33 protein-coding genes and 2 pseudogenes are annotated in these 46,420 nt (G+C 52.9%); 15 read left to right on the forward strand and 20 right to left on the reverse strand.

Annotation, left to right across the window (positions count from 1 at the left end; translation table 11 throughout):
• The 12 genes and pseudogenes from AYI87_RS20030 to AYI87_RS20085 form a co-directional block, all read right to left on the reverse strand.
• A pseudogene (locus AYI87_RS20030) lies at window positions 1–242 on the reverse strand (IS110 family transposase); the annotation flags it as partial.
• Between the two features lie 271 nt (window positions 243–513).
• Window positions 514–738 (reverse strand): hypothetical protein, encoded by a 225-nt coding sequence (locus AYI87_RS20035; RefSeq protein WP_144204382.1) that lies wholly within the window; start codon window positions 736–738, stop codon window positions 514–516.
• 111 nt (window positions 739–849) lie between these two features.
• The gene (locus tag AYI87_RS20040) at window positions 850–1,269 is read right to left on the reverse strand and encodes a hypothetical protein (protein WP_144204383.1); all 420 of its coding nucleotides are present in this window, start codon (window positions 1,267–1,269) and stop codon (window positions 850–852) included.
• Window positions 1,270–2,244: 975 nt separating this feature from the next.
• Window positions 2,245–2,688, reverse strand: a complete 444-nt coding sequence (locus AYI87_RS20045; protein WP_144204407.1) for a GNAT family N-acetyltransferase — start codon at window positions 2,686–2,688, stop codon at window positions 2,245–2,247.
• A gap of 90 nt (window positions 2,689–2,778) precedes the next feature.
• A complete protein-coding gene (locus tag AYI87_RS20050) occupies window positions 2,779–3,276 on the reverse strand; it encodes an AAA family ATPase (RefSeq protein ID WP_144204384.1) in 498 nt (165 codons plus the stop codon).
• A gap of 100 nt (window positions 3,277–3,376) precedes the next feature.
• Window positions 3,377–3,973, reverse strand: a complete 597-nt coding sequence (locus AYI87_RS20055; RefSeq protein ID WP_144204385.1) for a glutathione S-transferase family protein — start codon at window positions 3,971–3,973, stop codon at window positions 3,377–3,379.
• An 88-nt stretch (window positions 3,974–4,061) separates the two neighbouring features.
• Window positions 4,062–4,349 carry a hypothetical protein gene (locus AYI87_RS20060; RefSeq protein ID WP_144204386.1) on the reverse strand — a complete coding sequence of 96 codons (288 nt, stop codon included), beginning with the start codon at window positions 4,347–4,349 and terminating at the stop codon, window positions 4,062–4,064.
• 605 nt (window positions 4,350–4,954) lie between these two features.
• Window positions 4,955–5,377, reverse strand: a complete 423-nt coding sequence (locus AYI87_RS20065; protein ID WP_144204387.1) for a nitrate reductase cytochrome c-type subunit — start codon at window positions 5,375–5,377, stop codon at window positions 4,955–4,957.
• Window positions 5,374–6,261 (reverse strand): quinol dehydrogenase ferredoxin subunit NapH, encoded by an 888-nt coding sequence (gene napH, locus AYI87_RS20070; RefSeq protein WP_409928985.1) that lies wholly within the window; start codon window positions 6,259–6,261, stop codon window positions 5,374–5,376. Before napH ends, AYI87_RS20065 begins: the two co-directional genes overlap by 4 nt.
• 8 nt (window positions 6,262–6,269) lie before the next feature.
• Window positions 6,270–7,001 (reverse strand): ferredoxin-type protein NapG, encoded by a 732-nt coding sequence (gene napG, locus AYI87_RS20075; protein ID WP_144204389.1) that lies wholly within the window; start codon window positions 6,999–7,001, stop codon window positions 6,270–6,272.
• Between the two features lie 58 nt (window positions 7,002–7,059).
• Window positions 7,060–9,543, reverse strand: coding sequence for a nitrate reductase catalytic subunit NapA (napA, locus tag AYI87_RS20080; RefSeq protein ID WP_144204390.1), 2,484 nt, complete (start codon window positions 9,541–9,543; stop codon window positions 7,060–7,062).
• Entirely contained in the window at window positions 9,540–9,809 is a 270-nt protein-coding gene (locus tag AYI87_RS20085) for a chaperone NapD (protein ID WP_011867001.1), read from the reverse strand. Before AYI87_RS20085 ends, napA begins: the two co-directional genes overlap by 4 nt.
• A 375-nt stretch (window positions 9,810–10,184) precedes the next feature.
• On the opposite strand from AYI87_RS20085, the gene AYI87_RS20090 reads away from it, so the two are divergent.
• Window positions 10,185–10,763, forward strand: coding sequence for a cytochrome b/b6 domain-containing protein (locus tag AYI87_RS20090; protein WP_144204391.1), 579 nt, complete (start codon window positions 10,185–10,187; stop codon window positions 10,761–10,763).
• Window positions 10,764–10,799: 36 nt separating this feature from the next.
• On the opposite strand, the gene AYI87_RS20095 is transcribed toward AYI87_RS20090, so the two are convergent.
• Genes AYI87_RS20095 through AYI87_RS20105 form a run of 3 tightly spaced genes read right to left on the reverse strand, consistent with a single transcriptional unit; the run spans window position 10,800 to window position 15,218 of the window.
• Entirely contained in the window at window positions 10,800–12,008 is a 1,209-nt protein-coding gene (locus tag AYI87_RS20095) for a lipocalin-like domain-containing protein (RefSeq protein WP_144204392.1), read from the reverse strand.
• Window positions 12,005–14,560, reverse strand: a complete 2,556-nt coding sequence (locus tag AYI87_RS20100; RefSeq protein WP_144204393.1) for an ABC transporter permease — start codon at window positions 14,558–14,560, stop codon at window positions 12,005–12,007. Before AYI87_RS20100 ends, AYI87_RS20095 begins: the two co-directional genes overlap by 4 nt.
• Complete coding sequence (locus AYI87_RS20105; RefSeq protein ID WP_144204394.1) at window positions 14,553–15,218, reverse strand: ABC transporter ATP-binding protein; 666 nt, start codon at window positions 15,216–15,218, stop codon at window positions 14,553–14,555. Before AYI87_RS20105 ends, AYI87_RS20100 begins: the two co-directional genes overlap by 8 nt.
• Window positions 15,219–15,429: 211 nt before the next feature.
• On the opposite strand from AYI87_RS20105, the gene AYI87_RS21290 reads away from it, so the two are divergent.
• The 3 genes from AYI87_RS21290 to AYI87_RS20115 all read left to right on the forward strand — a co-directional run bounded on the left by AYI87_RS21290 (window position 15,430) and on the right by AYI87_RS20115 (window position 22,299).
• Window positions 15,430–15,603 (forward strand): hypothetical protein, encoded by a 174-nt coding sequence (locus AYI87_RS21290; protein WP_186300685.1) that lies wholly within the window; start codon window positions 15,430–15,432, stop codon window positions 15,601–15,603.
• A gap of 172 nt (window positions 15,604–15,775) precedes the next feature.
• Window positions 15,776–21,082 carry a PAS domain S-box protein gene (locus AYI87_RS20110; RefSeq protein WP_144204408.1) on the forward strand — a complete coding sequence of 1,769 codons (5,307 nt, stop codon included), beginning with the start codon at window positions 15,776–15,778 and terminating at the stop codon, window positions 21,080–21,082.
• A gap of 197 nt (window positions 21,083–21,279) precedes the next feature.
• The gene (locus tag AYI87_RS20115) at window positions 21,280–22,299 is read left to right on the forward strand and encodes a two-component system response regulator (protein ID WP_011866995.1); all 1,020 of its coding nucleotides are present in this window, start codon (window positions 21,280–21,282) and stop codon (window positions 22,297–22,299) included.
• 134 nt (window positions 22,300–22,433) lie between these two features.
• On the opposite strand, the gene ygfZ is transcribed toward AYI87_RS20115, so the two are convergent.
• The 3 genes from ygfZ to serA all read right to left on the reverse strand — a co-directional run bounded on the left by ygfZ (window position 22,434) and on the right by serA (window position 25,499).
• The gene (gene ygfZ / locus AYI87_RS20120; protein WP_144204395.1) at window positions 22,434–23,402 is read right to left on the reverse strand and encodes a tRNA-modifying protein YgfZ; all 969 of its coding nucleotides are present in this window, start codon (window positions 23,400–23,402) and stop codon (window positions 22,434–22,436) included.
• A 183-nt stretch (window positions 23,403–23,585) separates the two neighbouring features.
• Window positions 23,586–24,062, reverse strand: coding sequence for a DUF3592 domain-containing protein (locus AYI87_RS20125; RefSeq protein ID WP_186300686.1), 477 nt, complete (start codon window positions 24,060–24,062; stop codon window positions 23,586–23,588).
• A gap of 207 nt (window positions 24,063–24,269) precedes the next feature.
• A complete protein-coding gene (gene serA / locus AYI87_RS20130) occupies window positions 24,270–25,499 on the reverse strand; it encodes a phosphoglycerate dehydrogenase (protein WP_011866992.1) in 1,230 nt (409 codons plus the stop codon).
• Between the two features lie 433 nt (window positions 25,500–25,932).
• Between serA and AYI87_RS20135 the strand changes: the two genes are divergently transcribed.
• The 9 genes from AYI87_RS20135 to katB all read left to right on the forward strand — a co-directional run bounded on the left by AYI87_RS20135 (window position 25,933) and on the right by katB (window position 40,751).
• Entirely contained in the window at window positions 25,933–26,538 is a 606-nt protein-coding gene (locus AYI87_RS20135) for a DUF2238 domain-containing protein (RefSeq protein ID WP_144204397.1), read from the forward strand.
• A 258-nt stretch (window positions 26,539–26,796) separates the two neighbouring features.
• Window positions 26,797–27,459, forward strand: a complete 663-nt coding sequence (locus AYI87_RS20140) for a helix-turn-helix transcriptional regulator (protein WP_011866990.1) — start codon at window positions 26,797–26,799, stop codon at window positions 27,457–27,459.
• Between the two features lie 650 nt (window positions 27,460–28,109).
• Window positions 28,110–29,162, forward strand: a complete 1,053-nt coding sequence (locus AYI87_RS20145; RefSeq protein ID WP_144204398.1) for a porin — start codon at window positions 28,110–28,112, stop codon at window positions 29,160–29,162.
• Between the two features lie 33 nt (window positions 29,163–29,195).
• The gene (locus tag AYI87_RS20150; protein WP_186300687.1) at window positions 29,196–32,450 is read left to right on the forward strand and encodes an ExeM/NucH family extracellular endonuclease; all 3,255 of its coding nucleotides are present in this window, start codon (window positions 29,196–29,198) and stop codon (window positions 32,448–32,450) included.
• Window positions 32,451–32,525: 75 nt separating this feature from the next.
• Window positions 32,526–35,168: an endonuclease gene (locus AYI87_RS20155; RefSeq protein ID WP_144204400.1), complete on the forward strand. Its 2,643-nt coding sequence runs from the start codon at window positions 32,526–32,528 to the stop codon at window positions 35,166–35,168.
• Window positions 35,169–35,334: 166 nt separating this feature from the next.
• On the forward strand, window positions 35,335–37,068 hold the full coding sequence (gene ushA, locus AYI87_RS20160) for a bifunctional UDP-sugar hydrolase/5'-nucleotidase UshA (protein ID WP_144204401.1): 1,734 nt from the start codon (window positions 35,335–35,337) through the stop codon (window positions 37,066–37,068).
• Between the two features lie 646 nt (window positions 37,069–37,714).
• Complete coding sequence (locus AYI87_RS20165) at window positions 37,715–38,164, forward strand: PaaI family thioesterase (RefSeq protein WP_144204402.1); 450 nt, start codon at window positions 37,715–37,717, stop codon at window positions 38,162–38,164.
• Between the two features lie 154 nt (window positions 38,165–38,318).
• The gene (locus AYI87_RS20170; RefSeq protein ID WP_011866987.1) at window positions 38,319–38,570 is read left to right on the forward strand and encodes a YgjV family protein; all 252 of its coding nucleotides are present in this window, start codon (window positions 38,319–38,321) and stop codon (window positions 38,568–38,570) included.
• Between the two features lie 720 nt (window positions 38,571–39,290).
• Entirely contained in the window at window positions 39,291–40,751 is a 1,461-nt protein-coding gene (gene katB, locus AYI87_RS20175) for a catalase KatB (RefSeq protein WP_144204403.1), read from the forward strand.
• 141 nt (window positions 40,752–40,892) lie between these two features.
• Here the strand turns inward: katB and AYI87_RS20180 are convergent, their stop codons facing one another.
• Window positions 40,893–41,447, reverse strand: coding sequence for a TMEM165/GDT1 family protein (locus AYI87_RS20180; protein WP_144204404.1), 555 nt, complete (start codon window positions 41,445–41,447; stop codon window positions 40,893–40,895).
• Window positions 41,448–42,065: 618 nt separating this feature from the next.
• Between AYI87_RS20180 and AYI87_RS20185 the strand changes: the two genes are divergently transcribed.
• Together AYI87_RS20185 and AYI87_RS20190 are read left to right on the forward strand one after the other, a co-directional pair.
• Window positions 42,066–43,265, forward strand: a complete 1,200-nt coding sequence (locus AYI87_RS20185; protein ID WP_144204405.1) for an aromatic amino acid transport family protein — start codon at window positions 42,066–42,068, stop codon at window positions 43,263–43,265.
• Between the two features lie 223 nt (window positions 43,266–43,488).
• Complete coding sequence (locus tag AYI87_RS20190) at window positions 43,489–45,645, forward strand: S46 family peptidase (protein ID WP_144204406.1); 2,157 nt, start codon at window positions 43,489–43,491, stop codon at window positions 45,643–45,645.
• 652 nt (window positions 45,646–46,297) lie between these two features.
• Here AYI87_RS20190 and AYI87_RS21480 read toward each other — a convergent pair.
• Window positions 46,298–46,420, reverse strand: a pseudogene (locus AYI87_RS21480) (IS110 family transposase); the annotation flags it as partial.

The raw sequence follows: 46,420 nt of genomic DNA on the forward strand, positions 1-46,420 counted from the left end.
GGCTTCACATGCTGAGGGGGAATTAACCTTACTTGATAACCTTGAGCTTTTAAGCTTCTTCCCCAGTAATTTGACCCGCTACAAGCCTCCATAGCTATGATTACATCAGGGTATTGGGCTAAAAACGCCATAAGTTGATGTCGACGAAGTGCACGATTAAATACAGATTTACAAGCCTGATTCACACCACAAACTTGGAAGACATTTTTTGCCAAATCGATACCAATTAGAGTAACTTTCATAGTGGACACCTTTTGTTGATATTGAACTCGCAAATTCAATATGGCGCTTTTGACGCCGACTTTACAAGAGGTGTCCATCTCATCATCCCTGGATGCTCTGCGAAATCATCCCTGATTTCGAAGGCCAAAAGCATGTTTACACCTAGTTATCCATCTCTTCGATTGAGCCGCACTTGGCTGTCATCATCTTCTAAAAGCTAAGTCCTTTTTGGACAAAAATGAGTTAGAATTTTAGGCCTATTTCATCAGTTTCAGATTCATTTATGTATGGTCAGCGGTTTGTTAGGTATTTATACTCAAGCAGGGTGACTTGCAACGCATCAACTTTTAAGTTGATCGACGCTCCAGTCACATCCTGCACTTTCACTTTCCATTCAGGATCAGAACTATCAAACCACTCCAAAGAAGTAACTAATTCCAATTCCGAATCATAAGTTTCAATCTCCGCGTCTTCAAGAAAATGAACTGTTATCGGGTACTTTGGCTCTTTAGTCATATTTAATTCACTACTACCCCTAAGAATACCTAACGCTTTGCTAAGGAGCTGGCGCCACGTGCCAGTCCCACGGAGCCAGCCGAAGCTGGCGTAGTAAACTTGAGCAACTGGTTATGAAGCCAACCTCGGAACCCAGTACATTACTTTGGTTACACCATCATTTTCAATTACTTGAGGATGTGCCGAAAAAGTCATTATTCTCGATTTAACTGCATCGACCCCAAACGTTCTTACGCATGGTGCGATAAACCATTTATTAAAACTCGGATCATTCTCAATTAGCGATGCAAAAACCAAATCATCAAACAGTGCTTTAGGTACGGGATTTACCTTTTCAAGTAGCTTTGCGACAAACCATTTTTTACTGTCATGAGTTAAAGCCATTGTAAACCACGCTAAAGCCTCAGGATTATCCTTCGGAAAATTACAAGCAACCTTACCTATCACTTTTTGAATTGCCTGATGACCGGCATTTTTTTCTTTCACCGATTTTGCTTGGACATATTCTTCGTAAAGAGACTCTAGGTTCATCAGATACCTTTGGCTTCATAACAACTTATTAGTGAGATCTTGCAAGGTTCGCTACCTTGTAAGGTAAGAGACCAAGCATGTAAATAAATGGGGTCAGAGTTAACTTTTTGAGGGAGTTGATTGGCGTGTGGAGATTGGCTTTTTCATTCCCTGAATGGCGTGGTCGATGTTTGATTCGAGTGGCCTAGCTCTGTCCTTGATTGGTTACACATTAAGCTATTTGTCAGATAGCAATCAACAAGTTCTGTCACATTTTTGTACGTTTTTTTCTTAAAAAGAATAACTTGTCTCAATGGCACTCAATGAGGCCAAATCGAAGAGGCGTTAGATACGAGTGTAAGCACACTTTTGGCTCTCGGCGGCATGGACGCCGTCGTGAAGCCTCCAGGGACGGAACTTCGGCGTGCCAAAAGAGTGCTTGCACAACCCCCGCCGGGCAGGCGATAGATAGCAATGAAGGTACGACCTTCAAGTCTTCTGTAAATACAAATGTGGCCAAATGTTTCTTACCAATGGGCACCCAATGACACTAAATCGAAGAGACGTTAGATGCCGAGTGTAGATACGCCGGTGAGCTTCCGAAACAGGACCGCTCTTTGACATCCATGTCAACGCGGCATTCGTGAGTCCTTTTACATCAGATGTTTCGGCAGAGCCTAAAGGGACTATTCTCAATAAAACAAAGAGTCGGCGTCTCACAGGCGTATCTGCACATAAGCCCACCGCAGGTGATAGGTTGCAATGAAGGTACGACCTTCAACTCATATACCAATGACGACAGCGCCAGATGCTACATCAGCAAAAGTGCAAACAAAGTCTCCCGCCGGGCAGGCGTTAGGTTGCCATGAAGGTGCGACCTTCAAATCCACTTCGCCAATGACTATGACGCTTAGCGCTAATAATCAGTTTCTCAGACACTAATTACAACGTGTCTCCATATTCCCCCAGCCAAGCAGGCGCTCGATACCTATTGGCCTAGCCAGCAGTCACCTGCTCCCTCTGATACACATTCGGATGCCAGATCTGCATGAGAATCTCGGGATTCTCGATTGGCTGAAACCCGTATTGGGCATAGAGCCCATGGGCATCCCGCGTTGCGAGTACGATACGTCTTAGCCCCTGCAGATTGGGATGAGCGACTATGGTCTCCATCAGATACTTGCTTAGCCCCTTGCCTCTGTGGCTGGGCAGGATGAACACGTCTGCGAGGTAGGCGAAGGTGGCGCTATCCGTGATGAGGCGCGCGAAGCCCACCTGCTTGTTATCAGCATCGAAAACCCCGAAACAGAGGGAGTTGGCAATGGCTCGTTTCATGGTCTCTTTGGGGATCCCCATGGCCCAATAGCTCTGGGAGATAAAGCCGTAGATAACATCGAAATCGAACGCATCCTTGTCTGTGGTGATGCTGTAGCCTGGAATCAAAGTGTCCTCCTTGCGCCATGGGCTTAAGTAGTTTGGTTAAGCAATTTGGTTAAGTAATTAAAATGAAAGGGAAAGCTATAATCTAACTTAGTAATCCACTGTGACCAGTAATATATCCAGCCCCTCATCGTCAGTCGGCGGCTCAAAATATTGCGTCACCTGACGGAATACGGCTTCGTTATCGAAGCGGGCGCGCTCGGGCTGCTCCTGGCGCCGCTTGTCTATTTGAGCCAGGCACTGCTGATCGCTGAGATCCAGATAGATGAGCTGATGCTCGCAAGCTAGTTCGTTGCAGAGGGAGAGAAACCATTGCCGCTGCTTTCTGGTGTTGGCAGGAAAATCCATCACTACGTTAGTACTGACGTTTATCAGGCGAGCCACATGGTTTCTTATGAAGGGCTTGATGAGGCTTGAATAGTGAATATAGTCATCAAACGACTCAATCTGATTGGGGAAGTGAGCCGCTAACCATTCATCTTCCGACAGTAACAGCGCCCCGTTTTCATCGGCGATGATTCTCGCCTTGGTCGACTTACCCGCGCCCATCTTGGCGCAGAAAAAGAAGAGTTTTCCCTTATGTGTCATCTATTGTCCCTTATCCGTTTCGGCCATTCTTACATGCTTATGCCACAGCCACACTAGACCACAGCCACACTAGACCACATCCACACTAGGTACAGTCACATTAGGCCATCGCCACATACTTGGGATGCGCGGCGATGCGCTTAAGCCAGGCTTGAATTGCTGGGTAGTGGGTAAGGTCGAAACCGCCTTCGTGAGCCACATGGGTGTAGCCATACAGAGCGACGTCGGCCGTGGTCAGCTGCTCGCCGGTTAAATAGGGCGTCTCTTGCAGCTGGTTTTCCATCACCGCCAGCGCCTTGTGGCCGCCTTGCTGCTTCGACTCATAGTCGGCGCGGCGATCGTCAGGCAGTCCGAGATATTTGGCGATAAAGCGTGCCACGGCGATATAGGGTTCATGGCTGTATTGCTCGAAGAACTGCCACTGCTGCACCTTGGCGAGGGCAAAGCTGTCTTGGGGAAGGAGTTCGCTGCCGGCGGCGAGGTAGTTCAAGATGGCGTTGGATTCGGATAGGCAGCTGCCATCGTCCAGTTCGAGCAGAGGGATCTTGCCGTTGGGATTCTTGGCCAGAAACTCGCTATTGCCGGTATCGCCCGCGAGAATATCCACATGAATCCATTCATGTTCAATGCCCAACAGGGCGCACAACAACTTCACCTTGTAGCAGTTACCAGACTGCAGATCGCCGTAGATTTTCACACATACTCCTTATGTCATTCGCGCCTGCGCGCCCGATTTATGAGTGGCAATAAACGCTGAAGAATTATTTATTGGGATGAAGGCTAAATCATACCTGAGTGCTGGCCTGATGCAGTACCAGAGAAACGCCACTGGCAATTGCTGTTACCAAGCCAACCCATTGAAGACGCTTGTTGAATTTTCTTGGTTCAACCGAATAGCGTTTTGTTCGTTGCGCACTCTGCATGAATAGTAATATCGAAAACAAAAGTGTGCCTGGGGCAATAAAGGCGCCTTGTTTGGTCAAAGCTGTAATGGCTATCGCTATGACAATGAGACCTAGCATAAACCAAGTGGCTGCAAGAAATAGGTTTCGAGTTGGGGCTGTTAAAGCCATGCTACTTCTCCAAGTTTGCTGTCTTGCTTGGCGAAATAGATCGCACATGTGAGTGGAATAATACGTCAACCGACAGTCTAGAATTTCAATAACCAAGCCGCTAATGTTGAAATACTCTATCAGAGCGCTGGAGAAAAAACGATCAGGCGTTATAACGATTGTCAGGTGCTTCAATCTATAACGAGTGAGTAATCAAAGTCGAGTTTATGTCTTTCTGATTAGTAAGTTGCCTTCATATGACACAGATTCGAAGAGACGTTAGATTTGGATGTAGATGCCTCGCCGCCCGCAATACCGTTTAATCGAAGAGACGTTAGATACAGGTGTAGATGCATCTGCGGACGTCGATGGCAGGGATGCCATCGTCGAGCCTACAAGGAAGTATTCACGGCGTGTAGCAGATGTATCTGCACATAAGCCCACCGCAGGTGATAGATTGCCATGAAGCAGCGACTCTCAGCGCGAGGCCAAATGCCAATACCGTAAAATGGCAAAAAACTATCTAGGCCAAGATTGCCGTCAGGCAATAAAAAACCACCCATTATCGGGTGGTTTTTTGTTTGCAGCGTCAAATGTTCAAGTCTGCAAGACTCGAACTTCAACTCCTATTGATTCGAGAAATTATTCTCAACCAACTTCTGCTTGTTTTCCGCCTGTGGCACGTGGCACTGAGTACAGTTGAAATACTCATAGTTGAGCTTGTTGTCGGCCAGGATGTGCGACGAGTGAATCTCGGTCGCCTTCATGCGCTTGGCCTTCTCTGGGCTGTGACAGGTCATGCAGCCATTCTTCTTGATGCTGATCTGATAGTCCGCCTTGTGGGGGATCAGCGGTGGCTGGTGGACGAAGCCACGCTCGATGGCCTGACCCTTCTTAGGATAGGTCGGCATCTCGTCGGCCGCGCGAACCGCGGTGATCTCGCCTTTTCCGAGTGAACTGATGTTCACGGGTTCGGCCGCAGGTTTGCTTTGCTGACCGGAACAGGCACCTAGCGCCATCAGCGCGACTAAAGTGAGTACTTTTTTCATTTGTTGTTCTCCGCCTTTAGGGCAATTCGATTTTGATACTGGAAAACGCGTTGGGCGCAAACATCGATACATCGGCCGCACTGGGTGCAATCGCTGTCGACTATCATGGGGTTGTCGCCCTTGAGGGCGGGCTTCAACACCTGCCGCTCTGGGCAGACCTCGAAACAATCCATGCAGTTGTCGCATGCACTGGCATTGACCGCAGATACCTTGACCGGGCTCGCCTTGCCCAGCAGGGCAAACAGGGCGCCTGTGGGACACAGGTGACCACACCAGGCCCGTTCACTGATAAAGAGATCCAGCAAGAAGATCATCGCCAGTATCCACAGGCCGCTACCGGCGCTAAACAGTAGGGCGCGATAGAGGATAGGCACTGGGTTGACCCACTCCCACACAGTGATCCCTGTGACCAGGGGCAGTAACAGCACCAGTGCCAGCAGGTAGTAGCGCAGGTTTCTAGGCATCTCGGCGGTGCGGGGCAGACGCAGCTTGCGCCTTAGCCAGCTCGCAGCATCGGTGACCAGGTTAACTGGGCAGACCCAGCTGCAGAACACTCGTCCACCCGCAAGCAGGTAGAAGAGGGCGATCAGCAGCGCGCCGACAAGCAGCGCGGTCTCGGGTAGGCGTCCCGTCATCAGCACTTGCAGGGTCACAAGGGGATCCGACAGCGGGATAGTGCCCAGTAGCTCGCTGGAAGAGAGATTGCCTTTGAGTACCCAGAGCCCCATCCAGGGGCCGATGGCAAAGGTGAGCAGCACACACAGCTGACTGGCACGGCGCAGGAACAGGAACTTGTGGGCGCGCCACCAGCCGAGTTCATCGATCGCCGCCTGAGCGAAACGTGTCTGATCCGCACCTGGCGTCTTCATCTTCGTATTACTCATGCCGTTTGTCATAGTGTGAGCCCCTTGTTTAACATCTCAAGCGTGGTCTCTTCGGTGTTGATATAGGTATCGTGGGTTGCCGTCTTTCCGAGCGCGATATGGGCAGGCAAAACCTTGATGGCCGCCTCTTCCAACACGCAGGCATGTTCACACTTGCCACAGCCGGTACAGGTGTCGCTGTTGACCGTGGGCAGGAACATGGCGTGGTGGTCGCTGCGTTGGTTGTGCTGCCGTTCGAGCGTAATGGCGTTGTCGATCAAGGGGCAGACGCGGTAACAGACGTCACAGCGCAGGCCCTTGAAGTTGAGGCAGTTTTTCTCGTCGATCAGTACTGCTATCCCCATCTTCGCCTCGTCGATATTGGTCAAGGCGTGATCCAGCGACCCAGAGGGGCAGGCCTTCACACAGGGGATATCTTCGCACATCTCACAGGGCACAGTGCGCGCCGTGAAATAGGGCGTGCCCGTCGGCGCACCGTCAAACCAGCGCGCCAGTTTCAGGGTGTCGTAGGGGCAGGCCTGTACGCAGAGTCCGCAGCGTACACAGGCCGATAAGAAATCTTGCTCATCTAACGCGCCAGGCGGTCGAATCGCCATAGGATCAAGGTGCGAGGATTGCTTGGCAACCCCACTGACGCCCAATCCCAAGAGGCCCATGGCACAGCCTGCCTTAGCCGTAGTGGCTAAGAACTGGCGGCGGTTGACGCCCTTGGCTTTGCTATTGCGATTGACCTGGCTCATATCTAGCTCTTCATATCTGATGTTTGACTCAAGCGATTAAAGGGTTCGATGAACCGCTTTAGGCTTTCATCACTTTTACCGGACACTTCTTGAAATCCGTCTCTTTCGAGAGGGGATCCGTGGCGTCCAGTAACAACTTGTTGACCAGTTGGCGCGCGTCGAAGAATGGCATAAATACCACGCCTCGTGGCGGTTTGTTCCGGCCTTTGGTTTCAACACGTGTCTTGACTTCACCGCGAGGCGAGGCCACGACTACTTCATCACCACGCTTAAGACCACGGGCCTTGGCGTCGTCCGGATGCATGAAGATCTGTGCATCTGGGTAGGCGCGGTACAGCTCGGGTACGCGGGCGGTCATAGACCCTGTATGCCAATGCTCGAGCACGCGGCCCGTCGACATCCAGAGATCGTATTCTGCGTTAGGCTCTTCCGCGGCAGGCTCGTAAGGCAGGGCGAAGATCACCGCCTTACCGTCAGGCTTACCATAGAAATTATAGCCTTCGCCGGCTTTGACATAGGGGTCGCTACCTTCGACGAAGCGGCGCAGCGTCTCCTTGCCTTCGACCACAGGCCAGCGCAGGCCACGGGTCTCGTGGTAGGTGTCGAAGTCGGCTAAGTCGTGGGCATGGCCGCGACCAAATTGGGCGTACTCTTCGAAGATACCCTTCTGCAGGTAGAAGCCGAAGGCTTCAGACTCATCGTTCAGGTCGCCCTTGCAGTCTGAGGTGGGGAACTTGTTGATCACCCCGTTGGCAAACAGCACATCAAAGAGCGTCTTGTCGGCGTATTCAGGCTTCTTGGCCACTAGCTCTGCCGGCCAGACTTCTGACACCTTGAAGCGCTTAGAGAACTCAACCAGCTGCCACAGATCTGACTTGGCGCCTTCTGGTGCCTTCACCTGCTGGTGCCACATGTGAGTGCGGCGCTCGGCGTTACCATAGGCACCTTCCTTCTCGACCCACATGGCGGTCGGCAGGATCAGGTCGGCCGCCATGGCGGTAACCGTTGGGTAAGGATCCGAGACCACGATGAAGTTGTCTGGGTTACGGAAGCCAGGGTAGATCTCATCGTTGATGTTAGGACCGGCCTGCATGTTATTGGTACACATGGTCCAGTAACAGTTGAGCTTGCCATCTTTGAGCATGCGGCTCTGTAGCACGGCGTGGAAGCCAGGCTTAGGAGGAATCGTGCCTTCCGGCAGCTGCCACAGCTTTTCGGTGACGGCTCTGTGCTTAGGATTGGCCACAACCATGTCGGCCGGTAGACGGTGGGCGAAGGTACCCACTTCACGGGCGGTACCACAGGCTGATGGTTGACCCGTCAGCGAGAAGGGGCTGTTACCTGGGGTGGCGATCTTACCTGTCAGCAGGTGGATGTTGTAGAGCATGTTGTTGGCCCACACACCACGTACGTGCTGGTTGATGCCCATGGTCCACAGGCTCATGATCTTCACGCTTGGATCGGCGTAGGCCTTGGCCAGGGTCTCGAGTTTTTCGGGCTCGACACCACTCATCTTGGTGGCATATTCCAGGGTATAGGTGCTGACGAACTTGGCGTACTCGTCGAAGCTGATGGCGGTAGACTTGCCATTGCCTGGGTTCTTGGCCTTCTTCTCCAGCGGATGATCTGGACGCAGACCATAGCCGATATCTGTGGTGCCCAGGGCAAACTTAGTATGCTTGCTGACGAACTCTTTGTTTACCGCACCGTTTTGAATGATGTAGTTGGCGATGAAGTTGAGGATCACCAGATCAGACTGAGGGCGGAACACCATAGGGTTGTCGGCGAGATCGAAGCTGCGGTTCTCGAAAGTCGACAGCACATGCACGCGGCTGTTTGGCTTGCTCAGGCGACTGTCTGACAGGCGTGCCCACAGGATCGGGTGCATCTCGGCCATGTTGGCGCCCCAGAGCACAAACTGATCGGCGGCTTCTAAGTCATCGTAACAGCCCATAGGCTCGTCGATACCGAAGGTACGCATAAAGCCACCTACGGCAGAGGCCATACAGTGACGGGCGTTTGGATCTATGTTGTTGGTGAGGAAACCAGCCTTGTGTAGCTTAGAGGCGGCGTAGCCTTCCCATACTGTCCACTGGCCAGAGCCGAACATGCCGACGGCGGTAGGGCCCTTGGTCTTGAGGGTGTTTTTCCACTTCTCGGCCATGGTGTCGAAGGCCTTGTCCCAGCTGACCGGGGTAAACTCACCCTCTTTGTCATACTGGCCGTCCTTCATGCGCAGCAGCGGCGTGGTTAGCCTGTCTTTACCGTACATGATTTTGGACAGGAAGTAGCCCTTAATACAGTTAAGGCCCTTGTTGACCGGACTTTCTGGATCGCCCTTGGTGGCAACGACTTTGCCGTTATTGGTGCCGACCAAAACGCTACAGCCCACGCCGCAGAAACGGCAGGGGGCCTTATCCCACTTGATGTTGTCATTCTGCTCAGCGGCTTCAACGATCTTCACTGGCAGAGTGACGCCAACCGTGGTCGCAGCGGCAACTGCGGCGTTGGCTTTTAGAAACTCGCGACGGCTAATGCTCATGGTGTTTCCTCACTCTTTTCTTCTATTGGTTCAACTTGGTGATAGACAAGACTGCTTGATAACACCCCGCTAAGGGCGTTGATGGCTTCGACGTTATCGAGGATCGCACCTTGGGTGGCCCCCTCCAGGGTAATGATGAACTTACCCTCGTCGGTGACGGCGTGAATATCGGCGCCCGCAAGGGCGTTGATATCCTCTGTAACTTTTGCGACCTGGCCGGGGGCGGCGTGTACCACCAGGCTGGTCACATGATATTCTTGTGTCATGGGTTAACCCTTCTGTGGCGGCCTTGCTTCCCGGGATATTGGCGATATTTAGGGACTTGGCCGCATTAGGATAGGATTCAGTCTAATCCTTGCTTTTGATAGGGGTATACCTCTTGAGAGGTAACTGGAGCTTTTGTAGATCGAGATCAAGGTTTTTCGTGTGACCTGCCTCTCAGTTCGAAATTTAAACAGTTTTTAGGGCTGGACAACTTAAGTTTTCAAACACCTTAACAGTCGTTAATTTGCTCAATTTGGCATCGGGGCGTATAACCAAAAGAGGGGCAAAGGTGATATCTGCTCCTGCGGCGAAAGCCCAAACTTAGTTGGGCTGGCGCTAATTTAGTGATTTGGGTTTTGCCCGGGAGGGAGCTCGCTATGACACAGGAAAATACGCGGGAGATCCCCGTATGGGATCTGTTTATTCGTCTGTTTCATTGGTCCTTAGTGCTGCTGTTTACCCTGACCTATCTCACCGAGGGTGAGGATGAATGGATGCTGGTGCACAGCTACGGCGGCTATATCATCTTAGGTATATTGGCGCTACGTATTATCTGGGGGCTGGTGGGCACTCGATATGCCAGATTCAGCAGTTTTGTCAGGCCTCCGGCCCAGGCGATGGAGTACCTCAAGCAGCTCTTTGCCGGCAGGGCGAAAGATTATCTTGGCCACAATCCCGCTGGCGGCCTGATGATAGTTGCGCTGATCGCCTGCGTCTCGCTGACGGCGCTGACCGGCATGGCGCTCTACGCCACCACAGGCCATGGCCCGCTGGCTGCCACCTTTGTGGCCACTTGGCCCGATGGGGCGCTGGAGGAGGTGCATGAGTTCTTCGCCAACGTTAGCCTGACGCTGATTGTGGTGCATATCGCCGGGGTGATTGTCGGCAGCCTGGCCCACAGGGAGAATCTGGTGCGGGCCATGTGGACCGGCAAGAAACGCAGGCCGCTGCCTTAGTCAGATTTTCCCCTTTTCGCTAGGGAGCACTTAGAGCTAGTAGCCGGTCAGCTCCATATAGCCTTCGCCTCGATGGGAGCCGCTCACCTGTATGGGGCCCTCCCAGTAGCGCACGCTCAGCGGCATCAGGCTGTCTGGATTGAGGGGCGAGATGTTGAGGTTTAACTGTTCGCTGGGGATGGCTATCTGCCAGGCGATGGGGTAGTTGATCCAGTCTATCTTCTGCCACTCAGTCGCTTTCATCGTGATGCCACTGCTCGCTATGTTGCGGCCGCTGCCGTCGGCGAACATGCGCCGTGCACTGTAAAAGGAATCTCCCTTAGATCTGAGTTGGAACAGCATCAGGGTAGAGGCATCGTCGAGGCGCAGGGCGAACCAGTCCCAGCCCTGCTGCTGACGGGTGAGAAACTGCGAGCTCCACTCCCTGTCCAGCCAACCCTGCCCCCTGACGCTGTGAACCTTGCCATCCAGGGTGACGCTACCGGTGATCGCGATGAAGGGTTGGCTGTAGTAGTAGGAGGCCACCTCGCCATCCGCGCTCTTGATGCTGTAGCCCTCATCCCCCTGTCGCTGATACGGCGCGCCGCTACTCAGTGTTAACTGATAGCTAAAGTCGTCGCTGTTAACCGTTAGTGTCGCCGGAAACAGATCGTCTCCTTCGCTCTGCCAGCGCCAGTCATCCAGGGCTATGGTGAGCGGTGAGGCTTTTGTCCCCGCCAGCTTGGGGTGCGCCCGAGACCAGCGCTCGCTTGCCTTATGGGTCTCGCTGGTGGTGACCGCGCTGTGGGCCATGTAGAGCTGCTTGGTCGCCCAAGATGTTTCTGGCTTTAGTTTCTCTGGCTTTGGTTTCTCTGGTTTTGGCGTCTCTGATGTCGGTGACTCTTTTGTGCCAGGCGACTGTGGTGACTCGAGTGAACCAGGAGAGAGAGCGATGCGAAACTGGGTCCATTGCAGCCCCAGCGGTTTGCCCGTGTCTGTGGTGAGATTGGCGGTCAGATACCACCACTCCTGCCTGAAGTCGTCGTGGGCCAGATGATCTTTAGGGAAGCTGAGCGGTTTTCCCGGGAGCACTTTGGCGTAGCCACTTTGCTCTGCGTCTGTGTCTGTTCCTTCTCCTGAGCCCATGAGATCCCCCATGCCTTTAGACTCCTGTTTGGGCGCGCCGCAGCCCAGTAGCATAAGGCCAGGTAGCAAGAGGGCCGTTAGCATTAGCGCGATCATTCCAAGGTGTTGCCGGCGCGTCATATGACCTCCCGTTGCAGGCTCGACACCAGGGGGCGTCTGGTTTGTTGATAGAGGGGGAAGGCGAGTGCCAGCGTGCTGGCCAGCAGTGCCAGCCCCACCAGCTCGAGGTAGGCGAGCCAGTCCCACACCATGGCGATGGTCCAGCCGAAGGCCTGCAGGGTCACCTTATGGATCAGCAGATACCCCAGCAGGGCGCCCGTCGGCAGGGCCACCAGACAGGTGAGCAGTACCATGAGCAGCATCTGGCCGACCACCAGCCACACCAGCTGACGACGATTTACCCCCAGGGCGTAGAGGCGCGCGATAGGCGCCAGGCGCGCCTGGGTCAACATATAACAGGCGCTAAACAGGCCGATGGCGGCCACCATCAGGGTCAGGCTGTTAAGCACTTGGGTGATGGAGAAGGTGCGCTTGAACATGGTGATCGCCTGGGCCTTGATCTTCTCCTGGCTGTAGACCAGCGCGTCTGGCAGTTGGAAGCGCGTCTGGATCTGCCGGCTAAACCCGGCCACATCAGTGCTCAGGGTGAGGGCCAGACTCAAGGGCGTCTCGCCAAGGTTAGCCCTGCGCCACAGAGATGGCGGGATGATCACCTCGCCGTAGGGATTACCGTAATCATAATAGATGGCGCCTATGGTGAGTTCGGTCTCGCCCAGGGCCGCTATCTGTATCTTATTGCCCAGCTGCTTACCCTGCTTGATGGCGAAGGGCTCGCTGACTAAGGCGAGTGGCTTAGTCTCGGGATCGGCCGAGAAAAAATCTCGCCACAGATCCGGCCTCGCCTGCTTGATGATGGTGGTGTGCTCGATGGAGTAGGGATCCCGGGTCAGCAGGAAGATGGGCGTCTGTTGGTAGTGACTCTTGAGCAGCCACTGCTTGTAGAGGCCGGTCACCTCGGGGGCCTGGCTCAGCGCCTTCTCCACCTCGGCCATCTGGCTGGCAGGTGGGCGCAGGTAGAGCTGGGCATGGAGCCTGGCATCCAGCCACTGCTTGAGGGTGATCTCGAAGCTCCCCACCAGGCTGTTCATGGCGATATTGGCGGTGAGCGCCAGCAGCATGGCCATCATGGCCAGCGACAGCGGCGCCAGCAGCTCCCGGGTCTCACTGATCTGATAGCCGATAAGCCCCTTGGGGCTGATTCTCTGTAGCAGGCCGATGAGCTGCCTGAGCAGATAAGGCAGGGCCAAAGGAATGGCGATCACCACCAGACCCAGCAGCGCCATGGTGAATCGGTAGTCCTGACTGAGCGGCATCAGGATAAGGGTCATGATGCCCAGCGTGCAGGCCAATAGCATGAGGCGATTCTGCGCCGGCTGGCTGCTGCGCTGCTGACTGAGCTGGCCGCTGCTCTGGGCGAGGGGCTGATTGAGCAGCTCTCTCAACAGGGAGCCGCAGGCCAGCAGGGCGGCGATCAGGGTCAGCAGGCTAGCCTGGGCCAGCCATTGCCAGCGCCAGCTTCCCGGCAGTATGTTAGCGCCATAGAGCTGCTCCAGGGTGACAGACACCATAGGCTGCAACCAGAAGCTCAGCTGTAGCCCCAATATGAAGCCGATGAGTGAGCCCAGCAGCACCAGCAGGGTGAGCTCCAGCCCCAGGGCGAGCATGATGGCGGCGCGGCGCACGCCCTGTTGCTGCAGCTGGATGATCAGCCGTTTGCGTTTGAGCAGGCTGTAGCGCACGCCGTTATAGGCGATAAACAGGCCGACGATAAAGGCCAGCAGGCTCATGGCGGTGAGGTTGAGATGAAAGCTGTTGGTGAGGGCCTTCATCGCCTCGCCGTTATCGCTCTCTACCAGTTCGCCCCGGCCGGTGAGTAAGGATGTAAGAAGCTGCTGTTGATCTTCCCCCGGCGAGTCAAACAGGGCGATATAGCTAAGCTCGCCCGGCTTGCCCAGTAGCTGCTGGGCCAGGGAGATATCCATCAGCAGGCGATCGCCTAGCTGGTAACTCTCATCGACCGCCACCACCTTCAGACGCATGTCATTGAGGCTAAGCCAGGGCTCTGGCAATCGTTTGGCGTTAGTTTCACTCATCACCACTATTGGCTCGCCCGCCAGCATGGCCGCCAGGGGCAGGGGGCCGCTCATGGGCATCTTGCTATCTGATGGCTCGTCTGTTTGCGGTTTGTTTTTACTGTTTGGCGCTAAGGCGGAGAGGGCGGCGATAAGATCGCTGCCTGTGGCTTGCCAGCGATGCTGGGCGCTATCCAAGGCAGAGCCTTGAAGCACCGCCAGGCTGTGGTGGAACCCTTGGGCCCTGAGATCAAAATAGAGGTTCTCAGAGAGAACTTTGCCCGGCAGCGGGGTGACAAGATTGCTGGCCTGGCCGCTCAGTAGCTCGCTGGCCTGGCCATAGCTGTCGATGGCGCTCTCATTGGTGGCCCTGACGCCGGTCAGCAGGGTGACCGCCAGCACTATGCCGATCAGTATCGCCCCGGCCTGCAGCGGCGCCTTCTTATAGTGGGCGGCGAATACCCTGAGGGTGAGACGGGTGGCGCGCAGCAGCGCCTTCGCGCCGTCGTCGGCCTGACTGTTAACAACTAGGCTACTCATGCACCCGACCAAGATCCAGGTGCCAGCGGCGCTGCATGAAGGCGGCGCACTCCATGGAGTGGGTCACCATTAAGATACTGGTGTCGTGCTCGGCGGCCAGGGCGCAGATAAGCGCCATCACCTCCAGGCTGGTGGTCTGATCCAGGTTGCCCGTGGGCTCGTCCGCCAGCAATAATGCCGGCTTGTGGGCCAGGGCCCGGGCGATGGCCACCCTTTGCTGTTGACCGCCAGACAGGGCCTCCACATGGCGCTTGAGCAGGGGCCTTAGCCCGAGCGCGTCGACCAGATGATCGCACCAGGCGTTCCAGCCGTCTCCCTGAAGGTGCAGGGGAAAGGCGATGTTGTCTTCGACATTGAGCGGGGTGAGCAGGTTAAATTGCTGGAAGACGACGCCCAGCTGATGATGTCTGAACTGGCTCCAGCGGCTGTCGTCCCAGGTTCGGGTATCTTGGGTTAATAGAGTGAGGGCACCGCTGCTGGGGCGCTCGAATCCGGCGATGATATTGAGTAGCGTGCTCTTGCCGCTACCGCTCGGGCCGGTGAGGGCAACCGTTTCGCCGAGGGCGAGCTCTAGGTCGAGCCTGTCCAGCACCAGGTGAAATTTATCGCCGTCGTTAAAGCCCTTTGAGATCTCGCTCAGGGTCGCGACACTCGTCATTGCCTGTCCTTATCCTTTGATCGCCCAAGCGCTGAAGTTGGCTTGCGGCAGGCTTTCCATTAAAGCCATAGCCCATTGAAGCCATAGCCCATTAAACTCATTGATAACCCTATCGATAGCAGATTGCAACCGCCAACCAGAGCCAATAGACAGGGTTATACTTATTACTTACGCAGCGCCTCGAGCAAAGGATCTATGGTGGTGAAACCTCATGCGCCTGACGTTGAATTTTCACTTTCAGATGGCGGCTCAGGGGCTGGTGAAAAGCGGCTTATTTTTCACCTGTTTAATCGAGTGTTCGACCAAAGGTAAAGATCGCGCTAACTGGTTGATTGTCGATCGGCAAGGTGATTTAATGAGCAAGTATTTTTCTGGTTCATCATGAAGTTAGCAAGTTTTCACTATTTGAAGAGCAGAGTCTTTCGTGTCGGAAAACGGCCCCAGACAGACACGGGAGTGGGTGAGCTTACCCGTTACTTAGTCAAGTTATGAAACTGGCGCTGAGTGGGTGAGCCGTGGCAGGCCTACGCGCCGCTAAGCCGATTGCACTGTGGAATATGGACATGAGCAGACTTCGTACCTTTCGTAGCCGGATAATCGTACAGATTGCCTTACCCCTTATCGCCATCATGGCCATGGTGTTGAGCCTGATCGCCTGGTTTAACTACCGGGCCGAAGAGAGCTACCTCTATGGCGATCTCGAGAAGCAGGCCGAGATGGTGGCCAGCCGGGTGCATCATTTTCTCTCCTTCGCCGAGAAGGATACCCGCACCTTTGCCGACCTCTTAGGTCAGATGAGTCGCGATCAGCTTCTCCAGCAAGATGGCGAGCTCAAGGCATTGCTGACCCGGCGCCTGGAGCGCCACAGCGACTTCTATGCCAGCGCCATCGCCTTTCGCCCCAGCCTGACACCTAATCAACGGCCCTACGCCCCCTATGTCTTCCGGGATCAGGACGGCGTGAAGTTCCTGGATATCGGCGCCGACAGCTACGACTACACCGACGGCCAATGGGCCTGGTGGAGCGAGGCGATAGACAAGCCCCAGGGCTACTGGTCGCTACCCTATTTCGACGAGGGCGCCGGTAACATCTTGATGATCACCTTCTCCCAGCCCTTCGGCCCCTCGAGTCCCTATTGGGGCGTGGTGACTGTGGATCTGGCCCTGGACGCCCTGCCAGCTATGGCGGGGATCGATGCCGATCGCATGCTGGTGTTGGATGACAAGGGCCGGCTTATCTACCACAAGGATGCGCAGCTGCTGATGTCCCAGGGCACGGATAAGTGGCTCGCCCCATCAAATGACAACGGCGACTTCATCACCCTGCTCCAGTCGGCCAAATCCGGGAACAGCCGCATGCTGGCCGCCGACGGTCAGGCCTATCTTGCCAGCGTAGGCGTGGTGCCTAAGCTCAACTGGCGGGTGGTGATCATGACCCAGGAGGACAAGCTCTCCCACCAGCTCTACATGGGGCTCTCCTCCCTGGTGCTGACCCTGCTGCTGATCTCCGCTGTGCTTTATCTGACGGGTTATCTCACCGCCAGACGCCTGTCACTGCCCATCGAACGTCTGGCCGCCGGCATAGTGGCCTTCGGCGCCGGTAAGACCAAACATATCGAAGGCACCCGGGGCGCGGTGGCCGAGGTGGAGACCCTAACGGATAAGTTTAACGAGCTGGCCGAGGTGCTGGCCCAGCGGGAGCAGGCGCTGCTGGATTCACGCGGCAACCGTTTTGCCAAGCTGATCGATGGCATGAGTGACAAGTCCTTCTACTGCTCGCTGGAGCCCGATGGGCAGATCGCCCAGGTCTCTGCGGGTGTCGAGAAGGTGCTGGGGGTCAGCCCGGATCTGCTCAAGCGTAAATATCAGCGGATGTTCTCCGACAACCCTATCAACGAGGCGAACTGGGAGTACATGGACAGTGCCCTGCAAGGCAATAGCGTGCCGCCCCATCAGGTGGAGATGATCGCCGCTAACGGTAGCGTGCGCCGCCTGGATCTCTTCATGCAGCCGCTGTTGTCGGACAACGGCGAGCTGCTCTCCATCGAGATGCTGTTTAACGATGTGACCGAACAGTTCTCGGCGGCGGCCTGGTCCAACGCCGTGTTGGAATCGGCCCCCGAGGCTATGTTGATCGTCGACGAGCAGGGCAGTGTCGTTTTCAGCAACAGTCGCTGCCAGCAGTTGTTTGGTTTTGATGCCCAGCAGATGCTGGCGCTGAATGTCGACCAGCTGGTGCCCGATAGCGTCAAGCATCATGAGGCCCTAAGAGCCAAGTTTATCGGCGAAGGGGTGGATCGTCGCATGGGCCTGGGGCTGGGTAAGACGCTCAAGGCCAAGAAGGCCGACGGCAGCCTGTTTCCGGTGGAGATCAGCCTGGGGCTGCTACCCGCTGACAGCGACGGTCTGCGGCAGGTGGCGGCCTCGATACGGGACATGACAGAAGAGCTGGCCACCGCCAAGCGGATCAAGGACAGCGAGAGTCGTTTCCGTGGCCTGGTGGGCAATATTCCCGGCGCCGTCTACCGCACTCGATTGGGCGAGCAGTGGGTGATGGAGTATGTCAGCGACAACATCGCCGAGATCACCGGCTATCCCGCCGCCGACTTTATCGAGAACAAGAAACGGGTCTTTGCCAGCCTGATCCTGGAGGCGGACAGGGAAGCCACCGACACGGCGATCAACAAGGGGATCGCCGAGCAGCAGAGCTTCGAGGTGCAATATCGTATTCAGCACCGGGATGGCAGCCTGCGCTGGGTGCATGAGAAAGGCAAGGCCAGCTATGACGATGAGGGTAACCCCCTCTGGTTTGATGGCAGCATACAGGATGTCACCCAGAGCAAGCTGGCCCAGGAGAAGATTGCTCAGTCCCAGCAGCAGCTGGAGACGATCACTGAATCGATCCCCAACACAGTCTATCAGCTGCGCTGGATAGCCAACGATCAGCGCTACTTCACCTTCCTCTCCCGCGCCTGCATCACCACCCTGGGCTTCCACCGGGATCAGCTGCTGGCCAACTTCGACCTGGTGGCCGACTGCATCATAGAGTCGGAGCGCGCCCGCATCATTCGCGCCCTCTCCGGCGAGAGTGCATCAGGGCTCAAGTGGATCGAAGAGTTTCGCTACCAACACCCCACGGGCGAGCAGCGCTGGCTACAGGCGGGGGCCAGGGGCGACCGTCAGGACGATGGCAGCATAGTCTGGAACGGTTACCTGATGGATATCAGCGAGCGCAAGCAGATGGACAGGGAGCTGGCCAAGCGTGAGGCGCACTTCAGGGCCCTGTTCGATAACGCGGGTATCGGCATAGTCAATGTCGACGATCGCGGCGTCATCTTAGATTGCAACGAGCAGTTTAGCCAATACCTGCAGCTACCCATAGAGCGTCTTAAGGGCAGTCTCTTCTTCGATTATCAGGATCCGGAGCAGGGGCTCGATGCCAAGAACAGCTTTAAACGCCTGATGAGCGACGGCGCCGACAGCGTCAAGTTGGAGATCCGCCTGCTCAATCAAGCTGGCGAGGCCAGATGGATGGACGTCAACATGACGGGCCTGTCCGACAGGCAGGGGGAATATCGCTCCGCCGTGCTCTCCATGGCGGATATCAGCTCCCTCAAGCTGCTCTCCGAGGAGCTGACCCTGGCCAAGGATGCAGCCGATGCCGCCAGCAAGGCCAAGAGCGATTTCCTGGCGAACATGTCCCACGAGATCCGCACTCCGATGAACGCCATCATAGGCATGTCGCAGCTGTGTCTACAGACCAATTTGGATAAGAAGCAGCAGAACTATGTGGAGAAGATTGACCGCGCCTCCAAGTCGCTGCTGGGGATCATCAACGACATCCTGGACTTCTCCAAGATAGAGGCGGGCAAGCTGGATATCGAGGCGGTGCCTTTCCAGCTCGATACCATGCTGGAAGATCTCAGCGACATGTTTTCGGTCAAGGCCGCCGACAAGCAGCTCGAGCTGCTGTTTGCCGTGGCGCCTAACATTCCCCGCCACTTAGTGGGAGATCCGCTGCGACTCAGTCAGGTGTTGATCAATTTGATGAACAACGCCATCAAGTTTACCGAGCAGGGCGAGGTGATGCTGTCGATCAGTCAGCTGGTGCGCGAGGATGAGGAGATACTGCTCAAGTTCAGCGTGCGCGACAACGGCATAGGCCTCACCGAGGAACAGCGTGGCAAGCTATTCCAGTCCTTTAGTCAGGCCGATAGTTCCACCACCCGCAAGTATGGCGGCACCGGCCTTGGGCTGGCGATCTGCAAGCAGCTGGTGGAACTCATGGGCGGCGAGATCGGTGTCGAGAGCCAGTTCGGCAACGGCAGCACCTTCTTCTTCAGCGTGCGCTTCAAGGTCGCCGACAATCAGCTGATCAAGGTAGCCCACGAGCTAGAGGGAATGCGGATCCTGGTGGCCGACGACAACGCCACCGCCCGGGATATTCTGCGCAGCACTCTCGAAAGCATGGGCTTTACCGTCGATACGGTTCGCAGCGGCGCCGAGGCGCTGAGTCGCTGTCAGGAGACCGACTATGGGGTGGCGCTGATCGATTGGCGCATGCCTGAGATGGACGGCCTAGAGACGGCGCGGCGACTGCTGAGCGAGCGCGCTAACCCGCCCAAGACACTGATCGTCTCGGCCCATGCCGACGGTGATTTTATCGACAAGGCCGAGCAGGCGGGGATCTCGGGTTATATCACTAAGCCGATCAGCGCCTCGCGCCTGCTGGACGGCATCATGTCGGCTTTGGGTAAGCAGGGTGCCATGCCGGTGCGGCGCAAGGGCAGCGAGGTAAGTCCCGCCCTGCTGGCGCAGCTCAAGGGCAAGCGCATCCTGCTGGTGGAAGACAACGAGATGAACCAGGAGGTGGCCAGCGAGTTCCTCGAGCAGGTGGGAGTGATCCTTTCGATTGCCGAGAATGGTCAGGTGGCGCTGGAGAAGCTGGCCATGCAGAGTTTCGATCTGGTGCTGATGGATTGTCAGATGCCGGTAATGGATGGCTATCAAGCCACGGCCGAGCTGCGTAAGCGTCCCGAGTTGGCAGATTTACCTGTGATCGCCATGACGGCCAACGCCATGGCCGGGGATAAGGAGATGTGCCTGCGCGCCGGTATGAACGACCATATCGCCAAGCCTATCGAGGTGTCGCTGCTCTACAAGACGCTGCTGGAATATCTGGGGGATGACAGCCAGGTGATTGAGGAGACCAGCGCTGAGCAGACGCATCGGCACAGTCAGGATGCCTATTGGCCCCAACATCCGGCGCTGGACATCGACAAGGGGCTGCAGCTGGTGCAGAACTCGGCGCGTCTCTACCGGCGGATATTCGAGCGTTTCTATACGGGTCAGTCCCGCTGCGCGGAGCTTATCGCCACCGCACAGCGTGAGGGTAAGCAGGAGGAGGCGGTGCGTTATGCCCACACCCTCAAAGGGGTGGCCGGTAACCTCTGCTGCCCCGAGCTGGTGACCTTGGCCAAGCAGGTGGAGCAGGCACTCAGCGATTCGATCGAGGCCGATGTAACTGAGGCGCTGACTCAGATGGGCGAGCTGTTAGATAGCCTGTGCACCACCATAGGTGACTGGCTCAGTCAGACCGGGGCCGAGACGCTGCCGCAAGAAGATGGCGCCGAGGCCGGGGCGACTGCCGATGCGCCTCCCATGTCGGCCCAGGAGCTGGACGCCGCCATCAAGGAGCTGCTCAAGATGCTGGAGGAGGCGGACGCCGAGGCTGTGGAGAAGCTACAGGCGATCCGCGATCGTCTACCTAAGTCACTGGCTAATAAGATCGCGCCCGTGCTCAACATGGTGAACGCCTATCAGTTTGACGAGGCAATCGAGCTGGTGGAGGAGATCTTTAACTAGGCTTTACGCATGGCTAGGCTTTTCGCCGTGGCTAAGTGTGAGTGAGCTGGCTGATCGTGATGGTCGCTTGGGGCGTATGACAAAGAAGGATAGCAAGATTTGGCCGCGCGCCGCTTCGAAAGGCTGCGGGGCCTTAGGCGTGAAGGAACTATACTCAAACAGCTGAGTATCACAGGGTGCAACTGGAGAAGGGATTGATGGAGAAAGCTACGGTATTGGTTGTGGACGATACCCCGGAGAATATTGATATCTTAGTGGGTATTCTTGGGGATGAGTATAAGGTGAAGGTGGCGATCGACGGGCCTAAGGCACTGGCGATCGCAGGCAAGAGCGCGCCTGACATCATCTTGCTCGACGTGATGATGCCGGGCATGAATGGCTATGAGGTATGTAAGCGGCTCAAGCAAGAGCCTTTGACGGCGCACATTCCGGTGATATTCGTTACCGCCCTGACCGACGTGGCCGACGAGACCCAAGGGTTCGAGTTGGGGGCGGTGGACTATATCACCAAGCCGGTCAGTGCCCCCGTGGTTAAGGCGAGGGTGAAGACTCATCTGTCGCTGTATGATCAGAAACGCCTGCTGGAGCAGGAGGTGAAGGCCAGGACCCGTGAGCTAGAGGTGACCCGGCTCGAGATCATTCGCCGCCTGGGCCGCGCCGCCGAGTATAAAGACAACGAGACCGGGATGCATGTTATCCGCATGAGCCACTACGCCCGTCTGCTGGCCCGCGAGGCCGGGATGTCGGAACATTTCTGTGAGCTTATCTATAACGCCTCGCCCATGCACGACATCGGCAAGATAGGCACGCCGGACGCTATTTTGAAGAAGCCCGCCAAGTTAGACGATGAGGAGTGGCGAGAGATGCAGCGTCACGCCGAGATAGGCGCCGAGATCATCGGTGAACATCCGGATCCCATGCTGGAGATGGCGCGGCGCATCGCCCTGACCCACCACGAGAAGTGGGATGGCTCGGGCTATCCTAAGGGGCTGAGCGGCGAGGAGATCCCCATCGAGGGGCGCATAGTGGCCATTGCCGATGTATTCGATGCCCTGACCTCGATTCGTCCCTATAAACAGGCCTGGAGCGTGGAGGATACCCTGGCGTTGATCGATCGCGAGGCGGGTAAGCATTTCGACCCCGAGCTGGTAAGCCATTTCAAGGCGATTGTCGATGAGGCGGTGAAGATCCGCGACAGCCATCAGGACAAGGAGTAAGCGATATGTTCAAGCACTATGCAGTGAGCAGTCGGCACTGAGCATTAGGCACTAAGCATTAGGTACAGTGCCTTGAATATAGAGCCGTGCATTAAGAAAGGCGCCATTGGCGCCTTTCTTCGTTAAATCTGAGCTTACTCTTCATCAAGAGAGTAGGGCAGTGGTGCTAGGGTGAGAACCGATGCCTCATCGCCCGCCACTCTCAGCTGAGCCGTTAACGGCGTATCGTTGGGCAATACGGCGCTCAGCAGCAGCTGACCGTCACGCTGCACGGCTTCTATAATGGTGCCGGCGCGGCGATAACCTTCATCATCTTCCAGTTTCATCTCGAGCTGGCTGTCGTCATCTATCGCCACACTGGCCGAGCCTTGGACGATATAGAGGGCACGCTTGTTGCCGCCGCGATACTTCATGCGGGCCACGGTTTCCTGACCCATGTAGCAGCCCTTGGTGAAGCTGATGCCATCGACCGCCTGGACGTTGCACATCTGTGGCACAAACTGGCTCTGATGACGGGCATAGAGGTTGGGCAGACCGGCGGCGATCTCTACTGCCTGCCAGGCGCTGAAGTCGTAGATGGGCTGGTCAATCTTGGCTAGCAGATCGGCCTGCGTATCGCGCTTGACGGCAATGATATAGCGCTCGCCGTCTCTTAGGATGACGCCGCCTGGGATCTCGGTGAGCTCGGCTGTGCTTTCACCAAAGGCTTGGGCTATCCAGGCAGGGGCCTGCTCGCCGCTGACGCCTATTAGACACCAGTCGTCGCTGGCATCGACCAGTTCTGCCTTGCTGAACACGGCATATTTCTGCAGCTGCGGCAGATCCAGCGCCAGCGTCTCTCTTGGCATCATCATCAGCAGGGCATCTTGATGGGCGAAGGCTCTGAAGCTTGCCAGCATCTTGCCCTTAGGATCGCAGTGGGCGCCCCAGCGCCACTGATCGGCCTCAAGAGAGGTGATATCTGTGGTCACCTGACCGTGGATGAAAGTCCGTGCCTGCTCGCCGGTTACAGAGATAAGGCCGAGATGGGAGAGTTGGCTGAAAACGATGGCGGGTTGCGCCTCATTGAGGGGCCACTGAGGTTGAGAAACGGTAAGCGTCATATCATGTTCCTGGGCGAATGGGCAGATTTGGGGTTGGCCGGTTAAGGGCTCATTATCATCAATATAGGGGCGCGGGGAAAAATTTAAAGGGGCCAGAGGATGAATCTTTCAAATGATTAAGGCCAATCTTTAAAATTATGATCCCTAAACGCTTTTGGTATGGCACGCCAGACTGATTCGCGATTAGCGGCGCCGCGAGCTTCTCAGGCTCCACAGGCCAAATAGGACAATCGCCAGCCCAAGGATAATATCGCCAAGCTGCTCGAGCTGAACGCCCCTAATCAGTCGCGACTGGCGTGGATCGTCCGGGTCGAGATACACGGGGACCCGCGGGCCGATGCCATAGGGCGCCAGACGCACCTCGGCGTCTTCCCGGGTGCGATCGCCGCTGTAATCTGGATAGAGTAACTCGCCACGGTGTTTTATCCCCTGCCAGGTATATTCATAGCTGACTTGGGCCAGGTAGAAGTCGGTGCCGTGACGGGCGCCGCTGGGGCGAAACCGGCCGATATGATTGGTCAGCACCTTGGCCTGAGTCTCCTGCCAGCCGTAGCTGAGCAGGCTCTGGTAGCTGTTAAGTCCGCCGCGGATAGCGAGCGCCGCCCCAAACAGTATCAGCGCCGTGATCACCAGTGAGACTAACACGCGTTGCTTATCCATGATCGCTCGATTTCCCTTTATGAGTCCAAGATGAGCCCAAGTTGTAGGGCCGCCGACTGCGCGCATCATATCCTATGTATTGCTTGAGGTGCCAGATTCTGCCGAGTGGTCGAGAGACTGAATCGTGAAATAAAGCGCTGTTAAAGAAAAAGGCACCACAGAGTGATGCCTTTTTTCGCGAAGCTTATTTCCAAAGACGGGGCCGTCTTAGTGCAGCAGGCGGGTCCTGATGGTACCGTCGATCGCCTTCATCTCTTCCAGCGCCTCATCGGCCTGATCTGAGTTGACCTCCATTACCACGTAACCAATCTCTGCGGTGGTTTGCAGGTATTGGGCGGCGATGTTGATCCCTTTCTCGGCGAAGGCCTGGTTAATCTTGATCAGAATACCCGGACGGTTGTGGTGAATATGCAGCAGACGCGAGGTGTCTTTATGCTGCGCCAGCGATACCTCAGGGAAGTTGACGGCCGTCATGGTCGAGCCGTTGTCTGAGTATTTCGCCAGCTTGCCTGCCACCTCTATACCGATGTTTTCTTGGGCTTCCTGGGTGCTACCGCCCACGTGTGGGGTCAGCAGGACGTTATCCAAGCCGCGCAGTGGGCTGACAAACTCGTCGTCGTTCGACTTAGGCTCGACCGGGAAGACGTCGATGGCGGCGCCGACGATATGATCGCCGCGGATCGCCTCGGCCAGGGCATCGATATCTACCACAGTGCCGCGTGACGCGTTGATCAGAATGCTGCCCTGACGCATGGCCGCCAGCTCTTTGCTGCCAATCATGTTCTTGGTCTGCGGCGTCTCTGGCACGTGCAGACTCACCACGTCGGCGAGGGACAGCAACTGCTCCAGCGAGTGGATCTGCTGGGCATTACCCAGAGGTAGCTTGTCTTCGATATCGAAGAAGATGACGCGCATGCCTAAGGTCTCGGCCAGGATCCCCAGCTGAGTACCAATGTGGCCATAGCCAATCACCCCAAGGGTCTTGCCGCGGGCCTCGAAGCTGCCATTAGCGCTCTTGAGCCAGCCACCACGGTGGGCCAGGGCGTTGCGCTGTGGAATACCACGCAGCAACATGATGATCTCACCCAGTACCAGCTCGGCGACGGAGCGGGTATTGGAAAACGGCGCGTTGAAGACCGGAATACCCAGTTTTTCGGCGGCGGCGAGATCGACCTGGTTGGTGCCGATACAGAAGCAACCTATGCTGACCAGCTTTTCAGCCTTGTCCAGCACGGCCTTGGTGAGTTGGGTACGGGATCGGATGCCAACGAAGTGAGCATCTTTAATCGAGGCTAACAGCTCCTCTTCCCCCAGTGATGCCTTGTGATATTCGATGTTGTTGTAACCTGCACGCTTGAATACATCTACCGCAGATTGGTGGACGCCTTCCAACAGCAGGATCTTGATCTTATCCTTGTCCAGCGAATGTTTCGCCATGATTTAGGTACCCTCTTGCTCAATTGTTGCTAGGTGAGTATCGCTCTCGGGGACAATTTTTACTCGGCTTTCGCTCTGTGGCCTGATACCAATGAATCTTCGTCGTCTCGCTATTGGCCTGAGGCCAGAGACGATGAGCTTCTAAGGATGGCAGGACGCTGAGCCCAGTCGGGCAAGGTTATTTTGGATGCTGTACGGTTTCCGGCTGACTTGTGTAGAATGACTACACAGAGCAAGCGTTTTAGCGCAAAGCCCTTTAAACCTTGGTAAAAATGCGCCCAGAAAGGTCTACAAGCCCTGTTCTTGTGGTGATTTTTATCTGTTGCCTGTCAATGCCTCCACAAAATAGCACCTTTTTTGGTCAGTGTGGAGGGCTAGATGGCTAAAGTTATTATTCTGATATTAAAACAATATCATCTAAGGAGTTCTTATTTTGAATAAAAGCACCGTGTGGCTCACAATTTTCTTCGCCGTGCTGATCTGGTCAGGGATAGAACCAAAAGATAGCTTTACCTGGTTTTTAGAGGTTGTCCCCGCGCTGATCGCCCTGCCTATCCTCTTTGCGACCCGCAAAAAGTTTCCGCTCACCTCTCTGGCCTATGGCCTTATCTTGATCCATGCCATCATTCTCATGGTGGGGGGGCACTACACCTATGCCGAGGTGCCGCTGTTCGACACCATAGCCGACTGGATGGGCAGCGAGCGCAACAACTATGACAAGGTGGGCCATTTCGCCCAGGGCTTTATTCCCGCGTTGCTGGCAAGGGAGGTGTTTCTGCGGCTCGAGGTGGTGAAACAAGGCGCCTGGTGCAATTTCCTGGTCTGCTGTTTCGCCCTGGCGCTGTCGGCGTTTTATGAGTTGATCGAGTGGTGGGTCGCGTTGGCGACGGGTGAAGATGCCGAGGCATTCCTGGGCACCCAGGGTTATGTATGGGACACCCAGTCTGACATGGGGATGGCACTTATCGGTGCCCTGGCGAGCGTGATACTGCTTTCGCGCTGGCATGACAGACTGCTGCTTAAACTGAAAAAGCAATAATAATCTGTAGCTTGCCTATCACATCAGAAGCATTATTATATGCTAATGATGTGATGAGTTAGCTTTATATAACTAATAGTGATAACTATTCTCACTAGAGTTAGTTAATATAGCTGACATACTTTTTTACTAGTCATAAATGGATAAATTGAGTGGTATCTATGACTAGGAGGAATGAAGTTCATAAAGATCAATAACAGGGATAGCTTACTCACATATGGTTAACTGCATTGAGATGCTTTTCAGGGAGAGAAGCGTATGAGTAAAATTGATGAACTGGTTTTTTTGCACCAAGATTCAACACCTTGCCATCTGGCCGTTCTGGCCGAATCGATCGGCTTAAAGACACGTATCGCCCGTCAGGTCAGCGACCTGGATCCGGAGCGGGATCGTAATAGTTTCTACCTCATTGCCCAGAAGGGCGCGGCGCTGGATAGCAAGGGCGTGCCCTTGATCGTCGCGCGTCTATTACCCCATGTGCCCATCGCCCTGTATCAGGTCGAACGCGGTAGCCTGGAGCCGGAATCTGCCCTGCTGCTCGGGGTACGCGGCCTGCTGTTTTCCGATCAGCGTATGGATCTCTCGCTGACCGGATTGCGTAAGATGGTCAACGATGAGCTGTGGTATGACAGACCTTTGATCTCTAAGGTGTTTCGTCAGCTGGTGAGCCGTCAGGACAGTGGCGTAGAGCTGACCCAGGATATGGTCGCCATGCTGCAAAAGCTCACCACTCGTGAGCGTACCATCATACAGTTGGTTTCCAGCGGTGCCCGCAACAAGGAGATCGCCGATCGCCTCTGCATCAGCGAGCACACGGTCAAGGCCCATATCTCCTCAATCTTCCGCAAGACTCAGTCTCGTAATCGGGTCGAGCTGCTGCGCTGGTCCCAGGCAAACGCCTGTCACTTCGAGTTTTGTTAATCCATTTTTGTGTTCATTAAGCCGAATTAACTGCTTGGTGAGCACGAAATAGGTTTTTCTTCAGAAAACATTCAAGATTGGCCGGACTCGGCTTGCGTCTTATCACATTTTCAATATTTTGTTTTTTGCCCTTCATCTTGCTTATTTATTCACTATTTAAAACCACGGTTTTAAATTTTGTTGAGTATTTGCTCTTATTCAGACTTGTTAAGCGTGTTTAAAAGTATGCCTTTAACTATTGTTTTAAATAAATTATTCAAATATTGAGTGAATGAATATCTGATGTTTGACTAGATTTTCCTGTAAACCAACAAGTTAATTATAAGTTACTAATATGAAATAAGCTTGCTGTATATATATTAACCGCATTTAATAAACATAATGTTCGCTATTTAGGAATGTGATATGGATCACATATTGGCGGTGACGGTTCTGTAACAATCTCGCCGCACGCGTTAACAAAATTGGCGCGATCATTATAAGAATGGGGTTGATGTATGAAGTATGTGATAAAGCTATCGGCGATCTCGCCATTGAATTTTCCGCTTACCTGACCAGCCAGCAGTTTAAGGTTTTACTAATCAATATTTTTCAGTTTGAGATCGGCCTTTAGTTAAAGGCTGACAATTTACTAATCGGAAGTAACGGCAATGTTAAATAAATCAACAATTGCAATTGCTATCGCCGCTTTGCTTAGTGCGGGTTCGGCGAGCGCAGTAATGCTTGATGGTGACAGTCAAGGTGACCATGTTCGTTTATATGGCGAAGTTGGGGTAGGTGGGCATTTCGATACTCATCCAGCTTATAACCACGATGAGTTTTACGATACCAAGGGCTATGTAGACGATAGCTTTGCAACAATGGGAGTTGAGGGGCAACGTCAGCGATTCACTTATCGCTTAGAGCTCGATTACCAACGTCGTAACTGGCTTGGTGGAGATGGTGAGTTTGAACTGGCTATCGACAAATTGTACGTCGGTTACCTATTAACCGATCAACAGTGGATCGAGCTCGGCTTGACCGATACTGCATTCGATGACTATGACCATTTTGGTGATTTTACCTTCAACAAGTCAGTTGAAACGGGTGAAGCGGGCGATCAAGAAAACACCGTTAAGTATCAAGCAGATTTTGAAAATTTCATCGTTGGTGTTTCTTACTCATATGATGGTAAGCACAAGAGCGGTGCACTACAAGGTGACATAGTCAATGGATATGTCGGATGGATGTCTGACTTTGTTTCTGTCGTTGTGGGTTTAGAAACGCGTGGCGGTTCAGACGGCATCAGTAAATATGGTAAGCAGGAACTGATTGGATTAGGGGCTCGCCTGAAACTGACATCAGACTTTTCTATTGGATTCAATGGCTTTATAGAAGATGAAGACTTATCTACACGTAAGAGCGGTGATGTATACCTAGATTATCAGACCTTCCGTAACAAAGGGGCTACGTTAAGTGCCAAGTATGATCTGAATGAACATTGGGAAATCATCAGCTCTGTAAACCATGAAGAGTATGAAGGTTGGGATCTGATTGGTCCGAACTATGACTACTCTAAGCTGCCTCCTGAGTACGGCAAAGAGCGTCGCTGGGCTAGTTTAGGTTTTAACTATCGTCCTGCTCGCGACATCGTACTGTCTTTAGAAGGTAGGGTAGGCGAAGCCCCTGAAGCTGGCTACGCATATGCGCGTATGTATTTCTAGTCTGAAATGAATCCAACTTTTATAGAGTTTACTATGAAGAAAAGTTTCCTCTCGCTGGCCATTGCCAGCACTATCAGCATGGGAGCCTTCGCTGGCGTTGAAGACCTGCTGATCACCGAAATGACCCAAAGTTCTGATGCCACCGTAGGTGCAGTAGAGATCACCAATACAGGTTCTGAAGATTTTACCTTTACCGATGAGATCACTGCGTACCAACGTTCAAGCGGTAAGTATGATAACGAATTATTGAGTGCCGAAGTTAAGCCGCTATTAAGCGGTCATACACTTGCTGCTGGCGAGTCTATGGTGATTGTTAACAGTCGCGCCACTCAAGAATTTCGTGATGCTATTGAGGCTCAAGGTGGCAAGGTTGTTGTGTCTACTTATGATAGCAGCAACAAGTATAACAACCTTTATATGACCAGTGATGACGGATTCTTCCTGAAAAATGGAGACACAGTTATCGATCGCGTTGGGTTAGTTAACGACACCAGCAAGTGGGCGCCAAACACCACTTTACGTCGTAAAAAAGCTGCTGACGGCAGCTACCCCGCTCAATCTGGTACCTTTGATGCGACTAAGTGGCAAAACATCTTGCCAATTAGATTTGATGATTTAGGTAAATCAGAGCTACCTGATGCTGATGCTGAAGACATCATGGATATCTTCACTTGCCCAACAGATAAGAGTGAAATCAAGTCTCCAAGCGAAGTTCAGGGTACAGGCTTCAAATCGCCTCTAATTGCTGATGGTGAAACTGAATCTGCCGAGAAAGTTGCCGTAGAAGGTATTATCTCAGCTAAGGTATCTATCCCTAATGAGGGTTTCTATCTTCGCAATATCGTTTCTGACGACAATCCAGAGACATCAGATGGTATCTTTGTTCGCTCTAGCGCTGCGGGAGAACTGAAGGTTGGCCAAACCGTTTGTATCGGCAGTAAAGTTGCTGAATATGAAGGTCAGACTCAGCTATCGGCTGATACGGCATTTAGCTGGAATGTTACCGATACAAATATTCCAACTCAGCCTACCGATATTGAGGTTATTAGCACCGACAACGGCTCTTTCGATAAGACATTAGAGCGTTATGAAGGTATGTTGGTTAACCTGCCTACAGATCTGGATCCTCAGACTGAAGGCAACCAAGATATGCGTATTACTCGCAGCTTCAGCTACAACTATCTCATAAGCAGCAAAGGTCATAACCGCAACAACATGGTAGCGGCCTATAAGCGTCCTAACTTGCAGCCTAACCACCTTCATGTTGCAGGAAGTCCTGAGTCTAAGGCGGCCTATGAGCAAAACAATGACTATCGTTTAGTGATTGAGAGCTCGACTAAGTCAAATGGTACCGATATACCTTACTACGCTGGTTTTAACAGCGACCCACACACCAACTATATCCGTATCGACGATAGTCTGGTTAACGCCCAGGGTGTGATCAGTCAATATGAAACTGAGTTGATCCCAGGCACTGACAAGTTCGATCAGGACTACAGCCTGACGATTACTAACCAGTTGACCAGTGATAACTTTATTCACAACCTACCGCGTACGACTAAGCCTGATCTGAAAGAAAACGTGGCAAAAGATGAGTTTGCTATCCGCGTTGCCAGTCAGAACTTGTTTAACTTCTTCAACTCTCCTTTCGGCGGTGACAATAACAACTATGGTCAAAGCCGAGGCGCAGAGAGTTATGATGAGTACATTAATCAGAGAGCTAAGCTGGTAGAAATTATCCGTGCTCAGGATGCCGATGTAATGGCCCTGATGGAGATTGAAAACAACGGCTTTGGCGATGCGAGTGCTATCGCTGAGATCGTAAATCAGGTCAATATCGAGTATGTGGAAGAGCGCGCTCAAGATTATAGTGGCCCTAACTCCACAGAGAACCGTTATGTGTTTGTTGGTTTTGACAATAACGGCAACCAAATGTTGGATAACCTGGATGCCATTGGTTCTGACGCCATTGCTACCGGTATCATATATCGTCCAAGTAAGCTCAGCATTGAGCGTACTCGCGTTATTCCAATGCCTCAGCAGAAAGCGCCAACAATAGTTAACGATTTTGGTGAAGTGATTAAAGATCAGTACGAGGAAATTCTTGAAAACGGTCAGAATTACCATCGTGATGCCTTGGTCGTAACCTTTGTGGTTAACCAAACAGGCAAGCGCTTGACGCTATCAGTCAACCACTTTAAGTCAAAAGGCTCTACTTGCTGGGAAGAGTGGCAAGGTGTTGAGTTTGGTAACGCCACGACTTGGAACAACCGTGAAGCCCCGGATCTGGATTACCAAGGCTCTTGTGCTGAGTTCCGTGTCGCGGGTGCAGTGCACTTAGGTGAAGAGATGGAGGATATTCCAGGGGATAAGATTATCCTTGGCGATTTAAACTCCTATGGTAAAGAAGATCCTGTACTCGTTCTTACTGAGAACCCACGTAATAAGACTATCGTAACCGCTAGTCATACTTTCCTTGGGCCTAAGCCTCAGTTTAATGAAGATGGCTCTCCAGTCACCATCACTAAGACTTATGGTTACATAGATATCGTTGGTGAGAAGTTTAAAGAGAAGGGCAAGACGCCTTGGAGTTACTCTTTCAGTGACGAGATCGGTTCACTTGACCATATCTTGATCTCACCATCTCTAAAAGATCGTGTGATTGACGCCACTGACTGGCACGTGAACGCAGCTGAGACAAGTCTGTACGACTACCAAAACGCTTTTAAAGGTAGCATTGACGGTACTGGTACCCACAAGTTCTACAAGCCAAACATCTATCGCGCATCGGATCACGATCCAGCACTGATCACCCTTAGCTATAAGCCTGGTGATGCGGATGCTGACGTACCGCTATATCTGCCAAAACTGAGAAAGCTTATCAAGGTTCCTTACCAGATCCCTGCAGATGTTTCTGTTCAGGTTGGTGATGTTGCTGTGATCAGCATGAGCCCTAGGGATGATGAACAGCGTCTAGATTTGACTCAAATGGTACTGCCTAATGTGGTTATCTCTAATGACGAGACAGCTTTGGTGAACTTCGAGGTCTTCGGTGCACCATCAGCTCATTACGACGTGAGCGTCAGCCTGCTGCGTAACGATAAGCTTGTGGAAGGATCTAAAAAGACTTTCCGAGCCAAGGTATCTAACCGTGACGCCTTGATCGCTGATATCGTCGAAGAGGAAACCGATCACACAGGCGGTAATGGTAAGGCTGGTAGCACTGGCTTTATCAGCTTGCTATCCCTGTTTGGTTTAGCCGCTATACGCCGTCGTCTTCGCAAATAAGCGTTGATCTAGATAATGAAGTGCCTGCCTTAGGGCAGTGCACTTCCCATCAGAGATTCAGATAGAGATACGATTATGAGAATTAAAAGGAATGCAGTTGCTGCGGCTACTGCTATGGTTTTGGGCACGCTCTCTACAGGCGCCAGTGCCAATCTTGTTATTACTGAGTACATTGAAGGCAGCAGTAACAATAAAGCGGTTGAAATTTCCAACGTCGGTAGCAGTGCCATCGATCTCGATGCCAATGTTTACAAGCTGACGCTGTTTGGCAACGGAAGCACTAACCCAGGTAATACCGAGACGCTGACTGGTACACTGGAGCCAGGTAAGAGCATTGTTTTCCATAACTCTGGTGCAATCGATGCGTTTAAAGTGGGTAGTGCATCTACTGTCACTTATTTCAATGGCGATGATGCCCTGGTACTGACCAAAGATGATGCGGTAATTGATCGTTTTGGTAAGCGCGGTGAAGATCCGGGTTCTGCCTGGACCGATCCAAATGACGCCAACTTCTCTACTGCGAATAAGACACTGCGTCGTAAAGCCAGTGTTACCACAGGTGATACCGTTGCCGAGGCTGATTTCCCTGGTACTGATAACCAGTGGCTGGTCTTCGACCAAGATACATCTGACGGCCTTGGCTGTCCTGGTGAAGGTGCTTGTGGAGCTGAAGCGACGCCTGGCGTACTCTTGATTACCGAATATATTGAAGGTAGTAGCAACAATAAAGCTATTGAGATTTCCAACGTTGGTGGCAGCGCTATCGATCTTGATGCCAACGTTTATAAGCTGACGCTGTTTGGCAACGGAAGCACAGATCCGGGGAATACCGAGACGCTTACAGGTACGTTGGAGCCAGGTAAGAGCCTTGTATTTCATAACTCTGGTGCAGCCGATGCATTTAAAGTGGGCAGTGCATCTACCGTCACTTACTTCAACGGTGACGATGCCCTGGTTCTAACCAAAGACGATGTCGTTATCGATCGTTTCGGTAAGCGCGGTGAAGATCCTGGTTCTGCCTGGACCGATCCAAACGACGCCAACTTCTCTACTGCGAATAAGACACTGCGTCGTAAAGCTAGCGTCACCGCTGGTGACACTGTGGCCGAAGCAGATTTCCCAGGTGCCAACAATCAGTGGGCGGTATTTGATATCGATACCTCTGATGGTTTGGGTTGTGCCGGTGAAGGTGCTTGCGATGGTTCAGTAACGCCTCCAGAACCAGAGCCAGAAACCGGGCCTTGTACTGGTTGTGAGACGCTGACTCCTGTTGCCGATCCAACTACATTCAATGGTGAAATTTATTACTCAGAGGTACTGAGTGGTGAGTTTAAGACTGCAGAAGAGCTTAAAAACGCACTATCAGTTATCATTGCAAAAGATCATAAGCAATTGACCTATAAGCAGGTTTGGAGTGCGTTGACCTACGCTGACCAAGATCCTGCTAACGATAAGAATGTTATTGAGATCTATACTGGTGCCTCGATTTCTAAGTACGACAACCAGACCAGTGGTAGTGGTGTAGGCAAGTGGAACCGTGAGCACGTTTGGGCTAAGAGCCATGGCTTCCCAAGCGAATCTCAGTGGGGATATACCGATGCCCATCACCTACGTCCTTCAGATCCTGGCATCAATACGGCGCGAAGCAATAATGACTTTGGTGCCTGTAAAGATACAGGTCAAGAAGTACAGTTTAATGGTGTTGGTACCGGTAACTATCTGGACTTGGCTATCGACTGCTGGGAGCCTCGCGATCAAGTGAAAGGCGATGTCGCTCGTATGATCATGTATATGGATACACGCTACCAAGGAGCCGATACAGCTACGACTAACATGCCTGATCTCGTTGCCGTTGATCGTTTAACGACTACCGCAGAAGATGACGCACCTATGATCGGTACGCTTTGTACTCTGTATGCGTGGAACAAGTTAGACCCTGTTGATAGCTACGAGCAGAACCGTAACAACCAGGTATATAAATACCAAGGTAACCGTAATCCCTTCATTGACCGTCCTGAGTTAGTACAGGAAGTGTATGGCGCCGCCTGTGGTGACGATCCAAACCCAGGTTTGGTCGTCGAAGGTGACATAGTTGCACCTGAGAGCGTCACGGAAGGGGCTGCATACACCCTAGATGCCTCAGCAATTACTGCTGGTGAAGGCGTTGCCCTGACTTATAAGTGGGAGCAAGTTGTTGGTGAAGAGAAGACAGTTGTTGGCGAGCAGGCGGTATTGTCTCTGACTGCGCCAATGGTTAAAGCCAACGACACCTTGAACTTTACGCTGACCATCAGCGACGGTACTTTGGAAACAACCAAAGCGGTGAGTCTGAACGTGATCAATGTGCCTTTGAGTCTGACGGTTGAATTTACAGGTACTAAGGCAGTGACTGAAGGTGAAAAGACCTCTATTACTGCCGTTGTTGCTGACGCACCAGAAGGCGCTAGCTACAGCTGGAAGCAGGTATCTGGAAATGCGGCAGAGTTTACCGCGACCGGTCTGACACTTGATGTGACATCTCCAGAGGTCAATATTGACCAATCTCTTGTGTTCGAGTTGACAGTAACTGTTGATGAAGAAAGCTTCAGTGAGTCTGTTAGCATCGAGGTCAAGAACACCGAAGAGCCTGGTTGGACTAAGCCAGATGGTGCCGGTAGTTTAGGTGGTTTTGTGATGCTGTTGCTACCTGTAATGTGGTGGCGTCGCCGCCAAGGCTAATCATCAGCTAAGCCTTAAAAAGCAGCACCGGGATCGCTCTGGATGCTGCTTTTTTTAACTGTACAGACGTTGTCTACATCTCGCATTGTGCGCTTAGTTTTCTATGTCGACACATAACTCTCAGGGCTGGTGGCAACGCTTATCTGAATAATATTGCAGGATTATTATGAATACTTCACTCCGTCCCTCTAGCCTAGTGCTCGCGGGCACCGCGATTGCTTTTTCGTTAGCATTGAGCGGCTGTGGTAAGGAAAAGGTTGAAAAACCGCCGAAGACAACCGCATCGGCTGCCTGCCAAGCCGCAGGTGACGACTGTAAGCGCTTTACCTTGCTGCATACCAATGATCACCACGGCCGTTTTTGGCATGGCTCCAGAGGTGAGTATGGTATGGCGGCACGAAAAACCATACTTGATCAAATTCGTAAAGAGGTCGCCGCACAAGGTGGAGAGACAATACTGCTCTCTGGCGGTGACATTAATACTGGTGTGCCAGAGTCCGATCTTCAAGATGCTGAGCCTGATTTTATCGGCATGAACCATCTTGGTTATGATGCCATGGCCGTGGGTAACCATGAGTTTGATAATCCATCAACTGTGATGGATAAGCAGAGAAGTTGGTCAAAATTTCCTTGGTTATCGGCCAATATCTATCGTCAGGTCGATGGGGAGTGGCAACGCTACTTTGAGCCTTACAAGCTATTTGAGGTTCAAGGCTTGAAGCTGGCTGTCGTTGGCTTGACGACTGAGCATACGGCAGAGATTGGTAACCCTGAGTTCGTTGAAGATTTTAAATTTACTTCTCCTCAGGCTGAGGCGAAAGAAATTTTAGCTGAGCTTAAAGAGAAGCATCAACCGGATCTTGTTTTCGGTCTTACTCATATGGGGCACTATGAAAATGGTCGACATGGTAGTAATGCGCCCGGCGATGTTGCACTTGCTAAGAGCCTAAAGCCTGGCCAGATCCAGGCTATCATTGGTGGACATTCACAGTTACCTGTTTGTATGGAAGGTGACACAGGCGAGTACGTAGAAGATTATGGGCGAGACGAGCCCTGTAAGCCGGATCGTCAAAATGGCACTTGGATCATGCAAGCCTACGAGTGGGGCAAGTTCGTTGGTCGCGCCGATTTTGAATACTATGGCGGTCAGCTACACTTGGCAAATTACCAGCTGGTACCAGTGAATACAGAAACCAAGTTTGGTTCCTACTATCCTGCACATATGCTGACTCCCAAGGATAAAGAAACTCTTGAACTGCTTCGCCCTTATCAGGCAAAGGGGCAATTGAAGTTGAGAGAGCAGATTGGTGTCGCCAAGGCTGATTTCGTTGGTAAGCGTAAGGTTGTCCGTAATCAAGCTACGCCGCTAGGAATGATGATAGCCCATGCTCAGACTCAGCTTCCTGTGCCTGCTGATTTCGGCATCATGAATTCTGGTGGTATTCGTGCCACTATAAAGAAAGGGCCAATTCGCTATCGTGACGTGCTTAAGGTGCAGCCTTTTTCCAACAGTGTGACCGTGACTGAGATGAATGGCGCAGAACTGCAGAAATACTTGTCGAAGGTTGCACTTAAGACTCGAGGCTCTGGTGGCTTTGCCCACTTCAGCGGTATCAAGATGACAGTTGACTGTAAAGCTAAAGATGTCGATATCAGAATGGTGGGTGACAAGCCTTTCAACCTATCGGACAAGTACCGATTTACCCTCCCAAGCTATAATGCTGCGGGCGGGAATAAGTATCCAAAGTTGAAGGAGAAGGCGAGAGACACAGGCTTTATTGATGCCGATATGCTTTACCAATTTATCAAGAAGCATGGCACGCTCGATCCCGCTAGCTATGACAGGGCGAAAGATGTTCGCTATATCAATTCTAGAAGTCCTGATGGTTGCGGCAGTTAAGCTTGTCATCTAATAAGGTAAATTAACTTTTATCTTAGTGTTTGAATCTGAGCCCAACCTTTTGGTTGGGCTTTTTTATTGCACTCCTAGTTGTTAGGTATTGCCCTCAATTCTGTTTAATCCATTTAGCCGCAAGTTTAGCGCCTTGTTAGCGGCTGTTTTGCTTTGTGTAGCGCCGCCTTACGATTTATGCGGCTCAGATAACGCTGTGATCTTTTTCTGTTTTTCCCCTCACTCATCGGGCTTGTTAATTTGTATTTTCAGGATAAACTGTCGCGCGTTATCGGCCAGGCCCAAATGCTAGCGACATGATACAGCGTTTTGATTAAGAGTCTTGATTCAGAGCCTTTGGAATCAGAGCCCTTGATTCGGCGTAAGCGTTACCAGTTACCCTAGGCCTTCATTCGTCACACAAACCCACTTGATGCGGCCAATTTGGCGGCAAACGAGACTAACAATTCAGGGCGGATGAAGGCCAACCCCAGTATGTTTTTCTGGTGATCTCTGAACACTGTCGTCTGTTCAAAGCTGCATGCCTCGCTAGGCGATTCCAGCCCCTTATGCTTCAATATCCTAATGCCCTATTTCTTATTGATTAGCGAAGAAGTAGACTAAATGCTCACTTTTGATCGTTGTGGAATGAGACATGAGTATTTGGTTTAGACCCGTTACCCTGGAAGATTGCGCCAAGATGGACGCAGGCATGCATGGCAAAGGCACCTTGATGCAGACCCTGGGGATTACCATCAGCGAAATTGGCGAGGATTACATGAAGGCGACCATGCCGGCCTCGCCAGCGGTGCACAATCCCTTGGGGATAGTTCATGGCGGCGCCAATGTGGCCCTGGCCGAGACGGTGGCCAGCTATGCGGCCAACTTCGTGGTGGATTTTGAGAATTACTATTGTGTCGGTCAGGAGATCAACGCCAACCACCTTAAGGCATCACGCAACGGGACCCTGACGGCAACCGCCAAGCCGGTTCACCTGGGCAAACGCAGCTCGGTGTGGGAGGTGTTGATCCACAACAGCGCCGGTGAGCTCTGCTGTATCTCGCGTATGACGGCCGCAGTGGTTAAGCGTCAGGCGATGGTCTGATGGCTGTACGCCAGGATTGGCACGGCTCTGGCGTACAGCTCGCATGCATCTGACATGCACCTGAATTAGTAAGATAATTTAGTCAGATTGGCTGCCACTTGTGCAGCCCGGTGCCATAATTAGGGAAGATATGTTTAAGGGTTAAGGAGTGCCTATGGAAACGGCAACAATATGGGAATGGGTCGGCTATCTGGCCTCTGTGGTGGTCGCCATCTCCCTCATGATGTCAAACATCAAGAAGCTACGTTGGTGGAACCTGATTGGGGCAGCCCTGTTTGTCGCCTACGGCCTGGCCATCGGCGCTCTGCCTGTGGCCTTGGTGAACTTCTTCATCGTGTTGATCGATGCCTTCTATCTGGTGAAGCTGTATCAGGTCGCCAAGGTTAAGCTGGACAAGGACAGCTGATCTGAGCCAAATTTTGCTATGCGGGGGCGATAAGTGCGAGTGTTGACGCTTACTCCCCGCGGCTAAGATCGCGGCGAAACCCCTGCCATCTGTTTTTCTATTTATCTAACTCTCTCCACTCTCTGCGCTCTTTCCACTCTCTTCACCTTCTGCTGTCGGTTCTCCGCTCACTCTTCTTTTCTGTTTTCCTGCTTTGCGTTTCTATTTCTCCTTTGCCTTTCCTTGGTATCTGCATCGTTTCTATCTCGTTGCTACCTCGTTTCTACCAATCACTCTTAGGCTGGCTCGTCAGTTAATTCGGCTCGTATACCACATACAGATTAGGCATCTGATTAGGAATCTGATTAGAAACTAAATTTTAATCTAAAAATCAGTTTAAAGTTATCAGTTTTAATCGTTTTATATTTCTCTGAGGCTCGACTAATCTTGCTACATCGACAAGTTAAATCGCTAAGCGAGTCACTTAACTTAATGGCCTAGCGCTTAACCTGAGCGCTTGGAACGAGTGTTTGTAATGAGTGCTTGGAATGAGCGATTAGAGGAGTAGAGCTAATTTGGAGCAGAGCCATGGTCACAATATTTGATGTTATCGAAGACTGGTTGAGCTGACCAGGCCGCGTAAACGAAAAGCTAAATTTATACCTAAACTAATACCGAAATTTTTACCCAGGCTAAGACCCTAGCCGAGGGCCCAACAAGCTAAACAGGATGGAGCGAATTATGACAACCAACTACTTAACCAGCCAAAATGGCGCACCCATTGCGGACGATCAAAACTCTCTCTCTGCCGGCGAGCGTGGCCCGCTACTGCTACAGGACTGGCACCTTATCGAGAAGCTGGCGCACTTTAACCGTGAGCGTATCCCCGAGCGTATCGTCCACGCCAAGGGCACGGGTGTGTACGGAACCTTCACCCTGACCAAAGATCTGAGCGACTACACCATCGCCGACCACTTTAACGGCGAAGGTAAGCAGACTGAGACTTTCGTGCGCTTCTCGACCGTGGGCGGCGAGATGGGTTCGGCCGACGCCGAGCGCGATCCCCGTGGTTTTGGCCTGCGTTTCTACACCAAGCGCGGTAACCACGATATCGTCGGCAACAACACCCCGACCTTCTTCCTGCGTGATGGCATCAAGTTCCCGGACTTCATCCACACCCAGAAGCGTAACCCTATGACTAACCTGAAAGATCCACAGGCGATGTGGGACTTCTGGTCGCTAAACCCAGAGGCGATGCATCAGGTCACCATCTTGATGTCAGACCGTGGTATTCCGGCTAACTACCGTCAGATGCACGGCTACGGCTCGCACACCTTCTCTTTCTGGAATGCCAAGGGAGAACGTTTCTGGGTCAAGTTCCACTTCAAGTCACAGCAGGGCGTGGTTAACCTGACCAACGAGGAGGCGGACAAGCTTAAGGGGATCGATCCCGACTCGTCACAGCGTGATATGGTGGCGGCTATCCAGGACGCTAATTTCCCGCGCTGGACGGTGAATGTGCAGATCATGCCTGAGGCCGATGCCAACACCTATCACATCAACCCGTTCGATCTGACCAAGGTGTGGCCACATGGCGACTACCCACTGATCGAGATAGGTGTGCTTGAGCTTAACCGTCTGCCGCAGAACTACTTCGCCGAGGTGGAGCAGGTGGCCTTAGCCCCGAGTAACCTGGTGCCAGGCGTAGGCGCCTCGCCGGACAAGATGTTGCAGGCGCGTCTGTTTGCCTATGCCGATGCCCAGCGCTACCGTATCGGCGCCAACTATAACCAGTTGCCGGTAAACTGCCCTCATGCGACTCAGGCTAACCATCATCAGCGTGGCGGTGCCATGGCCGGAACCCAGTGCCCCTTCAGTGGCAGTCAGACGGGCGGCGATGCCAGCGCCAACTATGGGCCTAACAGCACTCAGTCTGCCCTGGTGGAGCCGACACAGTTTGCCGAGCCACCGCTGAGACTCGATGGTGAAGCCGACCGTTACAGCCGTTACGACCAGGATGACTACACCCAGGCGGGCAACCTGTATCGCATCTTCTCAGAAGAGGAGAAGGCCAGACTGGCGGCGACCATCTCCGGCTCTCTCAGTCAGGCGAGCATGGATGTGCAGGAGCGCATGTTGGCCCACTTCTTCAAGGCTGATGAAGACTATGGCCAACGCATCAAGCAGGGCTTAGGTTTGTAAGTAAGGTCTGTAAATTAGGCTTGTAGATAACCAGGCGTGTACAGCCTGAAAATAGAAAGCCAGTGATCTGAGTCACTGGCTTTTTGCTATCTGCTCTCTGTTCATGCGCTTAGCTTAAGCCATGCGCCGAGCAGCCTTAACTTAATAGAGCAGGGTAGCCACACCCAGCAGGGCAAACAGGGCGGCGCAGCCACGGTGGATCCACTTCATCGGCAGCTTCTCGGCGCTGAAGTGACCGGCGATCACCACAGGCACGTTGGCGATCATCATCCCCAGTGTGGTGCCCAGTACCACTAGCGGCAGGGCATCATACTTGGCGGCCAGCACGACAGTAGCCACCTGGGTCTTGTCGCCCATCTCGGCGAGGAAGAAGAGAATGAAAGTAGCGATAAAGGGGCCCATCTGATAGAAGCGGCTTTCCTGCGCGTCGACCTTATCGGGTACCAGTACCCAGAGGGCGATGGCAAAGAAGGAGAAGGCGACGATATAGGTGGCCATCTCTGGGCTTATCCAGTTGATAGCCCACTGGCCAACCCAGGCGGCGGCAAAATGGTTTGCCAGGGTAGATAGCAGTATCCCCAGGATAATCGCGGTCTTATTCTTGAATCTTGCGGCGAGGATCAGTGCCAGCAGTTGGGTCTTGTCACCTATCTCGGCGATGGCGACGGTGAAGGTTGAGGCGAGTAATGCTTCCATCATAGTTCCTAAGGGGGCAAAAATTCCAAGCACGATCCGCCGCCCCCTAATGAATGAACGGTAACCGTGCTCAGGTCTTGCAGAGTAAGAGGTGTTCCCCTTACCGTGAGTACCATGGCATGTGGCCAAGTATGTTGACACTCACTCAAGGCAAATGGCTTTGCCTTGTTAGCTACTCCCCTGAAGCAGTGGCGGCCATTATACCCAAATCCTTTTGAGGTGCAAGGAGGTGCCGGCTCGCCTGTGGTGATCACTCTGTAGACAGCTTGTTTCGTGGTTTTTACGCCTTTGTACAAACTTGCATCCGATCAGGCGGCATACCTTGTGCGCCGCCTGTGGCTCTGTTAATGTGCCAAACAGTCAAATTTATAGAGTAAAGGTAGTGATGAAACATACCTATCGATATTGTTACCGATTTAGGCAGCCTCAGGGGCTTAGCTAGATCGTAAGATAGTAAGAGCTAAGCTGTTGAGGCCAACCCGACACGTACTAGGGCAGAGATCCATAGTTCGGTTAGGAGGCTATCGCTTAGTGTGTTTCATGACTAATTCCCGCCTTCGCAGTCGTTCTAAATCTGACCTTCCAAAAAGAGATAATAAATAAAGACAGGACAATTTTGTGAACTTAAAAATGCTTGGCTCTATTGCCATCGTTGCGGGGACCGCAATTGGGGGAGGCATGTTGGCCTTGCCTCTGGCCACTGCTTCATTGGGGACGATTCCAGCCTTACTACTATTAGTGGCGATCTGGGGGGTATCTATCTATACCTCTCTGTTGATGTTAGAGATTAACTTACGTGCCGGTGTGGGGCTGAACGTCCACGCCATCACGGGCAAGACCTTAGGCAAGGTCGGCCAGCTGATCCAGGGCGGCTCCTTCTTGAGTCTGCTATTTGCCCTGACCATGGTCTATCTGATGGGTGGCTCCTCCCTGCTGGAGTCTCGCTTCGAACCCCTGGGGATCAAGGTGAACCACGAGGCGGCAGTATTGCTGTTTACCTTGGTGTTCGGCGGCTTTATCGCCATCGGCGTCTCCTGGATCGATAAGGTCTCACGTCTGCTCTTTAGCGCCATGGTAGCCCTGTTCGTCATCGTGGTACTCTTCCTGCTACCCGAAGTAAGCCCAAGCTATATCCTGCGTGAATCAGCCACCGAATTGGTGTCTAAAGGCGAGCTGGGGAACCTCTGGCTGGCGGCCATCCCCGTGGTGTTTACCTCTTTCGGTTTCCACGTCTGTATCGCAACGATTGTGCGCTACCTGGATGGTGATGCCATGTCGCTGCGTAAGGTGCTCATGATCGGTTCGACCATTCCCTTGGTGTGCTACATCCTCTGGTTGATGGTGACTCTGGGTACTGTGGGCGGCGCGACCGTGTACGGTTTCGAGGGCTCTCTGCCTAAGCTGGTGTCGGCGCTGCAGGGCATCGCCCACTCAGACATTTTACGTCAATGTATCGATTTGTTTGCAAATCTGGCGCTGATCACCTCCTTCCTCGGGGTGACCATGAGCCTGTTCGACTATATTGCCGAGCTGACCCGCGCCAGAGACAACCTGCTGGGTCGCCTGCAGACCTGGTTGATAACCTTTGTGCCGCCGCTGCTGTGCGCTCTCTACTATCCTGATGGTTTCATTAAGGTATTAGGTTTTGCAGCCCTGCCGCTGGTGGTGATGATCATCTTCCTGCCTATCGCCATGGCGCTGGGACAGCGTAAGCAAAATCTGGGCGGTTACCAGGTGAGTGGTGGTCAGTTTGCACTTGCGGCGTCGGCGCTGGTGGGTCTGGTGATTATCGCTGCCCAGCTCTGGGTTGCGCTGTAAAAAGAGGCTGACAATTTGCGCCTAAGCGAAGGGGCAGGGGATTGTTGGAAATACCTGCTTACCTTTTCGCTAATTTGCTAAGCTGTTTGTTACTCAAGAATTTATGATAAAGTCGGGCCATTGCCCGACTTTTTTGTAGGGCTTTTAAGGCTTCATGCGCTGAGGACTTAAAAGGCCATTGGGTATTATAAAAATTTTTATAACGATAAAACGGACTTAGCAAATGAAAAAGTTACTCGTGTCAGTGGCGCTCGCCGCTGCCTTCGGCGCTCAAGCCGATGAGGGGATGTGGCAGCCCTATCAACTGCCTGCCATGGCAGATGAGCTGAAGGCCAAAGGGCTGGAAATCGACGCCAAATCTATCTCTAAACTCACCGAATTCCCCATGAACGCCGTGATCAGCCTAGGTGGCTGTACTGCGTCTTTCGTGTCGCCAAAGGGCCTGGTAGTGACTAACCATCACTGTGCCTACGGCTCGATTCAATACAACTCGACTCCAGAGAAGAACCTGCTAAAAGATGGCTTCCTGGCGAAGAACTATGGCGAAGAGTTACCCGCTACCCCAGGTTCACGCATCTATGTCACCGAAGCCGTGACCAATGTGACCGATGAGGTGAAAGCCGGCCTGGAAAACAAGGTAGGCAATGACTTCTATCAGGGCATCGAAGCCAAAGAGAAGCAACTGGTTGCCCAGTGTGAGGCCGATGACGGCTACCGCTGTCAGGTTTACAGCTTCCACGGCGGCCTGGAGTACTACCTGGTTAAGCAGCTTGAGATCCGCGACGTGCGTCTGGTGTATAACCCGGCGGCCAGCGTAGGTAAGTACGGCGGCGACATCGATAACTGGATGTGGCCACGTCACACCGGCGACTTCTCTTTCTATCGCGGCTATGTGTCGAAAGATGGCAAGCCTGCCGATTTCAGCAAAGACAACGTGCCATACGAGCCTAAGAGCTTCCTTAAGGTGTCGGCCAAGGGCGTGAGTGAAGGCGACTTCGTCATGGTTGCTGGCTACCCGGGTCGCACCAACCGTTATCGCACCGCCAACGAGGTGGAAAACCAGTTTGAGTGGGCCTATCCAGAAGGCAAGATGTTGCGCGAACGCTTCATCGAGATCATCAAGGAAACCGCGCCTGAGGGCAGTGATGAGCGTATCAAGTACGAGAGCCTGATCGCCGGCCTGGCCAACTATGCCAAAAACTTCACCTCGATGATCGAGTTCTATGGTAAGTCGACCATGCTCGACGATCGCAAGGCTCGCGAGGCGGCGCTGACCGCTTGGATCAACAAAGACAGCAAGCGTCAGGCCCAGTATGGCCAAACCATGGCCGAGCTGGACATGCTGATCAAAGAGAGTCAGGAGCATCAGGCCCGCGATATCATCTTAGGTTACATCGGATACACCACCATGCTGCCGACCGCCCGTAGCCTCTACCGTCTGGCTAACGAGAAGCAGCTGGACGACATGGCGCGTGAGCCTGGCTACCAGGATCGCGACATGACCCGCTTCAAGTCGGGCCTTGAACGTATCGACCGTCGTTATGCCCCAAGTGTGGATAAGGCCGTGGTAATGGATCTGCTGACCCGTTACGCCAAGCTGCCGAGCGAAGAGCGTATCCCTGCGCTGGACAAGGCATTCGGCATCGGCAAGAAGTTCGACGCCGCCAAGCTGAGCAAGGTACTGGACAAGATGTACGCCAAGACCGAGCTGGGCGACAAGGCGACTCGTCTTGCCTGGATGGATAAGTCAGTAGCCGATTTCAAGGCCTCTAAAGATCCTTTCATTCAGTTTGCCGTTGCCATGTATGACACTGATATGGCACAGGAGAAGAAAGAGAAGGAGCTGTATGGCAAGCTGATGAAGGTACGTCCTCAATATATGGATGCCATCATCGCCTACAACAAGGAGCTGGGTAAGCCGGTGTACGCCGACGCCAACTCTAGCCTGCGTGTGACAGTGGGTCATGTGAAGGGCTACTCGCCACAAGATGGTCTGGTTGCCGTACCTTTCACTCGCCTGGAAGGCATAGTGGCCAAAGACACAGGTGAAGCTCCGTTCGACGCGCCTAAGAAGCAGCTTGAGTTGATCAAGCAGAAGCAATATGGCGACTACTATGTGAAGTCTATCGACTCTGTGCCGGTGAACTTCCTGTCGACTCTGGATACCACTGGTGGTAACTCAGGTTCACCAACCCTAAACGGCCGCGCCGAGCTTGTCGGTCTGCTGTTTGACGGCGTCTATGAGTCAATCATAGGCGACTGGGGTTACGATACCGACACCAACCGTTCTATCCAGGTAGATAGCCGCTACATGCTATGGGTGATGAAGTATCTGGACAACGCCGACAACCTGCTGGCGGAAATGGAGATTGTTCACTAATTCTAGCGATTAGTGGAGGCGCTTTAGTTACTATTAGCTAGCCATAGGCGCCAGTTTTGAAAGGGCTTAGATGAGAATCTAGGCCCTTTTTTGCGTTAAAGGGGTAACTTTCTTGGTGTTTACTTCTTTGTGTTTAATTGAAATTCATTACCCTTGTTTTAGCGTTAGCCGTTACTGTTATCAATTGCCTGCGGCAGGTGAAGTGCAGGAAGCGCAAATGTCGTGATCACATGGTCGGTGATGTTCCCTACATCACATTGACATTTTCCATGTCCTTATGGGTCAGATGTGAAGGAACGACCTCATGTGCAAACATTCTTTTGGCACGGTGAATGAAGCGAAGCTTCGTGCTTATGAATGAGAGGCATGGATGCCGAACTGGTCGTTATACAGGGATGTTATTCAAGTCCATATATGGACACCTCGATAGATTCAATAGCTAATTTGTTAGTAACAAAAGATATTACTGCATCCGTATATCCGACCTGTTTATGAGCAATTAGAGGCTCTGGCCTTAATGAGAACCGCGCCTCTACGCCTTAACCGTCCCTTCGAACTCTTAGGTTCATGGACTCTCTCAGGTGTTGTAGAGGCCGGTATTACCTGTTGTTACATTACTTTTTAGCAGTACATGGTTTGTTTTACTTACAGGTCAAACCGCTCTGAACTCCGTTTTCTTAAATAGAATAGCCCAAACAATTCTTGCTAACTTGTTAGCCAGTGCGACTGCAGACTTGTGACTGCCTCGCCGTTCGATAAGCGTTTTAACCCAAAC

The organism is Shewanella sp. KCT (assembly GCF_007636505.1).
GTDB classification, from domain to species: domain Bacteria; phylum Pseudomonadota; class Gammaproteobacteria; order Enterobacterales; family Shewanellaceae; genus Shewanella; species Shewanella halotolerans.

Coding starts and splice junctions, on each gene's coding strand:
- AYI87_RS20035 (WP_144204382.1), bottom strand. CDS start 738: ATGACTAAAGAGCCAAAGTACCCGATAACAGTTCATTTTCTTGAAGAC.
- AYI87_RS20040 (WP_144204383.1), bottom strand. CDS start 1,269: ATGAACCTAGAGTCTCTTTACGAAGAATATGTCCAAGCAAAATCGGTG.
- AYI87_RS20050 (WP_144204384.1), bottom strand. CDS start 3,276: ATGACACATAAGGGAAAACTCTTCTTTTTCTGCGCCAAGATGGGCGCG.
- AYI87_RS20060 (WP_144204386.1), bottom strand. CDS start 4,349: ATGGCTTTAACAGCCCCAACTCGAAACCTATTTCTTGCAGCCACTTGG.
- AYI87_RS20065 (WP_144204387.1), bottom strand. CDS start 5,377: ATGAAAAAAGTACTCACTTTAGTCGCGCTGATGGCGCTAGGTGCCTGT.
- napH (WP_409928985.1), bottom strand. CDS start 6,261: ATGAGTAATACGAAGATGAAGACGCCAGGTGCGGATCAGACACGTTTC.
- napG (WP_144204389.1), bottom strand. CDS start 7,001: ATGAGCCAGGTCAATCGCAATAGCAAAGCCAAGGGCGTCAACCGCCGC.
- napA (WP_144204390.1), bottom strand. CDS start 9,543: ATGAGCATTAGCCGTCGCGAGTTTCTAAAAGCCAACGCCGCAGTTGCC.
- AYI87_RS20085 (WP_011867001.1), bottom strand. CDS start 9,809: ATGACACAAGAATATCATGTGACCAGCCTGGTGGTACACGCCGCCCCC.
- AYI87_RS20090 (WP_144204391.1), top strand. CDS start 10,185: ATGACACAGGAAAATACGCGGGAGATCCCCGTATGGGATCTGTTTATT.
- AYI87_RS20095 (WP_144204392.1), bottom strand. CDS start 12,008: ATGACGCGCCGGCAACACCTTGGAATGATCGCGCTAATGCTAACGGCC.
- AYI87_RS20100 (WP_144204393.1), bottom strand. CDS start 14,560: ATGAGTAGCCTAGTTGTTAACAGTCAGGCCGACGACGGCGCGAAGGCG.
- AYI87_RS20105 (WP_144204394.1), bottom strand. CDS start 15,218: ATGACGAGTGTCGCGACCCTGAGCGAGATCTCAAAGGGCTTTAACGAC.
- AYI87_RS21290 (WP_186300685.1), top strand. CDS start 15,430: ATGCGCCTGACGTTGAATTTTCACTTTCAGATGGCGGCTCAGGGGCTG.
- AYI87_RS20110 (WP_144204408.1), top strand. CDS start 15,776: ATGGACATGAGCAGACTTCGTACCTTTCGTAGCCGGATAATCGTACAG.
- AYI87_RS20115 (WP_011866995.1), top strand. CDS start 21,280: ATGGAGAAAGCTACGGTATTGGTTGTGGACGATACCCCGGAGAATATT.
- ygfZ (WP_144204395.1), bottom strand. CDS start 23,402: ATGACGCTTACCGTTTCTCAACCTCAGTGGCCCCTCAATGAGGCGCAA.
- AYI87_RS20125 (WP_186300686.1), bottom strand. CDS start 24,062: ATGGATAAGCAACGCGTGTTAGTCTCACTGGTGATCACGGCGCTGATA.
- serA (WP_011866992.1), bottom strand. CDS start 25,499: ATGGCGAAACATTCGCTGGACAAGGATAAGATCAAGATCCTGCTGTTG.
- AYI87_RS20140 (WP_011866990.1), top strand. CDS start 26,797: ATGAGTAAAATTGATGAACTGGTTTTTTTGCACCAAGATTCAACACCT.
- AYI87_RS20145 (WP_144204398.1), top strand. CDS start 28,110: ATGTTAAATAAATCAACAATTGCAATTGCTATCGCCGCTTTGCTTAGT.
- AYI87_RS20150 (WP_186300687.1), top strand. CDS start 29,196: ATGAAGAAAAGTTTCCTCTCGCTGGCCATTGCCAGCACTATCAGCATG.
- AYI87_RS20155 (WP_144204400.1), top strand. CDS start 32,526: ATGAGAATTAAAAGGAATGCAGTTGCTGCGGCTACTGCTATGGTTTTG.
- ushA (WP_144204401.1), top strand. CDS start 35,335: ATGAATACTTCACTCCGTCCCTCTAGCCTAGTGCTCGCGGGCACCGCG.
- AYI87_RS20165 (WP_144204402.1), top strand. CDS start 37,715: ATGAGTATTTGGTTTAGACCCGTTACCCTGGAAGATTGCGCCAAGATG.
- AYI87_RS20170 (WP_011866987.1), top strand. CDS start 38,319: ATGGAAACGGCAACAATATGGGAATGGGTCGGCTATCTGGCCTCTGTG.
- katB (WP_144204403.1), top strand. CDS start 39,291: ATGACAACCAACTACTTAACCAGCCAAAATGGCGCACCCATTGCGGAC.
- AYI87_RS20180 (WP_144204404.1), bottom strand. CDS start 41,447: ATGGAAGCATTACTCGCCTCAACCTTCACCGTCGCCATCGCCGAGATA.
- AYI87_RS20190 (WP_144204406.1), top strand. CDS start 43,489: ATGAAAAAGTTACTCGTGTCAGTGGCGCTCGCCGCTGCCTTCGGCGCT.